Annotated in this window: 51 protein-coding genes (2 of these 51 only partly in view); 32 read left to right on the top strand and 19 right to left on the bottom strand. The window is 67.0% G+C overall.

Annotated elements, in window-relative coordinates; all coding sequences use genetic code 11:
- The 4 genes from AC0IXR_RS08035 to ppx form a co-directional block, all read left to right on the top strand.
- Positions 1-945, top strand: partial view of an AI-2E family transporter gene (locus AC0IXR_RS08035; protein WP_207412065.1) — the 3' portion only. Its footprint begins 147 nt before the window's first position; 945 of the gene's 1,092 nt are visible here — the last part of the coding sequence; its start codon lies off the left edge, out of view; it ends in the stop codon at positions 943-945.
- A gap of 8 nt (positions 946-953) precedes the next feature.
- Positions 954-1,691, top strand: coding sequence for a P-loop NTPase family protein (locus tag AC0IXR_RS08030; protein ID WP_471760785.1), 738 nt, complete (start codon positions 954-956; stop codon positions 1,689-1,691).
- 98 nt (positions 1,692-1,789) lie between these two features.
- Positions 1,790-4,306 (top strand): RNA degradosome polyphosphate kinase, encoded by a 2,517-nt coding sequence (locus AC0IXR_RS08025; RefSeq protein WP_471760360.1) that lies wholly within the window; start codon positions 1,790-1,792, stop codon positions 4,304-4,306.
- A gap of 26 nt (positions 4,307-4,332) precedes the next feature.
- A complete protein-coding gene (ppx, locus tag AC0IXR_RS08020) occupies positions 4,333-5,883 on the top strand; it encodes an exopolyphosphatase (RefSeq protein WP_210348393.1) in 1,551 nt (516 codons plus the stop codon).
- Between the two features lie 94 nt (positions 5,884-5,977).
- Here ppx and AC0IXR_RS08015 read toward each other — a convergent pair whose 3' ends face one another.
- The 4 genes from AC0IXR_RS08015 to AC0IXR_RS08000 all read right to left on the bottom strand — a co-directional run bounded on the left by AC0IXR_RS08015 (position 5,978) and on the right by AC0IXR_RS08000 (position 12,034).
- A complete protein-coding gene (locus tag AC0IXR_RS08015; RefSeq protein WP_471760784.1) occupies positions 5,978-7,240 on the bottom strand; it encodes a pilus assembly protein TadG-related protein in 1,263 nt (420 codons plus the stop codon).
- Positions 7,240-7,623 (bottom strand): TadE/TadG family type IV pilus assembly protein, encoded by a 384-nt coding sequence (locus AC0IXR_RS08010; RefSeq protein ID WP_207412012.1) that lies wholly within the window; start codon positions 7,621-7,623, stop codon positions 7,240-7,242. Before AC0IXR_RS08010 ends, AC0IXR_RS08015 begins: the two co-directional genes overlap by 1 nt.
- 396 nt (positions 7,624-8,019) lie before the next feature.
- Positions 8,020-9,462, bottom strand: coding sequence for an acetamidase/formamidase family protein (locus AC0IXR_RS08005; protein ID WP_471760358.1), 1,443 nt, complete (start codon positions 9,460-9,462; stop codon positions 8,020-8,022).
- A gap of 238 nt (positions 9,463-9,700) precedes the next feature.
- Positions 9,701-12,034, bottom strand: coding sequence for an NADP-dependent malic enzyme (locus AC0IXR_RS08000; RefSeq protein ID WP_471760357.1), 2,334 nt, complete (start codon positions 12,032-12,034; stop codon positions 9,701-9,703).
- Between the two features lie 84 nt (positions 12,035-12,118).
- On the opposite strand from AC0IXR_RS08000, the gene AC0IXR_RS07995 reads away from it, so the two are divergent.
- The gene (locus tag AC0IXR_RS07995) at positions 12,119-12,742 is read left to right on the top strand and encodes a CatB-related O-acetyltransferase (RefSeq protein WP_056424519.1); all 624 of its coding nucleotides are present in this window, start codon (positions 12,119-12,121) and stop codon (positions 12,740-12,742) included.
- Between the two features lie 61 nt (positions 12,743-12,803).
- Positions 12,804-13,055: a DUF3297 family protein gene (locus AC0IXR_RS07990; RefSeq protein ID WP_056424187.1), complete on the top strand. Its 252-nt coding sequence runs from the start codon at positions 12,804-12,806 to the stop codon at positions 13,053-13,055.
- 81 nt (positions 13,056-13,136) lie between these two features.
- Here AC0IXR_RS07990 and AC0IXR_RS07985 read toward each other — a convergent pair whose 3' ends face one another.
- The 3 genes from AC0IXR_RS07985 to aspS are packed head-to-tail and all read right to left on the bottom strand — an operon-like array spanning position 13,137 to position 16,138.
- On the bottom strand, positions 13,137-13,433 hold the full coding sequence (locus tag AC0IXR_RS07985) for a hypothetical protein (protein WP_471760356.1): 297 nt from the start codon (positions 13,431-13,433) through the stop codon (positions 13,137-13,139).
- Entirely contained in the window at positions 13,430-14,299 is an 870-nt protein-coding gene (locus AC0IXR_RS07980; RefSeq protein ID WP_461227558.1) for a glycosyltransferase family 2 protein, read from the bottom strand. The genes AC0IXR_RS07985 and AC0IXR_RS07980 overlap by 4 nt, the downstream gene beginning before the upstream one ends.
- A gap of 24 nt (positions 14,300-14,323) precedes the next feature.
- Positions 14,324-16,138, bottom strand: a complete 1,815-nt coding sequence (gene aspS, locus AC0IXR_RS07975) for an aspartate--tRNA ligase (RefSeq protein ID WP_471760355.1) — start codon at positions 16,136-16,138, stop codon at positions 14,324-14,326.
- A 188-nt stretch (positions 16,139-16,326) separates the two neighbouring features.
- Here aspS and AC0IXR_RS07970 point away from each other — a divergent pair, with 188 nt between their 5' ends.
- Entirely contained in the window at positions 16,327-16,746 is a 420-nt protein-coding gene (locus AC0IXR_RS07970; protein WP_471760354.1) for a hypothetical protein, read from the top strand.
- Positions 16,747-16,840: 94 nt separating this feature from the next.
- Positions 16,841-17,992 carry a ribonuclease D gene (gene rnd, locus AC0IXR_RS07965; RefSeq protein WP_056424197.1) on the top strand — a complete coding sequence of 384 codons (1,152 nt, stop codon included), beginning with the start codon at positions 16,841-16,843 and terminating at the stop codon, positions 17,990-17,992.
- Positions 17,993-18,052: 60 nt separating this feature from the next.
- On the opposite strand, the gene AC0IXR_RS07960 is transcribed toward rnd, so the two are convergent.
- Complete coding sequence (locus AC0IXR_RS07960) at positions 18,053-19,900, bottom strand: hypothetical protein (protein ID WP_471760353.1); 1,848 nt, start codon at positions 19,898-19,900, stop codon at positions 18,053-18,055.
- Positions 19,901-20,030: 130 nt separating this feature from the next.
- Positions 20,031-20,357, bottom strand: a complete 327-nt coding sequence (locus AC0IXR_RS07955) for a HesB/IscA family protein (RefSeq protein WP_056424199.1) — start codon at positions 20,355-20,357, stop codon at positions 20,031-20,033.
- A gap of 99 nt (positions 20,358-20,456) precedes the next feature.
- Between AC0IXR_RS07955 and AC0IXR_RS07950 the strand changes: the two genes are divergently transcribed.
- From AC0IXR_RS07950 to AC0IXR_RS07895, 12 genes are all read left to right on the top strand, one after another.
- The gene (locus AC0IXR_RS07950) at positions 20,457-21,725 is read left to right on the top strand and encodes a deoxyguanosinetriphosphate triphosphohydrolase (protein ID WP_471760351.1); all 1,269 of its coding nucleotides are present in this window, start codon (positions 20,457-20,459) and stop codon (positions 21,723-21,725) included.
- A gap of 22 nt (positions 21,726-21,747) precedes the next feature.
- Positions 21,748-22,335, top strand: a complete 588-nt coding sequence (locus AC0IXR_RS07945; RefSeq protein WP_471760350.1) for a GDSL-type esterase/lipase family protein — start codon at positions 21,748-21,750, stop codon at positions 22,333-22,335.
- Between the two features lie 249 nt (positions 22,336-22,584).
- Entirely contained in the window at positions 22,585-24,330 is a 1,746-nt protein-coding gene (gene argS / locus AC0IXR_RS07940) for an arginine--tRNA ligase (protein WP_419952481.1), read from the top strand.
- Between the two features lie 30 nt (positions 24,331-24,360).
- On the top strand, positions 24,361-25,770 hold the full coding sequence (locus tag AC0IXR_RS07935) for an SPOR domain-containing protein (protein WP_419952480.1): 1,410 nt from the start codon (positions 24,361-24,363) through the stop codon (positions 25,768-25,770).
- Between the two features lie 191 nt (positions 25,771-25,961).
- Complete coding sequence (gene nagZ / locus AC0IXR_RS07930) at positions 25,962-26,966, top strand: beta-N-acetylhexosaminidase (protein ID WP_056424209.1); 1,005 nt, start codon at positions 25,962-25,964, stop codon at positions 26,964-26,966.
- A 190-nt stretch (positions 26,967-27,156) separates the two neighbouring features.
- Entirely contained in the window at positions 27,157-27,420 is a 264-nt protein-coding gene (locus AC0IXR_RS07925) for a twin-arginine translocase TatA/TatE family subunit (protein ID WP_056424210.1), read from the top strand.
- A gap of 96 nt (positions 27,421-27,516) precedes the next feature.
- Positions 27,517-28,011 (top strand): Sec-independent protein translocase protein TatB, encoded by a 495-nt coding sequence (gene tatB / locus AC0IXR_RS07920; RefSeq protein ID WP_471760348.1) that lies wholly within the window; start codon positions 27,517-27,519, stop codon positions 28,009-28,011.
- The gene (gene tatC, locus AC0IXR_RS07915) at positions 28,008-28,808 is read left to right on the top strand and encodes a twin-arginine translocase subunit TatC (protein WP_056424215.1); all 801 of its coding nucleotides are present in this window, start codon (positions 28,008-28,010) and stop codon (positions 28,806-28,808) included. Before tatB ends, tatC begins: the two co-directional genes overlap by 4 nt.
- Before the next feature lie 213 nt (positions 28,809-29,021).
- Positions 29,022-30,308 carry a serine--tRNA ligase gene (serS, locus tag AC0IXR_RS07910; protein WP_471760783.1) on the top strand — a complete coding sequence of 429 codons (1,287 nt, stop codon included), beginning with the start codon at positions 29,022-29,024 and terminating at the stop codon, positions 30,306-30,308.
- Entirely contained in the window at positions 30,308-31,072 is a 765-nt protein-coding gene (gene surE / locus AC0IXR_RS07905) for a 5'/3'-nucleotidase SurE (protein WP_056424219.1), read from the top strand. The genes serS and surE overlap by 1 nt, the downstream gene beginning before the upstream one ends.
- Before the next feature lie 117 nt (positions 31,073-31,189).
- Positions 31,190-31,837: a protein-L-isoaspartate O-methyltransferase family protein gene (locus tag AC0IXR_RS07900; protein ID WP_471760782.1), complete on the top strand. Its 648-nt coding sequence runs from the start codon at positions 31,190-31,192 to the stop codon at positions 31,835-31,837.
- A 234-nt stretch (positions 31,838-32,071) separates the two neighbouring features.
- Positions 32,072-33,493: a murein hydrolase activator EnvC family protein gene (locus tag AC0IXR_RS07895; protein ID WP_471760347.1), complete on the top strand. Its 1,422-nt coding sequence runs from the start codon at positions 32,072-32,074 to the stop codon at positions 33,491-33,493.
- 251 nt (positions 33,494-33,744) lie between these two features.
- Here AC0IXR_RS07895 and AC0IXR_RS07890 read toward each other — a convergent pair whose 3' ends face one another.
- Positions 33,745-34,635, bottom strand: a complete 891-nt coding sequence (locus AC0IXR_RS07890) for an ATP-binding protein (protein WP_311275196.1) — start codon at positions 34,633-34,635, stop codon at positions 33,745-33,747.
- 234 nt (positions 34,636-34,869) lie between these two features.
- Here AC0IXR_RS07890 and yajC point away from each other — a divergent pair, with 234 nt between their 5' ends.
- The 5 genes from yajC (at position 34,870) to AC0IXR_RS07865 (ending at position 39,410) form a co-directional block, all read left to right on the top strand.
- Positions 34,870-35,205: a preprotein translocase subunit YajC gene (gene yajC, locus AC0IXR_RS07885; protein WP_056424225.1), complete on the top strand. Its 336-nt coding sequence runs from the start codon at positions 34,870-34,872 to the stop codon at positions 35,203-35,205.
- Positions 35,206-35,324: 119 nt separating this feature from the next.
- A complete protein-coding gene (secD, locus tag AC0IXR_RS07880; RefSeq protein ID WP_471760346.1) occupies positions 35,325-36,932 on the top strand; it encodes a protein translocase subunit SecD in 1,608 nt (535 codons plus the stop codon).
- A gap of 266 nt (positions 36,933-37,198) precedes the next feature.
- Entirely contained in the window at positions 37,199-38,146 is a 948-nt protein-coding gene (gene secF / locus AC0IXR_RS07875) for a protein translocase subunit SecF (RefSeq protein WP_056424229.1), read from the top strand.
- 2 nt (positions 38,147-38,148) lie between these two features.
- Positions 38,149-38,535 (top strand): Mth938-like domain-containing protein, encoded by a 387-nt coding sequence (locus AC0IXR_RS07870; RefSeq protein ID WP_056424231.1) that lies wholly within the window; start codon positions 38,149-38,151, stop codon positions 38,533-38,535.
- Complete coding sequence (locus AC0IXR_RS07865; protein WP_207411995.1) at positions 38,532-39,410, top strand: squalene/phytoene synthase family protein; 879 nt, start codon at positions 38,532-38,534, stop codon at positions 39,408-39,410. The genes AC0IXR_RS07870 and AC0IXR_RS07865 overlap by 4 nt, the downstream gene beginning before the upstream one ends.
- Before the next feature lie 233 nt (positions 39,411-39,643).
- Here AC0IXR_RS07865 and AC0IXR_RS07860 read toward each other — a convergent pair whose 3' ends face one another.
- Positions 39,644-40,567, bottom strand: a complete 924-nt coding sequence (locus AC0IXR_RS07860) for a manganese catalase family protein (protein WP_056424235.1) — start codon at positions 40,565-40,567, stop codon at positions 39,644-39,646.
- A gap of 325 nt (positions 40,568-40,892) precedes the next feature.
- On the opposite strand from AC0IXR_RS07860, the gene AC0IXR_RS07855 reads away from it, so the two are divergent.
- Positions 40,893-42,587, top strand: coding sequence for an L-lactate permease (locus AC0IXR_RS07855; RefSeq protein ID WP_056424236.1), 1,695 nt, complete (start codon positions 40,893-40,895; stop codon positions 42,585-42,587).
- A gap of 143 nt (positions 42,588-42,730) precedes the next feature.
- Positions 42,731-43,255 carry a GNAT family N-acetyltransferase gene (locus AC0IXR_RS07850; protein ID WP_471760345.1) on the top strand — a complete coding sequence of 175 codons (525 nt, stop codon included), beginning with the start codon at positions 42,731-42,733 and terminating at the stop codon, positions 43,253-43,255.
- A 23-nt stretch (positions 43,256-43,278) separates the two neighbouring features.
- Here AC0IXR_RS07850 and AC0IXR_RS07845 read toward each other — a convergent pair whose 3' ends face one another.
- The 3 genes from AC0IXR_RS07845 to AC0IXR_RS07835 form a co-directional block, all read right to left on the bottom strand.
- Entirely contained in the window at positions 43,279-43,749 is a 471-nt protein-coding gene (locus AC0IXR_RS07845; protein ID WP_471760344.1) for a hypothetical protein, read from the bottom strand.
- A 260-nt stretch (positions 43,750-44,009) separates the two neighbouring features.
- Complete coding sequence (gene trmFO, locus AC0IXR_RS07840; protein WP_471760343.1) at positions 44,010-45,440, bottom strand: methylenetetrahydrofolate--tRNA-(uracil(54)-C(5))-methyltransferase (FADH(2)-oxidizing) TrmFO; 1,431 nt, start codon at positions 45,438-45,440, stop codon at positions 44,010-44,012.
- Between the two features lie 31 nt (positions 45,441-45,471).
- A complete protein-coding gene (locus AC0IXR_RS07835) occupies positions 45,472-46,446 on the bottom strand; it encodes a S1C family serine protease (protein WP_207411991.1) in 975 nt (324 codons plus the stop codon).
- A gap of 281 nt (positions 46,447-46,727) precedes the next feature.
- Between AC0IXR_RS07835 and AC0IXR_RS07830 the strand changes: the two genes are divergently transcribed.
- From AC0IXR_RS07830 to AC0IXR_RS07815, 4 genes are all read left to right on the top strand, one after another.
- Complete coding sequence (locus AC0IXR_RS07830; RefSeq protein WP_207411990.1) at positions 46,728-47,279, top strand: sigma-70 family RNA polymerase sigma factor; 552 nt, start codon at positions 46,728-46,730, stop codon at positions 47,277-47,279.
- Positions 47,276-47,989, top strand: a complete 714-nt coding sequence (locus AC0IXR_RS07825; protein ID WP_207411989.1) for an anti-sigma factor — start codon at positions 47,276-47,278, stop codon at positions 47,987-47,989. The genes AC0IXR_RS07830 and AC0IXR_RS07825 overlap by 4 nt, the downstream gene beginning before the upstream one ends.
- A gap of 40 nt (positions 47,990-48,029) precedes the next feature.
- Positions 48,030-48,827, top strand: a complete 798-nt coding sequence (otnI, locus tag AC0IXR_RS07820) for a 2-oxo-tetronate isomerase (RefSeq protein ID WP_471760341.1) — start codon at positions 48,030-48,032, stop codon at positions 48,825-48,827.
- Positions 48,828-49,005: 178 nt separating this feature from the next.
- Positions 49,006-50,550 (top strand): M10 family metallopeptidase C-terminal domain-containing protein, encoded by a 1,545-nt coding sequence (locus AC0IXR_RS07815; RefSeq protein ID WP_471760340.1) that lies wholly within the window; start codon positions 49,006-49,008, stop codon positions 50,548-50,550.
- A gap of 92 nt (positions 50,551-50,642) precedes the next feature.
- On the opposite strand, the gene copM is transcribed toward AC0IXR_RS07815, so the two are convergent.
- The 4 genes from copM to AC0IXR_RS07795 form a co-directional block, all read right to left on the bottom strand.
- Positions 50,643-51,068, bottom strand: coding sequence for a CopM family metallochaperone (gene copM / locus AC0IXR_RS07810; RefSeq protein ID WP_471760338.1), 426 nt, complete (start codon positions 51,066-51,068; stop codon positions 50,643-50,645).
- Between the two features lie 15 nt (positions 51,069-51,083).
- A complete protein-coding gene (locus tag AC0IXR_RS07805) occupies positions 51,084-54,224 on the bottom strand; it encodes an efflux RND transporter permease subunit (protein WP_471760336.1) in 3,141 nt (1,046 codons plus the stop codon).
- 12 nt (positions 54,225-54,236) lie between these two features.
- The gene (locus AC0IXR_RS07800) at positions 54,237-55,925 is read right to left on the bottom strand and encodes an efflux RND transporter periplasmic adaptor subunit (RefSeq protein WP_471760335.1); all 1,689 of its coding nucleotides are present in this window, start codon (positions 55,923-55,925) and stop codon (positions 54,237-54,239) included.
- Between the two features lie 87 nt (positions 55,926-56,012).
- Positions 56,013-56,471, bottom strand: a complete 459-nt coding sequence (locus tag AC0IXR_RS07795) for a hypothetical protein (protein ID WP_311275184.1) — start codon at positions 56,469-56,471, stop codon at positions 56,013-56,015.
- Positions 56,472-56,513: 42 nt separating this feature from the next.
- Between AC0IXR_RS07795 and cobF the strand changes: the two genes are divergently transcribed.
- Complete coding sequence (gene cobF, locus AC0IXR_RS07790) at positions 56,514-57,272, top strand: precorrin-6A synthase (deacetylating) (RefSeq protein ID WP_471760334.1); 759 nt, start codon at positions 56,514-56,516, stop codon at positions 57,270-57,272.
- A gap of 34 nt (positions 57,273-57,306) precedes the next feature.
- Here cobF and AC0IXR_RS07785 read toward each other — a convergent pair whose 3' ends face one another.
- Positions 57,307-57,671, bottom strand: the 3' portion of a protein-coding gene (locus AC0IXR_RS07785; protein WP_471760333.1) for a PAS domain-containing protein. Its footprint extends 214 nt past the window's final position; only the last 365 of its 579 coding nucleotides appear in the window; the start codon falls outside the window, past its right edge; the stop codon is at positions 57,307-57,309.

Raw genomic sequence — 57,671 nt, 5'->3', positions numbered from 1 at the left:
GGTCTCGGACGGCTCTCCGCCTCGCTCCTGATCCTCGCCATGTTCGTCGTCGGGCTCGTGGTGATCCTGCTGATCGTGGTGCCCCTGGCCGCCAATCAGATCTCGGCGCTTGTGACGACGTTCCCCGGCATGGTGTCACGGCTGCAGGGTATCATTGTCGAGCGGGTCGGGCCGATCCTGACGCGGGTCGGCGGGGCGGACGTTCTCAACGACCTGCAATCGTCCGTCGGAACCCTGGTGGGGCAGGGCGGCACGTGGTTCCTGGCTTTCCTGAAGTCGCTGTGGTCGGGCAGCCAGGCGCTGGTCTCCATCGCCTCGCTCCTCGTCGTCACCCCCGTCGTGGCCTTCTACCTCCTCGTCGACTGGGATCGGATGGTCGCCACCGTCGACGGCTGGACCCCTCCGCGCCACCGCACCACCGTGCGGCGTCTGGCCGGCGAGATCGACCGGGCGATCATCGGCTTCGTCCGCGGGCAGACCCTGGTCTGCCTGATCCTGGGGACGTTCTATGCCGTCGGCCTATTCTTCGTCGGGGTGAATTTCGGCGTGCTGATCGGGATGATCGCGGGTTTCCTCACCTTCATCCCCTATGTCGGCACCCTCGTCGGCTTCCTTCTCTCGGTGGGCGTCGCCCTGGTCCAGTTCTGGCCGACATCGGACTGGCTCCATATCGGGCTGACCGTTGCCGTGTTCGTGGTCGGTCAGTTCTTCGAGGGCAACGTCATCTCGCCCAAGCTCGTCGGTGACTCGGTCGGCCTGCACCCGGTCTGGCTGATGTTCGCGCTCCTGGCCTTCGGCTCCCTGTTCGGGTTCCTCGGCCTCCTTCTCGCCGTGCCGGTGGCCGCCTCCATCGGCGTCATCGTGCGGTTCGCGATCTCGCGTTATCTTCAAAGTCCACTCTATTATGCGGAGGAACCGATCCTGATTCAGAAGCGCGAGGGATGAAGACACCGATGCGCGTGGCCGCGCCTCCGAAGCAACTCGCCTTCGACCTCCCCCTCGACCCGCGCTACGGTCGCGAGGATTTCCTGGTGGGGCCGGCGAACGAGGCCGCCTATGGGCTGATCGAGGCCTGGCCGCGCTGGCCCGATACGGTCTGTCTCATCACCGGCCCGTCGGGCAGCGGCAAGAGCCATCTGGCCTCGATCTGGGCGACGCGTTCCCACGCCTGGACCGTCCCCGCCTCGGGCGTCACCGCCGACTCAGTCACCCATCTCGTCTCGAACGGTGCCCTGGTCATCGAAGATCTCGACCGGCCCGAGGGGCGCGACGAGGCGGCCCTGTTCCACCTCCTCAACCTCGCCCGGGAGAACGGCAGCCCCGTCCTCATCACGGCGGCGGCGCCTGTTGAGGCGTTAGGGCTTGTCACAGCCGATTTGCGCTCGCGCCTCAGGCTGGCGCCGGGCGCCACGATTCTGCCCCCCGACGATGCGCTGATGCGAGCGGTGCTGGTGAAGCTTTTCGTGGACCGCCAGCTCGTCGTCGATCTCAGCGTCGTCGAGGCCATCGCCTTGCGGATCGACCGTTCCCTTGCCAAGGCAAGGGCAGTAGTGGCCGAACTCGACCGCGACGCCCTGCGCCGGGGTCGACGCATCACGAGGCCGCTGGCCATGTCGGTCCTGGCCGATCTGGGAGTACCGGACGACGAGGCCGGCGACGACGAGACCGAAGAGGACGGTCCGCCGACCTGATGAAAGGTCCGGCCCGATTGTCATCGAAATGTCAGACGCGGCGACCCTATCGTATGTTACGAAGCAGATCGTTTTATCAGAGTTGAGGAGAAGACCCGTTGCCGGAAGTCGAGTCGGACGCGATCGCCAAGGGTACGGATGCCGAGGAGCGGGAAGCGGCTCTGGCCGCCGAGGACTCGCACGGCGAGAACGGCCCCGGCGAGGACGACCTGGATTCCCGGACGCCGAACGCGGCGCCAGCGAAGGGGCCTGCGCCCCGACGCCGGCCCGCGGGCGCCGGCACCGTCCGGGTTCCCGCCGCGCATGCACGGGTGACGAAGCCCGCCTCGAAGTCCCGGCCCGGAGCGACGGCGCAGGATTCCGCATCCGCGGACGACGCGGAGACCGATTCCATCCTGGTCGAGACGGTCATCGCCGACACGGTGCCAGAACGGGCCGCTGCCGAGCCCCCGGCACGGGAGAGCGTTCTGGCGGCCGGTAGGGCCCTTCGCGAATCGCCGGAGCGTTTCGTGAACCGGGAATTGTCGTGGCTGCAATTCAACCGCCGGGTGCTGGAGGAAGCCTCCAACACCAGCCATCCGCTGCTCGAACAGCTGCGCTTCCTCTCGATCTCGGCCAACAACCTCGACGAGTTTTTCATGGTTCGCGTGGCGGGCCTGCACGATCAGGTCCGCGCCGGGCTGATCCAGCCGTCGCAGGATGGGCTGAGCCCGGCCGAACAGCTTGCCCGCATCGGCTCGGAAGTCTCGCGGCTGGCCCTCGACCAGCAGCGGCGCTGGCGTGAATTGCGTGACGATCTGCATGGAGTCGGTATCGACTTGGTAGAGCCCGGTGACCTGACCCCGGAGCACAAGGCCTGGCTGGAGGAGTACTTCCTCAGTCACGTCTTCCCGGTCCTGACGCCGCTCGCCATCGATCCGGCCCATCCCTTCCCGTTCCTGTCCAACCTCGGCTCCAGCATCGCACTGATGATGGTCCGTCCGCGCGACGGGCGGACGCTGCGCGCCCTCATCCGCCTGCCCTCGGTCCTCGGCCGCTTCGTGCGCCTGCCCGACATGGCCGGGGACACCACCGCGCGCTTCATCGCCATCGAGCAGCTGATCGTGCTGTTCACGGGCCGCCTGTTCCCCGGATATTTCGTGAAGGGGCAGGGGGCGTTCCGCGTCATCCGCGATTCCGACCTCGAGATCGAGGAAGAGGCGGAGGACCTCGTCCTGCATTTCGAGACCGCATTGAAACAGCGCCGGCGCGGCGTCGTCATCCGGCTCGAGGTCGAGGCCGGGATGCCTGAGGACCTTCGGGCCTTCGTCGCCGACGAACTCGAGATCGGCTACGACGCCATCTTCGTGGTGGAGGGCATGCTTGCCCTCAATGAGCTGGCGCAGATCGTCGGAATCGACCGGCCGGACCTGAAGTTCAAGTCCTACAACCCACGCTTCCCCGAGCGCATCCGCGAGAGCGGCGGCGATGTCTTCGCCGCCATCCGGCAGAAGGACTTCATCGTCCACCACCCCTACGAATCGTTCGATTCGGTGGTTCAGTTCCTGGCCCAGGCGGCCCGTGACCCGAACGTGGTGGCGATCAAGCAGACCCTCTACCGCACCTCGTCGAACTCACCGATCGTGGCTGCACTGGCCGAGGCCGCGGAACTCGGTAAATCCGTCACCGCCCTGGTGGAGTTGAAAGCGCGGTTCGACGAGGAAGCCAATATTCGCTGGGCCCGTGACCTGGAGAAGGCCGGCGCGCAGGTGGTGTTCGGCTTCATCGAACTGAAGACCCATGCCAAGCTGTCGATGGTGGTGCGCCGCGAGGGCGACAAGCTCGTCACCTACTGCCATGTCGGCACCGGCAACTACCATCCGATCACCGCGCGGGTTTACACGGACCAGTCGTTCTTCACCGCCGATCCGGCGGTGGCGCGGGACGTCTCGCGCATCTTCAACTACATCACCGGCTATGCCGAGCCCGCCGAACTCGAGCGGATGTCGGTCTCGCCGCTGACGTTGAAGCCACGCCTGATCGAGAGCATCGCCGCCGAGGTGGCGCATGCCAAGGCCGGGCGTCCAGCCGCGATCTGGATCAAGTGCAATTCCCTCGTCGACGCGCAGATCATCGACGCGCTCTACGACGCCTCACAGGCGGGTGTGCAGATCGACTGCGTGGTGCGCGGAATCTGCTGCCTGAGGCCCGGCATTCCCGGCCTCTCGGAGACGATCCGGGTCAAGTCCATCGTCGGGCGCTTCCTCGAACACGGTCGGATCTACGCCTTCGGCAACGGATTCGGCCTGCCCCATCCCAAGGCCACGGTCTCGATCTCGTCCGCCGACCTGATGAGCCGTAACCTCGACCGCCGGGTCGAGGCGCTCCTGCCCATCACCAACCAGACTGTGCACCAGCAGGTGCTGGACCAGATCATGCTCGCCAACCTTCTCGACAACCAGCAGAGCTGGCGTGTACTGGCGTCTGGTGCGAGTGAACGGGTCCAGCCTGCGGAGGGTGAGGAGCCGTTCAACGCGCACAAATACTTCATGACGAACCCGAGCCTGTCCGGTCGGGGCAAGTCCTCGAAGAAGTCGAGTCCGCGGGCGCTGAGCCGCAGGGCCCAACGTTCGTGAGCGGACGATTCCAGCAGGAGCTGGTCATGGGACTTCCTCGTGACGGCAGGTCGGGTCTAGGCTTCACGACTCAAGGAGATCCCGGCGTGCAGGACCGCGTGGAACCGGTGGCGATCATCGACATCGGCTCGAATTCCGTGCGGCTCGTGGCCTATGACGGTCTGAACCGCGCGCCGACGCCGCTCTACAACGAGAAAGTCCTGTGTGGGCTGGGCCGCAACGTGTTCAGCACGGGCCGGCTCAACGAGGAGGCGGTCCGGCGCGCGCTCAGCGCGCTCGCGCGCTTCCGCATCCTCTGCGAGACGATGAAGGTCGGCCGTGTCTTCGTGCTGGCCACGGCCGCCGCGCGCGACGCGCAGAACGGCCCGGAATTCCTCGCCGCGGCGGAGGCCGCCTGCGGCCACAGGATCGAACTCCTGTCCGGTCGGCGGGAGGCCGAGCTCTCGGCCCTCGGCGTGATTTCCGGGTTCCACACGCCGGACGGGGTCGTCGGCGATCTCGGCGGCGGCTCCCTCGAACTCGTGGACGTACGCGGCGCCACAGTAGGGCAGGGCGTGACCATGCCGCTGGGCGGCCTCGCCCTTCAGGACCTGTCCGGCGGGTCGGTGAAGAAGGCCCTCAAGATCGCCCGCGAGAACCTCGCCAAGGCGGCCCCCCAGTTGGAAACCCTGCGCGGTCGCAGCTTCTACGCGGTCGGCGGCACGTGGCGGGCGCTGGCCCGCCTGCACCAGGCAGCGCGGGGCTACCCGCTCCACGTCATGCACGGCTACAGCATCGAGCCGTCGGACGAGCTGAGCTTCCTCGAAGTGGTCGAACGCACCGACGCCGCCCTGCTGCAGGACGTGGAAGCGGTCTCCGAGGCGCGCAGGCCCCTTCTCGCCTACGGTGCCGTGGTGCTGGAGGAGATCATCCGCGTCGGCCGTCCGCGTGAACTCGCCATCTCGGCGAGCGGCGTCCGCGAGGGCCTGCTCTACGAGCAGCTCGACCGCGACACGCGCCTGACCGACCCGCTTCTCGCGGCGGCGGCGGAACTCAACCGGCTCCGCGCCCGCTCGCCAGGCCATGGCGCCGATCTCATCACCTGGACCGACCGCTTCGTCGCCACCCTCGACGGGCCGGAAACCGCCGACGAGCGCCGCCTGCGCCACGCCGCCTGTCTCCTGTCGGATATCGGCTGGCGCGCGCATCCCGATTACCGGGGCGAGCAGAGCATCAACATCATCACCCATGCCGCCTTCGTGGGCATCGACCATCCGGGCCGGGCCTATCTCGCGCTGGCAGTGTATTTCCGTCACGAGGGCGTCGCTGCCGAGAAGGCGAGCCCGATGCTGCGCAGCCTCGCCGGACCACGCCTGTTCGAGCGCGCCCGGCTCCTCGGCGCGCTCCTGCGCATCGCCTTCCCGGTCTCGGCGGGGATGGAGGGAGCCCTGGCGCGCCTGCCCCTCCTCTTGGACGATCGACGGGTGACCCTGACCCTGCCGGCGGACCTGGCCGCGCTTCCCGGAGACCGCCTCCTCAACCGCGTCCGCGGTCTCGGTCGGATTCTGGGGATGGAGGGGCGGATCGCCTGTCCTTGACGTTTTGAAAACAAGCGCCGCCGGGCAGGCCTCTCGACACGAGGGGTTCTCAGGACAACGGCCGTGAACGGCGCGGGCTCACGTGCGAGACCTGTCACCGCACAAGGCGAGTAGTCCCCTTATAGACGTTGTTGCTGCAATTCGCGTTCGGATTCGAGGCGCGATACTTCGAGTCGTTGTCGAGTTCGAGGCGGGACACGATGATACGAATGCAATTGGCCTCCCATACGACGTCGTTCTCGAACTCGACCTGACTGCTGGGGGCATAGATCGTCCCTTCGGCCGAGGCACCGAACTTCGAGTAGATGTCGTGATCGTGGGTGTTTCTTATGTCCGACCAGAGAACGATCCCCGCGTAAGGTCCCGTCGTCGGGGCCTTCAGCTCGAAGCTCGTCTTGCTGTGGAAGAAGATATCGCTCCCCAGCCCATCCATATAGATGATTACGTCATTGCCTTTGATCGAAGCCCCGTTCTTCAGCGTGAGCGGTCCCTTGATGACATAGACTCCTGGTGATAAAGTCACGGACGCATCGTCGATCGTTAAGCCTTTGCAGAAAGCAAAGCTTGGTTCGATCGTTTTCGCTACCGTATCTTTATTGATCAACTTGGCACCCCCGCAAGTCTCGTTGACCGGAGGAGCCAGCGACGCATAAGGATCTGCGACCGGTACGGCTCCCGACATGGGAGCGGGTCGTACAGTTGCCGTGCTGTGCATGCCGACCCCGCCGACGACGCGGATGCTGCTGACGTTGACGTAAGACGAGCTTCCGATCTCCAACGCGGAATGATGCTTCGAGTTGACCTGCACGCCACAATCCGGCGCATCGATCTGTGCTCCGGGATCGATGTCGAAAGCATTGGAATGATCCGGATGGAGGATCAGGATGCACATCGGATTGGCGAGTGCGATCGCGCTCGCGGAGATTTCCCAGAAATCAGAGCCGAAGAGCTTCGCGAACGAGGTCTTGAAGCTGTTTCCCTTGGCCGTCGTTCGCGATGCCGTGACGCGTACGGCGTTGGCGTTCTCGTCGACGGTGAAGGCGCCGTTTTCCCACTTTCCGAACTCCAGATCGGCATTCGTGACGAGTTGATCGACGGTCGGCCGGTTCTGCCGCGCATAGAGCTGCGCCGTCGCCAGGGCCGCGCTCCGGTCCGCCGCCCCGATGTAGCTGGCCGTGGCGAGAGCCGCGGCCTCGGCGCTGGTCATGAGAGTATTCTTCTCGAGGACCGCCGCTCCGAAATCGATGACGAGCCCCCCGACCCCCACCATCACCGGTAGGACGAAGGCAAAGATCAGGGCGACGTTTCCGCCGCGGCCTGCCGAAAAGGCGCGGATATGGGAGGGGCGGAGTTTCATCATTCCGCCAGACTGCGCATGACGGCCCGCGACGTGACGCCGGCCGAAAAACCGCCGAACGGTGTGATCTTGGCCATTTCGGCCTTGGTGATCTCAATGGTGACGACGACATCCCGGTCGGCTTCGTCCCCTTTGGTGGCGGGATCGATATTGGCCGTTGCGACGACGCCGGGATCGTCCAGAGAATGAGATTCAGCGAACTGCTTTGCCTCCGCAGCGGTCATGTATCCCACCGCCACGCCACGTGCGGCCTCCCGCGCATAGGTCGAGATTGTGGTGTGGGTCCGTATAAAGATTGCGACGGTAAAGAACGCCCCCAGCATCAGAAGCAGAACGGGTGCGATCAAGGCGAATTCGACCGCCGATACACCTTGGCGATCCATGATGAGGGATCGAGTTTGCCGAAAAAATCCGCCAACTCCGCCGGTCCACACCATGCTAAGATACGCTCTGCTATCGAGTATCAAACTCATCCAGCATAAACACAGAATTGTTAATTCATTTATCTTGATTAAGAGATACTTTGTAGGCAAAAGCAGAATCTATGATGTAGTCAGCCGCCGTGGTGGGAGCCGAAATTCCGCTATGCCGATGCGGTCAGGCGATCGCGGCGCGAGGGAGCCGGCGCCGAACGGGCCTGTCAGGGGAGCCCTGTCGGGACACAGGCTGGCCGAACGGCCTAGTCACCCCCCCGGAGAGGTCCAATACGGGCAGCCTCCGTCATTGCCGTCGTCTTCACGAGGCGAGGACCGGAAATTCCGGCCGCTGCCTCGGTGTCTTCACGCCGGCCTGTCCGCGAAGATCGCCTTCTTGACGATGGCGTGGACGCCCCAATTGCCGTCCACCACCTGGGTGATGCCAAAATCGACGGCGATGGACATGAGCGAGATCGCCTCGTCCTCAGTGAGCCCCTTCGCCTGCATCAGGAAGGATCGCATCTTACGGAAGGCGTCGCGCATGGCGAGGTCGATGGAGGATTTGGCGAAGATCTCGCTCTGCGCTTCCGGGCCGAGATCGGCGAGGTAGTTCGGGTAACTGAAGCCGGACAGCACCCAATCCTCTGATGTCTCGATCATCGGGAAATCGAGGGATTCGAGCGCGGTCCCGGCCAAGTCGGCCTTCTTGTGCAGGATGAACTGGAACGTGCCGGTGAGCGAGCATTCGATGGCTGTGCCGCAGAGTTCCGAATCGCCCTGGCTCGCATGCGGGTCGCCCACCGAGAACAGGGCGCCCGGCACTGCCACCGGGTAATACATCGTCGCGCCCTTGCCGATGCGCCAATTGTCGATATTGCCGCCGGTGTAGCTCGGTGGAATCGAGTTCACCATGTCGGCTTCCTTGGGCGCGAGGCCCATCGTGCCGAAATGCGGGCGGATCGGCACGCGCACGCCCTTGAGCACGTCGAAGTTGCGCTGTGTCTTGGTGTGGTCGACGGGGATGCCGGGATAATCGATGGTCGGATGCGCCACGCCGAACGGATCGGTGACGCCGGGCCAGCGAAAATTGTAGACCGCCTTCGCCCAATCGCGCGCGCCGTTAGCGTCGACCTCGTAGATGGTGACGACCTCGCGCGACCGGTCCCCGGTGATCATGTCCTTGTAATGGTAGCCCCACCAGGCGGCGGCGTTGCTGCCGAAGCTGCGCCCTTTGAAGGCGGGGTTGGCGCAGGGGCGCGGCGCCACGTCGAGGATGCGGACCTCCAGCACATCGCCGGGCTCGGCGCCTCGGATCGCCACCGGGCCAGTGCAGATATGCACGCCGAGCCCTCCGCCCGGTCCGAGCGGGCCGGTCTCCGGTCCGGCGCCCCGGCGGGCCACGCCCTTCTTCTCCTTGGTCCAGAGGAATACGCTCTCGGCACCGGGATCTCCCGTCACCATGCGCTCGGCATCGTCGTTGGCGTGGTGGGTCAGGGTCTCGATCGTGACGTAGTCGCCGGAGGCGATCTCGACCTGGGGCTTCAGCAGCTTCGAGAAATAGCCCCAATGCACCGTCTCGGCCGTCGCCGGCAGATGGTAATGCGCCGTCTGTTTGATGCCCTTGGCACTGACTTGCGCCAGGGCGGGGCCGACGAGAGACAAACCTCCTGCGGCCAGTGCCGCGGCACCTCCAGTCGCGACGAATCCGCTCTTGAGAAAGGCACGCCGCTCGGGCGCGAGATCGCCGAGGAACCGCTGCCGATGTTCGGCAAAATGCGTGCAGTTGGGATCGTCACCGAGGCACATGGACTTCTCCGATGGGAAGGCTCGTCCTGAGTCCTGTATGCAATCCGTCGGCCAAGGAGTTTCCTCCGGATTGGGCGGCTGCTTCGGCGCCATGGGCCCGGCCATCGCCTACGGCGAGCGACACGCCTGATCCTCTCCCCAAGCGACAGGGACACGACAAAAAGGCCCCCGGACCATTCGATCCGGGAGCCTTTGCGATGACGATGCCGGGAGGTTCGAGACGACCGGCCAGGGCGTCCTATTCAGAGAGCGGGGTCACTCCCGGCTCGGCCGCGGCGGCCCTCGATTCCACGGAGGTCGCTTGCGCTTCCACCACCGCTGCAGCCGTGACGTTGACGATGCCCCTCGCCGTCACGGAGGGCGACAGGATGTGAGCGGGCTTCGCCGGTCCGATCAGGAGCGGCCCCACCGGGAGAGCGTCGGCGAGGACCTTCGAGAACTGAAAAGCGATGTTGGCTGCATCGAGATTGGGGAAGATCAGCACGTTGGCCGCCCCCTTGAGGGGTGAACCCGGCAGCACCCGATCACGGATCAGGTCGGACAGGGCACTATCGGCCTGCATCTCGCCATCCACCTGAAGTTCGGGCTTGCGAGCCTGTATCAGGCCCAGCGCGGTGCGCATCTTGATGGCCGAGCGGGAATCGGACTGGCCGAAATCCGAATGGCTCAGAAGAGCGATCTTCGGCGTCATGCCGAACCGCGAGACATGCCCGGCGCAGGCCACCGCGACATCGGCGATCTCCTCGGCGGTCGGATCCGGACGGACATGGGTATCGGCCAGGAAGAACGCGCCCTTCTTCGTGATGACGAGGCTCATGGCGGCAAAGTCGAGCACGCCCGGCGCGAGACCGATCACGTCGCGGATCACCCGCAGACGTGTCTCGAACCGGCCCTCCAGGCCGCAGATCAGCGCATCCGCCTCGCCCCGGCGCACGGCGACCGCGCCGATCACCGTGGAATTCGTCCGCACCAGGGTGCGGGCGGCGTCCGGAGTGATGCCGCGCCGGCCCGCCGCCTCGAGATAGGTGGCGACATAGTCCCGGTAGCGCGGATCGTCTTCGGGATCGATCAGGTCGAAATCGGTGCCCTGCTTGATCGAGAGCCCGAAGCGCTTGATCCGGGTCTCGATGACTCGCGGGCGGCCGACCAGAATGGGCCGGGCCACCTGATCCTCGACGATGGCCTGGGCGGCGCGGAGCACACGCTCGTCCTCGCCTTCGGCGTAGATGACGCGCTTGGGCGCTTCCTTGGCCTTGGAGAAGATCGGCTTCATGATGAAGCCCGAGCGGTGGACGAACCGGTCGAGGCTGTCGGCATAGGCCTGGATGTTCTCGAGCGGACGGCCTGCGACGCCGGAATCCATCGCGGCCTTGGCCACGGCCGGCGCGATCCGCAGGATCAGGCGCGGATCGAACGGGCTCGGGATCAGCGAATGCCGGCCGAAGGGCCGAGCCTCGCCGCCATAGGCGCGGGCGACCACGTCGGACGGGGTCTCACGGGCGAGCGCCGCGATGGCCTTCACGGCGGCCTGCTTCATTTCCTCGTTGATCGAGGTGGCGCCGACATCGAGGGCGCCCCGGAAGATGTAGGGGAAGCAGAGGACGTTGTTGACCTGATTGGGGAAGTCCGAACGCCCGGTGCAGATCATCGCGTCGGGGCGCTTCTCCTGCGCCAGGTCCGGCATGATCTCGGGGTAGGGGTTGGCCAGCGCCATGATCAGCGGCTTCTCGGCCATCTTCTCCAGGTATTCGGGCTTCAGCACGCCACCGGCCGAGAGGCCGATGAACACGTCGGCACCCGGAATGACCTCGGCCAGGGTCCGGGCCTCGGTCTCCTGCGCGTAGACGTCCTTCCAGCGATCCATCAACTCGGTGCGGCCCTTGTAGACCACGCCCTTGATGTCGGTGACCGTGATGTTCTCGACACGGGCCCCGAGCGACACGAGCAAGTTCAGGCAGGCCAAAGCCGCCGCGCCCGCGCCCGAGGTCACGATCCGGACATCCGGAAGCTGCTTGCCGGCGAGTTCGAGGGCGTTGAGCACACCCGCCGCGACGATGATCGCCGTGCCGTGCTGGTCGTCGTGGAAGACGGGGATGTTCATCCGCGCCCGACACTGCTCCTCGACCTCGAAACACTCGGGAGCCTTGATGTCCTCGAGGTTGATGCCGCCGAAGGTCGGCTCGAGGGAGCAGACCACGTCCACGAGCTTCGACACATCGGGCTGGTCGACCTCGATATCGAACACGTCGATATCGGCGAACTTCTTGAACAGGACGGCCTTGCCCTCCATCACCGGCTTCGAGGCCAGCGGGCCGATATTGCCGAGGCCGAGCACGGCGGTCCCGTTGGTCAGCACGGCGACCAGGTTCTGGCGGATGGTGAGGTTGGCCGCCTCCTGCGGATCCTCGTAAATCGCCATGCAGGCGGCGGCGACGCCGGGCGAGTAGGCCAGCGCCAGATCTCGCTGGTTGCCCAGCGGCTTCGTCGCCTGGATCTCGAGCTTTCCGGGCCGGGGTAGACGATGGTAGACGAGGGCTCCGGACTTGAGATCGTCAGACATATTGTCGCCCATGAGCCTCACTCCCTCACTGACGGGCCTTTTCGGCTCCGCCGGACTCTCCCGCCGGACGTCGGGATGCGTTGGTTGACGTCCCTGTTGCACCGCCTGCGGAGTGGGCGCAACCCGCACAACCAAACCCGGATCCACCTCGAGAAATTGGTGAAAACTTACGGTTTCTCCATCGGGGAATACTCCTATGGCCGTCCCAAAGTGCGGTTCCCGGAAGCTGGGCGGCACCTTACGATCGGGCGGTATTGTTCCATCGCCGACAAGGTCGAGATCCTTCTCGGGGGCGGGCATCGCCTCGACTGGGCGACCACCTATCCTTTCGCAGCCATGGCGGGGCTGTGGCCGGGGGTGGACGCGTCGGTCGATGACCAGGCATCACGCGGCGACGTGACGATCGGCAGCGACGTCTGGCTCGGCTCCGGTTGCCTGATCCTGTCGGGCGTCACCATCGGACATGGAGCGGTGATCGGGGCCCATGCCGTCGTCTCCCGCGACGTGCCGCCCTATGCGGTGGTGGTCGGCAATCCTGGCCGGGTGGTGCGCTCCCGCTTCGATCCGGGTCTGGTGGCGGGCCTGTTGGAGACGGCTTGGTGGGAGCTCGATCCCGCAACGATCCGCCCGCTCGTGCCGCTGCTCCAGAGCGATCGTGTCGCCGAGTTGATTGCGGCCGCGCGCGCAGCACGGGCGGCCGGCGTTGCGGGCGCCGCCTGAATCCCTTACCCGGACTGTTTCATACCCACACTGACGATCGATCGACTTCAAGGCACAGACGATGTCCGACACGCCTCCCGACCGCCTCGCGGTGAACCCCAACAGCCCGTTCTACAACGAGGCCATCCTCGAACGCGGCATCGGCATCCGCTTCAAAGGCGTCGAAAAGACCAATGTCGAGGAATACTGCGTCAGCGAGGGCTGGGTCCGCCTGTCGGCCGGCAAGACCCTGGATCGGGCCGGCAACCCGATGACGGTGAAGCTGAAGGGCCCGGTGGAGCCCTATTTCCGGGACGACGCAGCGGAAGGCTGAAGGCGGTCAACCCGACGCCGTGTCCAATGGGAACGGCACCGGCTCCCTGATCGCGGGACCTTCACCGCGATCCGGCGGGCCTTAGCCCTCCCGCTTCCGGCATTCTCCCGCGTAATTCCGCAGGGCCTCCGCCACCAGAGCGTCGATCTGACTTTCTGTCTTCGGCTGGCGGATGACGAGGCTCGTCACCGAATCCGGGTGGTTCGCCCGCTGCTTCGGGGTTCGCGCATGGTTCGAGACGCGCAGGGCGAAGGCGCTGCCCTCCGGCTTGAGATAGACGCTGTCGCCGCGCGTGTTGCGGGCGACAATCAGGAAGCCATGTGACGCGACGCCGGCCACGGCGCGTGCCATGGCGTCCGTTGGATTGAGCAGGGTCATGCCAGCCCTTCCTGCGCGAGAGCCGTGCGGCCACGAATAGCGGCGAGGGCGCCCGCGGCCGAACCGGCATAGCGTTCGAGCAATTGCCGGCGGAAGCTCAAGGAGGCCAGAGCTGCCTTCGGGGCGTTCACGGCAAGCATCCGGGAGCTCGGATCGGGCAGACCATATTTGCGTGAAACGTAGGCCCGTGACCAGGCCTGGTGCCAGCGGGTGCGGAAGACCCGGCCCGGCTCAGGCGCGGACGAACGCCCACGCCCATGCAGGGCGACCGCCCCGTGAACATGGACCAGGGAGCGACCGGCATCGGCGACCCGGCGACACAAGTCGTCATCTTCATAGAACAGGAAGATGTTCGGATCGAACCCGCCCAGGTCGAGGAACAGGTCGCGCCGGATCATCAGGCAGGCGCCCGACAGGAAGGGCGCACAGGCATCGCCCTCGGGCAAGGCACGGTTGCCCGGCGGATTGGTCAGATAGGGCGCGAGCAGCGAGCGCGGCTGGTAGAAGAAGCGCCCGTCCGGCTCCATCAGGCGCGGCGCCAGCAGCCCGGCATCGGGATAGGCGGCGGCGGCCCGCAGCAGGGCATCGACCGCTCCTGCCTGAACCACGATGTCCGGGTTGAGAATGAGCACGCGCTCGGCGCGCTCGGCGGCCCGGATCCCGATGGTATTGGCCCGACCGTAGCCCTCGTTGCGGAGGTTGCGGACCACTTTTGCGCCGGCCGCCTCGGCGACGCTCGCCGAGGCATCACGGCTCGCATTGTCGACCACGACGGCAGGCACATGCTCCGCCGCCAGGGCCGCGAGGCACGACGGAAGCGCATGGGCGCTGTCATGGGCAACGACGATGGCGACGAGGGAAGGCATCGTGGCCGGCCGGGCGAAGGTTTCTCAGCCCTGCTTCTCCGGCAGGTTGAGACGGATGTGGAGCTCGCGCAGCTGCTTCGGAGTCACCTCGGCAGGGGCCCCCATCATCAGATCCTCAGCGCGCTGGTTCATCGGGAACAGCACCACTTCGCGGAGGTTCTGCTCGCCGCAGAGCAGCATGACGATGCGGTCGATTCCCGGTGCGATGCCGCCGTGCGGCGGGGCGCCGAGTTTCAGGGCATTGAGCATGCCGCCGAACTTCTCCTCCAGCACCTCCTGGCCGTAACCGGCCAGACCGAAGGCCTTCTCCATCACCTCGGGGCGGTGGTTACGGATCGCGCCGGAGGACAGCTCCGTGCCGTTGCAGACGATGTCGTACTGGAACGCCTTGATGCCGAGGATCTTCTCGGCCTCGCTCGGATCGAGGGCGAGGAATTCCTCGCGGTCGAAATTCGGCATCGAGAACGGGTTGTGGGAGAAGTCTATCCGCTTCTCGTCCTCGTTCCACTCGTACATCGGGAAGTCGGTGATCCAGCAGAACGCGTACTGATCCTTGTCGGAGAGGTTCAGCTCGTCCGCGATGCGGATGCGGGCCTTGCCGGCCAGAGCCGCGGCCTTGGCCTCGGTACCGGCGGAGAAGAACACGGCGTCGCCGGCCTTCGTGCCGGTCTTTTCGCGGATGAGGGCCTGGACCTCCGAAGGGATGAACTTGGCGATCGGGCCCTTGCCGGTGACCGTGCCGTTGTCGTCCTCGAAGATGATGTAGCCGAGGCCCGGCGCGCCCTCGGCGCGGGCGAAGTCGTTGAGCTTGTCGAAGAACGAGCGCGACTGCGTCGCCGCCCCCGTCGCCGGGATGGCGCGAACGACCCCGCCGGACTTGATCACACCCTTGAAGGCCTTGAACTCGACCTCGTCGCGAGCGAATTCGTCCGTCACGTCGGCGATGATCAGCGGATTGCGAAGATCGGGCTTGTCGACGCCGTATTTCAGCATCGCCTCGGCATAGGGAATGCGCGGGAAGGTCTCGGTGACCCGCTTGCCTTCGGCGAATTCCTTGAAGACGTCGCGCAGGACCGGCTCCACCGACTGGAACACGTCCTCCTGGGTGACGAAGCTCATCTCGATGTCGAGCTGGTAGAACTCACCCGGCGAGCGGTCGGCGCGGGCATCCTCATCGCGAAAACACGGCGCGATCTGGAAGTAGCGGTCGAAGCCGGCGATCATCGTCAGCTGCTTGAACTGCTGGGGGGCCTGCGGCAGCGCGTAGAACTTGCCAGGGTGCACGCGGGACGGCACCAGATAGTCACGCGCGCCTTCCGGGCTGGAGGCGGTGAGGATCGGCGTCTGGAACTCGAAGAAGCCGCCCTCGCGCATACGGCGGCGGAGCGAATCGATGATCGCGCCGCGCTTCATGATGTTGGCGTGCAGCTTGTCACGGCGCAGATCGAGGAAGCGGTACTTGAGCCGCGTCTCCTCCGGGTATTCCTGGTCGCCGAAGACCGGCACCGGCAATTCGCCGGCGGGGCCGAGAACCTCGATGTCGTCGATATAGACCTCCACCGTTCCGGTGGGCAGGTCGGCATTCTCGGTTCCCGCAGGGCGCGTGCGCACGCGGCCGTCGATGCGGATCACCCATTCCGAGCGGGCGAGGTTGGCGGTCTTGAACGCCTTCGAATCGGAATCGACCACGCATTGGGTGCGACCGTAATGGTCGCGCAGATCGATGAAGAGCACGCCGCCATGATCGCGGATGCGATGGCACCAACCGGAAAGGCGTACGGTCTCGCCGACGTCGGACGGGCGGAGCGCCCCGCAGGTATGGGTACGATAACGGTGCATGACGGGCTCTTCAGATTGAGCGGCGCACCATTCACGCGAGGGCGGGCAAGTCAAGGCGAAGGCGATCCTACGCCACGCGGCGGAGCCCGTAGGCGGGAGCGGGGACGAGCCCGGAACGGGCATCGTCGAGGCCCTGGAGACGGGGGCGGGACCTTTCGGAAACGAGGGTGAATCCCCATATCAGGTCCATGAATGCAAACGCATTTTTCGATATTCTGAACGAGGCTGCCGCCGCTCCTGCCGAACGCCGGAAGACTGCCGACCAAGGCGAACACAAGCTCGGCACGTGGCAGGTTCTGCCGCTCGAAGGTCGCTACGAGATCGTCTACGAGGATTCCCGTGGCCTCTGGAGCACGCGGAGCCTGAGCGCGCGAGAGTTGAGGCTCGGACCCGGCCGGACGCTGCTGGGCGGTATCGACCGCGCACGCGGCGGCTATCGCGGCTTTCGGGTGGACCGCATCCGGCGCCTGTCCGAGGAAGGCGGCCCCCGGATGAATGCCGGCATCCTCGACTGGCTTCTCGCCCGTGCCGAGGCCCAGAGGCGCGAGCGTGCCGAACTGGTGCGCAGCCTCGCTCGCCGGAACCGGTCCCGCAAGCGCGCCGCCTGACGAGGGAAGTGCAGCACGGGATGTCGGGGATAGGCGCGCGCGGCGCGAGATACGATCTCGCCTCACGCGTCAACCTCCGATATAGCCGGCTCTCATGGACCTCATAGCTACCACGCCGGCCCTCGCCGAGGCTTGCAGCCGTTTCGCCGGACAGCCGTTCGTTACCGTCGACACGGAGTTCATGCGGGAGACGACCTACTACCCCAAGCTCTGCCTGATCCAGATGGCCGGGCCGGACGGGTCGGGCGTGCTCGTCGACCCGTTGTCTCCCGATATCGACCTCGCGCCATTCTTCGCGCTGATGGCCGACGAGAGCGTGGTCAAGGTGTTCCACTCGGCACGCCAGGATCTCGAGATCATCTGGCTGCTCGGCGGGCTGCTGCCGCAGCCGTTCTTCGATACGCAGGTCGCCGCCATGGTCTGCGGCTACGGCGACTCGGTCTCCTACGAGCAGTTGGTCAACGACGTCGCCAAGGCCAAGATCGACAAATCGTCCCGCTTCACCGACTGGTCGCGCCGTCCGCTCTCGGACGCCCAGTCGAGCTATGCCCTCTCCGACGTGACCCATCTGGTGACGATCTACGAGGTGCTGGCCGGCAAGCTTCTCTCCACCGATCGCGGCGAGTGGCTCGACGAGGAAATGAGCGTCCTGACCTCGCCGGAAACCTACAAGGCCGACCCGGCCCAGGCCTGGCGCCGGCTCTCCGGCCGCATGCGCAAGCCGCGCGAGATCGCAGTTCTGGCCGAGGTGGCGGCCTGGCGCGAACGCGAGGCCCAGACCCGCAACGTGCCGCGCGGGCGAATCCTCAAGGACGAGGCGGTGATCGACATCGCCACCTCCGCGCCTCGCAGCGTCGAGGCCCTGGGACGCCTCCGCTCGATCCCGGCGGGTTTCGAACGCTCGCGCACCGGAGCCGACATCCTGGCCGCCGTGGAGCGCGGCTTTCAGCGTGATCTCTCCGAGATCGCCTTGCCCGAGCGCAGCCGGGGCCGGGGCGGCAACGGCGCGGTGGTCGAATTGCTGAAGGTGCTGCTCAAGGCGGTCTGCGAGGCCGAGGACGTGGCGCCCAAGATCGTCGCCACGATGGATGACCTCGAAGCGATCGCGGAAGACGACGAGGCCGACATCGCGGTCCTGCAGGGATGGCGCCGGACGCTGTTCGGCGAGAAGGCGCTTGCCCTCAAGGCAGGCCGCCTGGCCCTCTCGGCCCAGGGTGGGCGGATCGTGGTGCGCGCGCTGGATTGATCCAGACCTCGCGTTTCCCCCGCCTGGGGAAGAGGAGCCGCATGCGCGGCTCGCCCATCCTCAATTCGCCTTCGCGCTGACGTCCAACCTGTCGAGCACGGCGCCCGGCGTCGGGGCCGCGCTGAATTCGAGCATGCCGATGCCGCCGGCATTCTTCGCCTTGGCGCTGAGGAGAAACGTACCCGGCCGGGTCACGAATTGGCCCAGAGCCGCGCCGATGGCCTTGGCGCCAGCCGAATTACCGAGGATTGCCGGAACGCCGAACGTGGTCGCGGTCACGTATTCCTGGGTCAGTTCCTCCGGCTTGAGGCTCAGACTCTTCGACTGCGAAGCGATGAAGCGCTCGAACAGGCCGCTATTCTCGATCCGCAGGTCGAGGGTCTTGGCAGTCGCCCCCAGCATGGCGAAGGTCGAGACGCTCGGATCCGGGTCGAACACCGCCGGGCCGATACCGCCCAGGATGCCGTTGACCTTCACGCTGCCCATGTCCTTGCCCGACACCGACACCTCGCTGAAGGAGAGTTCCTTGGCGGCCTCGTTCCAGGCCGTGTCGGCGACGACGTTCAGGTCGAGGTCGCGATAGCCGTAAGCGCCGAGGGAGCCGAGCCCCGGAATTCCGGCCACCGCCGTAGCGGGCAGGGTGAGTCCCGAGAGGGTGGCACGGCCGGTGGTCGGCAGGCCGTCGCGCAGCGGCCCGAAGGCGAAGGCACCGTCACGCAAGCCGATCTGCGTGGGAGCCGTCGCGACGGGGGGGAGCGCGGGAGCAGCAGCGGGCTTGCCAGCAGAATTGCCGGGGGGCTTCGGCGCGGCGGGTGCCCCGTCCGGCGGCAGGTCGAGGCGCAGGTCCTTCACTGCCAGGGTACCGAGCACCGGCGTCATCTGCCGCAGATCCGCCTCGGTCGGCTCTCCGGCCTGAGCCGAGAGCTTCCGCATGGCCGCCACGGTCGGAGCGAAGGAGAAGCCCGCGAAGGACAGGCGCGAGAGCTTGCCGCTGGCTTCGCCCGCCGTGAAGCCGAGATCCTCGAAGGTCAGGTTTCCGGAGGTGAAGGCCATGCGCCCCATGGTCATCGCCATGGGTTCACCGTCATGGGTCTGATTGACCGTGAGCCCGCTGGCCTGGAACGAGCCGACGGAGAACCCGTCCATCAGGTCCGCCACGGTTCCGAGGATCCGCGCCTTGTCGGCGGAGGCGGGCTGTGTCGGGTCCACACGGGACATCGCCTCCAGCGCGCCCGTCCATGTCGCGGGAATCTGTCGGCCACTGACGTCGCTACCCTCGAGACGGGCGATCTTCAACAGAGTGCCCTCGGCCTCCATCACAATGTCGGCGGCCGAGAAATTGCCGTAGATCCGGAGCATCGGGCTCTTGGCGTCGCCTGCCTCGCCGTAAAGCCGCGCCATCGCGGCGAGATCGACGTCCTTCATGTCGATGCGGCCGTAACTGGCGCTGTGTCTCGCCTCACCCCCATCCTCCGCCGCCGTCACCCCAGCGGCACTCGCCTGGGCGATACGGCCGCCGCGCACGTCCTTGGCCGTCACGTCGCGATAGGTCGCTGTCTGGGCCCTGGTACCGATCCGGGTCTCGGAACGAAGCTCCGGAATCACGATGCTGGCAGCATCGAACTTGGCCAGACGCGCGGCCAGAGGCTCGGGGCCGGATTTCAGAAGAGCGAGCAGATCGTCCTTCGTCAGACGCGTACCGCTGACGATGACCTGCGGTGCGGTGAGGGTCGTACCACCGAACGTCATCGTCACGTTCTGGAGCGTGACGTCCTGCACGGCGGACGCCGCCTCCTGGGCCGTGGCCGGCAATGGGCCCATCGGGCCACCTCCGCCAAGTGCAAGGAGGGCACAGACCGAAAGGCCGGCCGCCCGCATGAGGAAGGGACGGCCTTGTGGGACGTTCATGAGCAGATCCGGGGCGCTGCGGAAAAGGCGCTTCGTGCAACGGTGCCGCGCCGAACCGCATCCGTGCCGCAGTTTCCGCGGCGAGGCAATCGCGCTGCCGCACGCCGCGATGTGACGGAAAGACGATGGCTCAGAGCGAGAACGACGTACCGCAGCCGCAGGAGGCCGTGACCTGAGGGTTCTCGATCTTGAAGGACTGGCCGATGAGGTCGTTGGCGAAATCGATGGTCGAACCGCTCATGTATTCGAGGGACACGGGGTCGACGAGGACGGTCGCGCCATCCCGTTCGATCACCATGTCGTCATCGGCGCGGGAGCGCTCGATGTCGAAGGCATAGGAGAAGCCCGAGCAGCCGCCACCATTGACGCTGATCCGCAGGGACGCACCGGGAGGCTCGGTCCCCATGATCTCGTTGATGCGCTTGGCCGCGCGGGGGGTCAGGGTGATGTCGGCCATCGTGATGCTCTTGGGTTCTCGTCGATTGCCAGAAGCGCTAGCCCACACAAGATATGCGCCGTAGAGACGCGCTGCAACGCGGTAGGAGCCTGGCGCGAAATGACGGGTTCGGGAGGTGACGTGCGGCACAGGGGCGAACGCTGGCGGGCGCGCTACGCCACCGATCCGGCAGCCACGCGCGGGCGGCTGATCCCGGAGGCGGTCTCGCCCACCCGCAGCGACTTCCAGCGCGACCGCGACCGGATCATCCATTCGGCCGCTTTCCGGCGCCTGAAGCACAAGACCCAGGTCTTCGTCCATCACGAAGGCGACCATTACCGGACCCGCCTGACCCATACGCTCGAAGTCAGCCAGATCGCCCGGGCCCTCGCCCGTGCCCTCGGCTTCGACGAGGATCTCGCGGAGGCGCTGGCGCTGTCCCACGACCTCGGCCACACCTGTTTCGGGCATACCGGCGAGGACGCCCTCGATGCGCTGACGAAAGGCCATGGCGGGTTCGACCACAACGCCCAGGCGCTGCGCATCGTGACCCGGCTCGAGCGGCGCTATGCCGGATTCGACGGGCTCAATCTCGCCTGGGAGACCCTGGAGGGCCTCGTCAAGCACAACGGGCCTCTGCTGACGCCCGAGGGAGCCCCGACTGCGCGCTGGGCCGAGCGGGGGATTCCCGCCGCGATCCTCGAATACGACGCCGTTCACGATCTCGAACTCGGCCGCTTCGCCGGACCGGAAGCGCAGGCGGCGGCGCTGGCCGACGACATCGCTTATGACAGCCACGACCTCGATGACGGCCTGCGCGCCGGTCTGTTCGAACTCTCCGACCTGGAAGAGGTGCCGTTCCTCGCCAGGCTGATGGAGGAGATCGACGCCCTGCATCCGGGGCTGGAACCCTCGCGAAAGATCCACGAACTGGCGCGTCGCGTCATTACCCGCTTCGTCGAGGACGTGATCGCGGAGAGTACGCGCCGGATCGAAGTCCTGGCGCCGATGTCGGTAGAGGACATCCGTGGAGCATCGGCACCGGTCGTCGCCTTCTCACCCGCGCTGGCGGAGGCGGACACGACGATCAAGCGCTTCCTCTACGCGCGGATGTACCGCCACCCGAGCGTGCTGGCGGTGCGGGCGCAAGCCGACATCATCGTCGCGGATCTGTTCGGCGCCTTCACGGCGAACCCGGCGGCCATGCCCGAGGAATGGCGGGTCGGGCTCGATGGCGCAGGGGAGGGACGCATCGCCCGCCGGGTCGCCGACTACATCGCCGGCATGACCGACACTTACGCCGTGCTCGCCCACAAGCGCCTGTTCGCGACGACGCCGGACCTGCACTGGAGCCCGGAGAGCCGGGGTCTGCCGCTGGCGGAAGGATAGCGGCCGAGGTTCGGGACGATTCATGCGCATCTGCTTCATCGGCGACAGTTTCGTGAACGGGGTCGGTGACGACACCTGTCTCGGATGGACGGGCCGTCTCTGTGCCGAGGCCCGCCGCGCCGGCTGGGACGTCACGCATTACAATCTGGGAATTCGCCGCGACACCAGCCTCGACATCCACGGCCGCTGGCGACGCGAGGCCGAAGCCCGGCTGCCCGAGGGGCTGGACGGCCGGCTTGTCTTTTCGTTCGGCGCAAACGACTGCACGCTCGTCGATGGCCGAATCCGCGTCCCTCATGACCGCTCACTCGACACGGCGGAGGAGATTCTCGGAGACGCCGCCGGTTGGCGAAGAACCCTGATGATCGGTCCGCTTCCCGTCTGCGACGATTCCTCGACGGATGCGCGAATTCAGGCTCTGTCGCGCGACATCACTCCTCTTTGCGCCCGACTCGATGTCCCGTTCCTGCCGGTCTTCGGCATGGCGACAGAATCCGACGCATGGACCAGCGAGGCTGCAGCGGGGGACGGAACGCACCCCAATGCCAAAGGCTACGCGGCTCTGGCCAGCGTCGTCGCCGGCTGGGAAGCTTGGCGCGCCTGGTTCTGAGTGTCCTTCACGAAACGTCCGATGTGCCGTGTTGAGCTGAGCGAGATCCGGCCGTGACCGGAGTTTGGCGACGCCTCGTGAAGTGCCGGGCCGATGAGGAGCCAGGAAGTGCGATGGGCGGCCTCCCGTGACATCTGCCTCCCGTGACACCTGCCTCCCGTGACACCTGCCCCCCGCGTTGGTATGCCGCCGCATTGAGGCGCAAGCCGTCGTGACGATGCGGCTTGGCGCGAGCGGAATAGATATCCCATGAACATCTTCGCCACCTTCGAGGCGCGCGTGCGCGAAGCGCTCGAGAGCCTGACCCGGTCCGGGACGCTGCCCGAGGGGCTCGATCTCTCCCGCGTGGTGGTCGAGCCGCCGCGCGACGCCACGCACGGCGACCTCGCCACCAATGCGGCCCTGGTCCTCGCCAAGGAGGCCAGGACCAATCCGAAGGCGCTCGGCGAAGCGCTGGCCGCGGAGCTCCGGCAGGATCCCCGCGTGGTCGAGGCGAGCGTGGCCGGACCGGGCTTCATCAACCTGCGCCTGACGCCCGAGACCTATCACGAGGTCGTGCGTGCCGCGCTCGGCGAGGGCACCGAGTATGGCCGCGCTCGGATGGGCGGCGGCAAGGTCAACATCGAATACGTCTCGGCCAACCCCACCGGACCGATGCATGTGGGCCATGGTCGCGGGGCGGTGTTCGGCGACGCGCTGGCGAACCTGCTCGTGGCGGCCGGCCGCGACGTGACGCGCGAGTATTACATCAACGATGCCGGCGCGCAGGTCGACGTGCTCGCCCGGTCCGCGTTCCTGCGCTACCGCGAGGCCCTGGGCGAAGAGGTCGGCCCCGTGCCCGAAGGCCTCTATCCCGGCGACTATCTCGTGCCGGTGGGCAAGGCGCTCGCCGAGAAGCACGGACGCGCGCTCCTCGACGCGCCGGAATCCGACTGGCTGCCGCAGGTGCGGGCGGATGCCATCGCCGCGATGATGGACCTGATCCGGGGCGATCTCGCCCGGCTCGGCATCCACCATGACGTGTTCTTCTCCGAGGCCACGCTGAAGGAGGCGGTGCCCGTCCTCCTGGCGGAACTCCGCGCAAAAGGTCTCGTCTACGAGGGCCGGCTTCCGCCGCCGAAGGGCCAGCTTCCCGAGGATTGGGAGGACCGTGAGCAGACCCTGTTCCGCACGGTGGAGTTCGGCGACGACGTCGACCGGCCGCTGCTGAAATCGGACGGCTCGTTCACCTATTTCGCCTCCGACATCGCCTATCACCGCGACAAGATCCGGCGCGGCGCCACGGACCTGATCGACGTCCTCGGGGCCGATCACGGCGGCTACGTCAAACGCATGCAGGCGGCGGTGAAGGCGGTGAGCGACGGCGACGCCACTCTCGACGTCAAGCTGTGCCAGCTCGTGCGTCTCCTGCGGGCCGGCGAGCCGGTCAAGATGTCGAAGCGCGCGGGCGAGTTCATCACCCTTGCCGAGGTGGTCGACGAAGTCGGCCGCGACGCGATCCGTTTCATGATGCTCTACCGCAAGAACGACGCGACCCTGGATTTCGACCTCGCCAAGGTGGTGGAGCAATCCAAGGACAACCCGGTCTTCTACGTCCAGTACGCCCATGCCCGCTGCGCCTCGGTGTTCCGGCAGGCAGGCGAGGCCATGCCGGACGAGGATTTTTCCGTCGCCGGCCTAGCCGACGCGGACCTGACGCTCCTTGCCGATTCCGCGGAAATCGAGATCATGCGGTTGATCGCCCAGTACCCCCGGGTGATCGAAGCGGCGGCTGCGGCGCACGAGCCACATCGTGTGGCATTCTACCTCTACGAGCTCGCAAGTTCCCTGCATGGTTTCTGGAACAAAGGCAAAGACCTGCCGCAATTACGGTTTATTAATCCAAACGACCGAAACTCGACACGGGCAAGACTAGCCCTCGTGGAGGCTTTGAGGGGCGTCGTCGCCTCCGGCCTCACGGTCTTGGGTGTCACCGCGCCGGATGAAATGCGGTGAGGTGATCTCGGCGTGAAGAGGAATGCTGCCATGACGACGAACGCTTCGCGAGCGCCTGTCGATTTCGACGCCTTCGCGCGTGACTTGCAGCCCACGACGCCGCCCCAGTCGCAGGCCCAGCCTGCGGCCAAGCCCGATCCGTTGGCCGAACTCGCCCGCATCGTCGGCCAGGACGATCCTTTCCGCGCGTTGCTGGAAGCGCGTGATTCCCGTGCCACCGCCGAGCCGCGAGCCCAGGGAGGACGCAGGGAACCGAGCTTCCACGACGAGGCGCCGGCGGCTCCCGCAGGCTACGCCGCCGCGCCTTCGGGCTACGCACAGCATGCCCAGCATCAGGTCGAGCCCGAGCCGCAGGCCGCACACTCGGCACATCCGGCCGACGCGTTCGATCAGTATCTCGCCTCCGTCGACCACAGTGCCTATGCCGCCGGTCCTCAGGATCCGCACGGGTCCGAGGCTTACGCGCCGGAGCAGGACGACCGCCTCAATCGCGCGGCCGAGCGGCCCCGCCAGCGCAGCCGCCTCGTTTCCGTGGGCGCCGGCCTCGGCGTGCTGGTGGTCTGCGTCACCGGTGCGCTCACCTGGCGCAGCATGAATTCGAGCCACAGCGACGGCACCGTGCCGACGATCCTCGCCGACAAGGCTCCGCTGAAGATCGCACCGCAGAAAGCGGACGGCGTCGAGATCCCCGACCAGAACAAGCGGATCTACGACCGCAACGCCAAGGACGACCAGATCCACATCGTCAACCGCGAGGAGCAGCCGGTCGACGTGGCGCAGGCCGCCCGCTCGGCCCAGCGCGCCGGGGAGGGCGGAGCCACGCCGTCCACCGGACAGCAGGGCGGCAATACCGGTCCCCTCACCGAAACCCTCGGCGAGCCTCGCCGGGTGCGGACCGTGTCGGTGAAGCCGGATACGCCTCCGCCGCCGCCTCAGCGCGAAGCGCCCGTCGCCCAATCGGTGATCCCCACCATGACCCTTCCGGGTGACGGCGGCGGTTCGACCAATGCCTCGATGCATTCACGCGTCGGGAAGCTGCCGGCGACGACGCCCGCTCCCACCGAGGAAGCTTCGGCTCCCGAGCCGACCGCTCCCGCCTCTCGCGCGAAGGCCCCGCAGCGGGTAGCCGCCGTCGCCCCCGACGCGACCTCCGCCCTGCCGACGCCTGCACCCGCCGCCTCGGCCTCCACCGCACCCGTGAGCGGTTACTCGGTCCAGCTCGGCGTACGCACCAGCGAAGCCGAAGCGCAGGCCGCGTTCAAGCAGATGCAGAGCAAGTTCAGCCAGCTCTCCGGCAAGCCCGCCCTGATCCGTCAGGCCGAGGTCAGCGGCAAGACGATCTACCGCGTCCGCGTCGGGCCCCTGGCCAAGGCCGAGGCGACCACCCTCTGCACCGAGTTGCAGGGCGCCGGCGGCCAGTGTTTCGTCGCCAAGAACTGAGCCTCGGGAACTGAGGGTCACGGCGGCGCTCAAGCGAGTGCCGCGAAGACGGCGAGAGACAGTGCCGGCTTGTCGCGGGTCCGTGACGCCTCGTTCGAGTACCGCCAGCGCGGGCGGAGCCGCCATCGTGAAGTGCAGGGACGGATGCCCCTCGGACAGTCCGTCCATCATCAAGCCGAGCAGCACATCCCATGACAACTCGCGCCCTGATCCTCGGCTGTGCCGGCCGGACTCTCTCGGACGAGGAGGCCGCGTTCTTTCGCGACGCGCAGCCCTGGGGCTTCATCCTGTTCAAGCGCAATATCGGCTCGCCGGACGAGGTGAGGGCGCTGACCGATGCGCTGCGCGCTACGACGGGCCGGGCCGACACGCCGATTCTGATCGACCAGGAAGGCGGACGGGTGCAGCGCATGGGACCGCCGCACTGGCCGTCTTATCCGGCCGGCGCCCGTTTCGGCCGCCTCAACGGATCGGGCACCGCCATGGCGCGCCTCGGCGCTCGGCTCATGGCGCATGATCTCGCCGCGGTGGGAATCAACGTCGATTGCGCGCCCGTCCTCGACGTGCCGGTGGCGGGAGCCCACGACATCATCGGCGATCGCGCCTACGGCACCGATCCGCACATTGTCATCGCGCTCGGACGGGCGGTGGCCGAAGGGTTGATGGAAGGCGGGGTCCTTCCGGTGATCAAGCACATTCCCGGTCACGGTCGCGCCGCCTGCGATAGCCACAAGGACCTGCCCGTGGTCGAGGCCGAGGGCGTCAGCCTGGCCTCGCACGATTTCGTGCCCTTCCGCGCCCTGGCCGACCTGCCGATGGCGATGAGCGCCCATGTAGTCTACGCAGCCCTCGATCCGCATCACCCCGCGACCCAGTCCAGCGTCGTCATCGGCCAGGTGATCCGTGGCCTCATCGGCTTCGACGGCCTGCTCATGACGGACGACCTTTCGATGAAGGCCCTCGACGGCAGCTTTCGCGAGAAGGCCGAGAAGGCCTTCGCCGCCGGTATCGATGTCGCCCTCCATTGCAACGGCGAGCGGCACGAGATGCAGGCCGTCCTGGAAGGTACGCCGATCCTGTCCGGCGAGGCTTTGCGCCGGGCCGAGGCCGCCCTGGCCCGGCTCGCGCCGCGCGTGGAGTTCGATGTCGCCGAGGCCCGTTCGCGTTTCGAGGCTGGTCTTTCCGCCCACGCGTGAGGCCCGGACTGCCCCAGCGTTTCGGGCGAGTGCCGCTATGACGCGCTGCACAATTGTCTCAGATGCCTCAAATGCCTCAGCGCGAGACCGTGCGGTTCTTGTGTTCGCTCCCCGCCATCCTTAGGTTCCCGACAATCCGTCGTGAGAGGGCGTCGCTGGGCTGGCGACAGCATGGGCGCAGGAGTTTGCCATGGGCAGCATGAGTATCTGGCACTGGATCATCGTCGCGGGCATCGTGATGCTGCTGTTCGGGCGCGGCAAGATCTCGGACCTGATGGGCGACGTCGCCAAGGGCATCAAGGCCTTCAAGAAGGGCATGGCCGAGGACGAGACCCCGACCGGACAGGCCCCGGCCGTTCCGCCGCCGAGCGCGGGCGAGCCCGTGCGTACGCTGCCTCCCCAGGGCGAGCCGGCCACGGCGAGCCATGTCACGGCCGACCGCAAGGTCGTCTGAAGCAAACCCTACGGACAGGCATCGGCCTTGCGCAAACTATGCTAGGCCGCCGGCCGTGACGAGGCAAAGGCCATCGGCCGCGGGACGAGCGACGCCATGTTCGACATGAGTTGGGGTGAGGTGATGCTGATCGGCGGTGTCGCCCTCATCGTCATCGGACCCAAGGATCTGCCCAAGGCCCTGCGCACGGTTGGTCAGGTCACGGGCAAGATGCGCCGCATGGCCGGCGAATTCCATGCCCAGTTCAACGAGGCGATCCGCGAGGCGGAATTCGACGAGGTCCGCCGCGAGGTCGACGACATCAAGCGCTCCGCGAGCACGATGGGGCCGAGCTTCAACCCCGTCCAGACGATACGTGACGAGATTCGCGGTGCGGTCGACGGTCGGTCCCAGTCGAGCACCCAGCCCCTCGCCAACGTGGCTGCCAAGCTCGCCGAGAACGATCCGCAGCCCGAACCCGAAGCGCCGTCACCCGAGATAGCCTCGCCGGAGCCGCCACCGCCCGTGCACGCCTTGCCGGACCTTCCGCCGCGTACGACCGCGCCCGAGGCATCCTCCACCAAACCTACCGAGACCGGCGCAAGCACATGATCGATTCGGTCGACGAATCCGAGGTCGAGGCTTCGCGCGCGCCACTCCTCGATCATCTGATCGAATTGCGCTCGCGGCTGATCAAGTCGCTGGCCGCGTTCATTGTGATGTTCTTCGCGTGTTTCTTCGTCTCGCGGCACATCTACAACATCCTGCTCTACCCCTACGTCTCCGTAGTGGGGGCGGAGAAGGCGCAGCTCATCGCGACGCACTTCCTCGAGCAGGTCTTCACCAACATCAAGCTCAGCGTGTTCGGCGCGGCCTTCCTCGCCTTTCCGGTCATCGCGACGCAGATCTACGCCTTCGTCGCGCCGGGCCTCTATCGCAACGAGCGCCAGGCCTTCCTGCCCTATCTCGTGGCGACGCCGATCTTCTTCGTTCTCGGCGCTTTGGTGGTGTTCTTCCTGGCGATGCCGCTGCTCATCCAGTTTTCGGTGAGCCTGCAGCAGGTCGGCCAGCCGGGTGAAGCGACGATTTCGCTTCTGCCGAAGGTGGACGAGTATCTCTCGCTCATCATGACGCTGATCTTCGCCTTCGGATTGGCGTTCCAGCTACCCGTGATCCTCACCCTGCTCGGCCAGATCGGCGTCATCGACACCGTCTTCCTGCGCGAGAAGCGCCGCTACGCCATCGTCCTCGTCTTCGTGGCGGCCGCGATCCTGACGCCGCCCGACGTGATCTCGCAGCTGTCGCTGGCCCTGCCGATGCTCCTCCTCTACGAGGCCTCGATCTTCTCGGTGGCCCGCGTCGAGCGCCGCCGCAAAGCCAAACGGGTCGCGGAAGGGCTGGAGCCGTAGCGCCGAGGCCCATCGCCCCGTCCGCTGATTGTGGACATGCGGGCGCGATGCTGACAGAACGCAGGCCGATCCGTCACCCCGTCATTCCGGGGCTCGCCTTCAGGCGAGAGCCCGGAATCCAGAGCCGCTGACGGCGTCACGCGACGAGCCGATGCGGGTCTGGATTCCGGGCTCCGCTCCGCGGCCCCGGAATGACAGCCGTTGGGCCGTTCCATGCACGACATCCGCGCCATCCGCGAGAATCCGCAAGCGTTCGACGAAGCCCTGCGCCGTCGCGGCCTCGATGCGCTCTCGGCCGAGCTGATCGCCCTCGACGACGCGCGCAAATCCGCGACCTCGGCGGCGCAGGCCAATCAGGAGCGGCGCAACGCGCTGGCCAAGGAGATCGGCGGCGCGAAGAAGGCGAAGGACGAGGCGCGTGCCGCCGAGCTCATGGCCGAGGTGGCGCGGCTGAAGGAGGAGGGGCCCGCCCTGGAGGCGGCCCAGACCGAGGCCGGCAAAGTCTTGGACGACCGCCTCGTGGCGATCCCCAACCGCCCGAACCCGGACGTGCCCAAGGGTGCCGACGAGCACGGCAATGTCGAGCACCGCGCCTTTTCCGGCAGCCGGACCAAGCTCGCCACCGGCCGCCAGCATTTCGAGCTCGGCGAGGCCTTCGGCCTGATGGATTTCGAGGCGGCCTCGCGCATGTCCGGCGCGCGGTTCGTGGTGCTCAAGGGCCAGCTCGCGCGGCTGGAGCGGGCGCTCGGCCAGTTCATGCTCGATCTTCACACCGGCGAGCACGGCTACACCGAAGTGGCCCCGCCGATCCTGGTGCGCGACGAGGCGATGTTCGGCACGGCGCAGTTGCCGAAGTTCCGCGACGACCAGTTCCGGGCCGGTGAGGAACACTGGCTCATCCCCACGGCCGAAGTGCCCCTCACCAACCTCGTGCGCGAGAGCATCCTCTCCGAGGACGAGCTGCCGCTTCGCTTCACCGCGCTCACCCCCTGCTTCCGCGCCGAGGCAGGTTCGGCCGGGCGCGACACGCGCGGCATGCTGCGCCAGCACCAGTTCAACAAGGTCGAGCTCGTCTCGATCACCACGCCCGATCAATCGGCGGCGGAGCACGAGCGCATGCTCGGCTCGGCGGAGGCCGTGCTGAAGAAGCTCGACCTGACCTACCGGGTCATGACGCTCTGCACGGGCGATATGGGCTTCGCCTCCCAGAAGACCTACGACATCGAGGTCTGGATGCCGGGGCAGGAGACCTATCGCGAGATCTCGTCCTGCTCGGTCTGCGGCGACTTCCAGGCGCGGCGGATGAACGCGCGCTATCGGCCGAAGGAAGGCAAGGGCGCACAATTCGTGCATACCCTCAACGGGTCCGGCGTCGCCGTGGGCCGCGCCCTCATCGCCGTGATGGAAAATTATCAGAACCCGGACGGCAGCGTCACCATCCCGTCGGTTCTCAAGCCCTACATGGGCGGCATCGAGAAGATCGAAGGGCTGAAGAGCTGATGCGCATCCTGGTCACCAACGACGACGGCATCCACGCGCCGGGCCTCGAAACCCTAGAGGGCATCGCCCGGACCCTGTCCGACGACGTCTGGGTCGTGGCGCCCGAGAGCGACCAGTCCGGCGTCTCGCACTCGCTGTCGCTCAACGATCCCCTGCGCCTGCGCCAGGTCTCCGAGAAGCGCTTCGCCGTGAAGGGCACGCCCTCGGATTGCGTCATCATGGGCGTGCGCCACATCCTCAAGGACCACGGGCCGGATCTCGTCCTGTCCGGGGTCAATCGCGGCCAGAACGTCGCCGAGGACGTGACCTATTCGGGCACCATCGCGGCGGCCATGGAAGGCACGATCCTCAACGTGCGCTCCATCGCCCTGAGCCAGGCCTACGGCGCCGGTGGGCGTGGGGCGATCAAATGGGGTTGCGCTGCCCATCACGGGCCGGGCGTGGTCAAGAAGATCCTCGAAATCGGGATCGAGCCCGGCATCGTCGTCAACGTCAACTTCCCCGATTGCGAACCCGAGGAGGTGGTCGGCACCTCCGTCGCAGCGCAGGGTATGCGCAATCAGGCGCTGCTCGCCATCGATGCCCGGCAGGACGGTCGCGGCAACCCGTATTTCTGGCTCGCATTCGCCAAGGCGCAGTTCGAGCCGGGCCATGGCACCGACCTCAAGGCCATTGCGGAGAACCGCATCTCCGTGACCCCGCTGCGCCTGGATCTCACCGACGAACCGAGCCTGACCCGCTTCGCACAAGCCTTTGCCGAGTGAGGAATCCCGGTCTTCGCACGGCGCAAGCGCTATCGCGCTCCAGCGCCCCTGTGCGGGACCGCGGACGATCCAAGCCACGGAACGATCGAACACGGCCATGAGGCACAGCTCGTGACGATGGAAGGCTCGGTCGAGGATGCCGCCTTCGTCATGGCCCTACGCGGTCTTGGCGTGCGCGACACCGACACGTTGCGCGCCATGGAGCGCGTGCCCCGCGCCCGATTCGCCCCTGAAGGGCATCGGGATCTGGCCCGGCGCGACATCGCCCTGCCGCTGCCCTGCGGCCAGACCATGTCGGCGCCCACCGTCGTCGCCGCCATGCTGACCGCGTTGAAGGTGAAGCCCGGCACCCGCATTCTCGAAATCGGCACCGGCTCCGGCTACGTCACCGCTCTGCTGATCCGTCTCGGCGCCGCCGCGATCCTGAGCGTCGAGCGCTATGCGACGCTGGCCGAGGACGCCGTCTCCGCCCTCGACCCGGAGGACAGAGTGATCGCCCGTGTCGAGACGGGTGACGGCCTCGATCCCGCATCGGCCGGGGAGGGCGGCTTCGACCGTATCCTCGTCAACGGGACCCTGCCAGCCTTCCCCGAGCATCTCGCGGCCGCCCTGCTGCCCGGCGGCCGTCTCGTCGGCGCCCTCGGCTACGGGACCGGTAGCCGGCTGGCCTTCATCGACCGGGATCGGGACGGTCGCATCAGCGAAGGGTTCGGCAGCGGATTAAGGCTGGCTCCCCTGACAGACGGCAGGGCGTTCATTCTTTGACGAAAGACCTCGCTTTGCCAAAGCGAGGAGCAGGGTCTTCGAGGGGAGATGCCAAACCTTTGATCGGACACGATCTTATCGCTCCCCAAGGCCATTCGAACCTGAACCGGCCATGGAACTCCGGCCCTCGGAAAGTTCCTTCGGTGTCGAAAACGTGGTGAACGGGAACGGTTGTTTAACCTGAATCCCGTTTGAATGACGTCATCAAGTTGCGTCAGGCAAACAGGTGCGTCGATGCGGGTTCGCGGGACTGGTCTAGGGTTGAGGACGCTGTCGCGTTTCGCGCTCATCGGTGTGATCGGCGGCAGTGCTGCCGGATGCTCCACCGATGCGTCGCGGTTGGGCGACCCCTTCGGGAACCCCTTCGCCTCCAACATTTCAAGTGAGCCCAGCGCCACGGGCAGCTTGCCCGAGGAGGGCGAGATGCCCGCCGCCCCGGCGGTGCGCACCTCCAGGATCCAGTCGCAGTCACTCGGCGCGCCGATGTCGCCGCGTCCGCTGGCGGCGACGCCTCCCATGGCCACGGGCCGTGTCGCTTCCACCGCGCCGAATTCCGGGATGGTGTCCGGCATGAACCCCTCGGGAATGAATCCCGCGGGCATGAATCCGGATGCCGGCCGCGGCATGGTCGCGACCCCGCGCACCGTGCCTGCCGCACCCCCGGCCCGTCTTCCGCTCAATGCCGGCGCCAAGGCAGCGGAAGCGAAGGCTGCCGAGGCAAAAGCCGCCGAAGCCAAGGCTCGTGCAGAGGCTGCCCGTGCGGAGGCCGCTCGCCAGGACAGCGTCCGTCAGGAAGCGGCCCGCAAGGAAGCCGCCGCCAAGGCGGTCGCCGAAGCCAGGACGGCTACGGAAGCCAGGAAGATCGCCGAGGCGAACAAGGTGTCCGAGGCCAAGCGGGCCGTGGAGACCAAGAAACTCGCCGACGCCAAGCTCGCGGCCGATGCCAAGCATGCGGCCGAAGCCAAGAAGCTCGCCGATGCGAAGAAGCTCGCGGAGACCAAGAAACTCGCCGAGGTGAAGAAGCCCGTCGAGGTGGCCAAGGCCGAGACACCGAAGGTCGATCCCACCAAGGCGAAGGCCGAGGCCGCCCGCAAGGCTGCGGAAGCCGAAGCCAAGCTCGCCAAGGCGGAAGCCGCCAAGGATGCGGCCAAGAAGGTCGCCGAAGCCAAGGCCGCCGAGAAGGCCAAGGCCGCGCCCGTCAAGGTCGCTTCCCTGACGCCCGTGCCCGAGAAGGCCGAGCCCGCCAGCACCGGCTCCGTCGCACCTGCGGCTCCCGCCGCCGAGCCCGACCAGTCGTTCCGCTGGCCTGCCAAGGGCCGGGTGATCTCGGGCTACGGCACCAGCGGCAACGAGGGCATCAACATCTCGGTGCCCGAGGGTACGGCCGTGAAGGCCGCCGAGGACGGCACGGTCGCCTATGCCGGCTCGGACGTGAAGGGCTACGGCAAGCTGGTGCTGGTTCGCCACACCAACGGCTACGTCTCGGCCTACGCCCATAACGGTGAACTCGACGTTCGCCCCGGCGAGAAGGTCAAGCGCGGCCAGACCATCGCCAAGTCCGGCGCCTCGGGCAACGTGACCTCGCCCCAGCTGCACTTCGAGATCCGCAAGGGCGCGACCCCGGTCGACCCGATGCCGCACCTCGCCAGCAACTGAGCGCATTCAAGATCCAAAGAGAAACGGCGGCTCGCAGGAGCCGCCGTTTTCGTTTGTGGATCCGCCTGATTCCTACCCATTCCACCTCATCCTGAGGTGCCCGCATCAGCGGGCCTCGAAGGAGCGCTCCAGCCCCCACTGCGCGAAATGGAAGGCTCCTTCGAGGCCTCCGCTACGCTGCGGCGCTTCAGATGAGGTCGTGGATGGGAAAAAGGGGCGACCCGCCGTTTCGGCTGGGAGTGCGCGAGACCTCATTCCAGCCGCTGGCCCAACCGCCCCGCCAGATCCTGGATGAACTGGAACGCCGTGCGGCCCGAGCGGGAGCCGCGGGTGGTGGCCCATTCCAGCGCCTCGGCCCGAACCGTGTCCGGGTCGGCCTTCAGGCCGTACCGCTCGACATAGGCACGGATCATGGCGAGGTACTCGTCCTGGCTGCACTTATGGAAGCCGAGCCAGAGGCCGAACCGGTCGGAGAGGGAGACCTTTTCCTCCACCGCCTCGCCGGGATTGATGGCCGTGGAGCGCTCGTTCTCCACCATGTCGCGGGCGAGCAGGTGGCGCCGGTTCGAGGTCGCGTAGAACAGCACGTTCTCCGGCCGGCCCTCGATTCCGCCGTCGAGAGCGGTCTTCAGGGACTTGTACGAGGTGTCGTCGCCGTCGAAGGACAGGTCGTCACAAAATACGATCCAGCGGTGCCGGTCCGCCCGCAAAGTCGCCATCAGGTCGGGGAGGGTCTCGATATCCTCGCGGTGGATCTCCACCAGTTTCATCGGCAGTTCGCCCTCCGCCCGCTCGGCGTTGATGCGGGCATGGGCCGCCTTCACCAGCGATGACTTGCCCATGCCGCGCGCGCCCCAGAGCAAGGCGTTGTTGGCAGGCAGCCCCTTGGCGAAGCGCGCGGTGTTGTCGACGAGGATGTCACGAGCCCGGTCGATGCCGGTGAGGAGATCGATCTCCACCCTGTTCACCCGCGGCACCGGGATGAGGCGGCACTCGGCGCCCCAGAGGAAAGCGTCGGCGGAATTCATGTCGATGACGGGTTTCGCGGCCGGGGCGGAACGCTCCAGCGCGGCGGCGATCCGCTCGAGGACGGGCAGGATCGCCTCGATCATCTCCCGGTCTGCAGGTTGGGTCGCGGTCATGGCGTCTCGAAGCTCCTGGAATACGCGCTTGAGCGCGTCATTACGGACATCGGGCACGAAAATCACGGGTGCGGCATCGGGCGCCTGCGATCCGCACCTTGCCGGCTGCAGACGCGCCGTTGCTTTCACCTAGTGCATGGCTATAGTCCGCGCGCTTTTAGACCGGTCCAGACGCGCCGAGATCGGCCCGTGCGCGACGATGTGAGGACCGGTTCAGCCTAAGGAGTCACCCGCTTGATTACCCCCGCCTTCGCGCAAGGGGCCACCTCGGCCGCTGGCGGAGCGGACATCGCCTTGCAGGTGGTGCCGTTCGTCCTCATCTTCGTCATCATGTACTTCCTGATCCTCCGCCCGCAGCAGCGCCGCGTGAAGGAGCATCAGGCCCTCGTGAAGAACGTGCGCCGCGACGACACCATCGTCACCACCGGCGGCCTCGTCGGGCGCGTCACCAAGGTGGCCGACGAAGCGTCCGAGATCGAGGTCGAGATCGCCCCGAACGTGCGGGTGAAGATCGTCCGGACGATGATTTCGGAAGTGCGTGTCAAGGGCGGGCCGGTCAAAGCGGCGTGAGCCGAATGCCGTGAGACGTGGTGCGGAACCGATGGCCCGCGCCCCGGCACACGGCTTGTGACTCCGCTTGAAGGGGCCGATGCAAGCATCGGCACCATAAGAAGAAACGGGACTGGCGGATGCTGCGCTTTTCGAGAACCAAGATCGTCGCGACGCTGGCCGTCATCCTGATCGGCCTGAGTCTCGCCGTGCCGAGCTTCTTCTCGGCCGAGCAGCGCAAGGGCTTCATGGCCTCGCTGCCGGGCTGGTTCCCGAGCTGGATCGTACCTCAGCGGGCCATCGTGCTGGGTCTCGACCTCCAGGGCGGTTCGCAGATCCTCCTCGAGATCGACCAGACCGATCTGATCCGCTCGCAGACGACGGGCCTGCGTGACGACGTTCGTCGCACCCTGCGTGAAGCCAACGTCACCCCCGAAGGCGGCATCCAGGTGATCCCGCGCGGCGTCCAGGTCCGCATCTCCGATCCGGCCAACCGCGCCAAGGCTTTGCCCAAGCTGCGCGAACTGTCCCAGCCGATCTCCAACGCCATGGTGGCGCAGGCCGGCGGCCAGACCCTCGACGTGGCGGAGCGGCCGGACGGCACGATCCAGCTCACGCTCACCGATGTCGGCCTCACCGACCGTACCCGCCGGGCCGTGACCCAGGCCATCGAGGTCATTCGCCGCCGCATCGATTTCGGCGGCACCAAGGAACCCTCGATCCAGCAGCAGGGCGCCGACCGCGTCCTCGTTCAGGTTCCCGGCTTGCAGGACCCGCAGCAGCTCGAGGATCAGCTCGGCAAGACCGCCAAGCTCGAATTCCGCATGCTCGCCGATTCGCCCTCCGGCGACGTGGACATGCTGACCAACAAGGACGAAGGCGGCGGCAAGGTACCGGTCGAGCGTCGGGTCATGGCCGATGGCGGCGATCTCACCGACGCGCAGCCGGCCTTCGACCAGCAGAGCCACGAGCCCATGGTGAGCTTCAAGTTCAACCTGAAGGGCGCCCAGCGCTTCGGCCAGGCCACCTCGGAGAATGTCGGCCGCCGCATGGCCATCGTCCTCGACAACGAGGTGGTGTCGGCGCCGCGCATCAACACGCCGATCACCGGCGGTTCGGGCCAGATCACCGGCAACTTCACCGTCAAGCAGGCCAACGACCTCTCGATCCTGCTGCGCGCCGGTGCGCTTCCCGCCAAGCTCACCGTCGTCGAGCGCCGCGTGGTCGGCCCCGGCCTCGGCAACGATTCCATCGAGGCCGGCAAGAAGGCGACCCTGGTCGCGGGCGCCCTCGTCATCATTTTCATGTTCGCCACCTACGGGGTGTTCGGCTTCTTCGCCAACATCGCGCTCCTCGTCCATGTGGGTCTCATCCTCGGCCTGATGTCGGTGCTGGAGGCGACCATGACCCTGCCGGGCATCGCCGGCATCGTGCTCACCATCGGCACGGCGGTGGATTCCAACGTGCTGATCTACGAGCGCGTGCGCGAAGAGGTGAGGGCGGGGCGCTCCATCGTCTCGGCCCTGCAGGCCGGCTTCGACAAGGCCTTCGCCACCATCATCGATTCGAACTCGACCATGGCCATCGCCGCCGTGATCCTGTTCTTCCTCGGCTCCGGCCCGGTGAAGGGCTTCGCCGTGGTGTTCATCCTCGGCATCCTCACCACCGTCATCACGGCGGTGACGCTGACCCGCATGATGATCGCCCTGTGGTACAACTACGCCCGACCCAAGGCTTTGCCGTTCTGAAGTCCGTCCGAGCATTCACAGTTTGCGAGAGGAGCCCGATCCGGTTTTCGAGTGATCCGTCCATCCGAAACACAATCCCGTCATCCTGGGGCCGCGAAGCGGAGCCCGGGATCCAGACACGCGGGATTGCCAGGCTAGTCTCCACCTGAGTGTCTGGATTCCGGGCCCGCCCTGCGGGCGCCCCGGAATGTCGGACGTGCGGTGGAACCGGACGGGTTCTCTTCGACGACCAGATCGACCTCATTGCCGAAAGACCGAGACCGATCATGCGCCTGCTCCGCCTCTGGCCCGATGAGTCGCACGTCGACTTCATGCGCTTCCGGCGCTTCACCTTCCCGCTCTCGGCCTTGCTGTCGGTCGGGACGGTGATCCTGTTCCTGACGGTCGGCCTGAATTTCGGCATCGACTTCAAGGGCGGCACCCTGGTGGAGCTCCAGGCCAAGTCCGGCACCGCCGATGTCGGAACCGTGCGCCATACCGCCAACGGTTTCGGCTTCGGTGAGACCGAGGTGCAGGAGCTCGGCGGCCAGGGCCAGATCCTGGTTCGCTTCCCGCTCCAGCCCGGCGAGCAGGGCCAGACGGCCGTGATGCAGAAGGCGCATGGCGCTTTCGACGCGGAGTACGAGTTCCGCCGCACCGAGACGGTGGGTCCGCGCGTGTCGGGCGAACTCGTCCAGTCGGGCACGCTCGGCGTCGTGCTCTCGGTGCTCGCCGTGCTGTTCTACCTCTGGTTCCGCTTCGAGCGGGAACTGGCGCTCGGAGCCATCGTCGGCACCCTGCACGACATCGTGCTCACCATCGGCATCTTCGTCATCAGCCGGATCGAGTTCAACATGACCTCGATCGCCGCCATCCTCACCATCGTGGGCTACTCGCTCAACGAGACGGTGGTGGTGTTCGACCGGACCCGCGAGTTGATGCGACGCTACAAGACCATCCCCACGGTGGAACTCCTCAACCTGTCGATCAATTCCACCATGTCACGCACGGTGATGACGGCCACCTCCGCCTTCCTCTCCCTGCTGGCCCTCGTCCTGTTCGGCGGCGAGGCGATCCAGGGCTTCGCAGTGGTGATGCTGGCGGGCGTGGTCATCTGCACCTACTCGGCGATCTTCGTCTCGACGCCGGTCCTGATCTATCTCGGCCTGATGCTGTCGGGCGTGAAATCCCAGAACCGCCCCACCGGCGGTCGCGTGCCCCAGGCGGCGGAGTAACGATGGCGGACGGCAGCCTGCACGACGGTTTCGTTCCAGGGCGCCATCTCATCGACGCCTACGGCAATGGCGGCTTCCGCTTTGCCGACATGTCGCATCGTGGCTCCATCCTGGTGACGCCGAGCGGCATCAGGGCCTGGGACGTCACGCAGGCGAAAGAGATCGACCGGGACGCCCTGCGTCCCGTCGTTGCCGAGGCGGGGGCGGTGGAGCTCCTCCTCATCGGCACCGGCCTCGACATCGCCCCCTTTCCCGATACGCTGCGGCGATGGCTCAAGGATAACGGCATTGGCCTCGATGTGATGCAGACGGGAGCGGCCGCGCGGACCTACAACATCCTGATGGCGGAGAACCGCAAGGTCGCCACTGCCCTGATCGCGGTCGCGTGACGAAGACCGAGACCAGCCCCGGAACGGCCGACCCTCTCGCCTTCGCTTTCGAGCATTGCGAGGCACTGGTCCGGGAGGGCGATCCCGACCGCTATTTCGCGACGTTGTTCGCCCCCGTGGCGTACCGGCCGCATCTCTTCGCGCTCGCCGCCTTCAGCCTCACCATTGCGCGCGTGCGCGACGCCGTCACCAATCCGGTGGCGGGCGAGATCCGCCTGCAATGGTGGCGCGATGCACTCCAGGGAGAGGCGAGGGGGGATGTGAAGGCCAACCCCGTCGCCGCCGCCCTCGACGATGCCATCGTCAAGCGCCGGCTCGGGCGCCAGCCCTTCGTCGACCTGATCGATGCCCGCGTCTTCGACCTCTATGACGATCCGATGCCCCGGATAAACGACCTCGAAGGCTATTGCGGCGAGACCGCCTCTTCGCTCATCCGCCTTGGCGGGCTCGTCCTGTGCGATGGCGCCGAGCCGGGCGGAGCTGCCGCGGCAGGGCATGCGGGCGTTGCCTATGGCGTCGCCGGCCTCTTGCGGGCCCTGCCCTGGCACGCACGCAACGGACAGGTCTATCTACCGGCCGACATCTTGAAGGACCATGGCGTCACCCGCGAGGACATCGTCACGGGACGGGGAGGCCCCGGCCTTCTCGGCGCGACGGCCGACCTTCGGGCTCTGGCGCGCCGACATCTCGAGGCTTTCGAGACAGCGCGCACGACCATCGCGCCCGCCGCCTTGCCGGCCTTCCTGCCCACTGCATTGGTCGAACCCAGCCTCGCGATGATGGAGCGGCCGGGCTACGACCCACTCAACACCGTCATCGCGCTGCCGCGCTGGCGTCGCTTGTGGCGGCTGTGGCGGGGATCGCGGCGGGGTTGAACCCAGGGCTCCCGAAGAACGCTGGCTATTCTTCCTCGTAGAGCCGGGACGCGGCGAATATCGTCCCGATCATTCCGGGGGTACTGCAGGCTCATCCAAAAGCAGAGATCCGCACCAGAACCGTGCCATCCAGAGCTCTGCCAGAGTCCGATGTCTAACGACCTGGGGTTCTGCATCCCGGGCTCCGCTGAGCGGCCCCGGGATGCAGAAGAGGCGGTCGATCGAGTTTGACCTCAGCGGGCTTTCTTGGTCAGCTTCTCGGCGATTTCGAACATCTCCTCCGGAGCATAATCCGGTGTGAAGGCCGAGGGGACGCCGGTGAGCTGGTGGATCTTGCCGCCCTCGGGCATGCCCTCGACGACGCTGAGTTCGCCCGGCGGGTCGCCCGGCAGAGCCATCTCGCCATTGCCCCAGATGCCGGCCATCTCGGTGTAGTCACCCGGGCTGAACGTGTAGAGCCGGCGGTGCGAACCCTCCTGCAGGTACTTCTGACACTCGGGGATCTTGTCGAGGTTGATGTTCGGTGTCGGCAGGAACTTCTCGATCTCCACGCCGGTGATCTTCTTCAGTGCCAAGGCGTAGGCATGGGCGTGAACGGAACCGCGCACCAGCAGGTAGCCGCAGACCTCACGGCCCGTCGGGTCGGTCAGGGTCTCGTAAACGCGCAGCTTGTGCAGGCGAGCGCCGCATTCCAGATGGAAATTGTGGAGCAGGTCGACGACGACGTTGCCGGTCGTCGTAATGAAGTCGTTGTTCCAGGATGCGCCGTTGCTGTTGACCGGCGTTACGCCGCCGCCATTCGACAGGAACGCGGCCGCGAGCCGGATATCCTTCATGTCCTCGAACGGCGCCTTGGAGATGTCGCCACCATCCTTCTCGTCGCCGTCATTATCGGGGCCGTTATTGAGCATCGCAACGCCGTTGCTCACGAGCTCCACATGGCCCAATTCCTCGGCGGTGATGGCCGCCACCAAGCTATAGAATGGCTTCAGCTTAGATTTGCTGCGGAAATTGAAACTCTGGAACATGTAGTTCCCAAGAGTCGACATCTCACCATATTTGCCGCCTAGCAGTTCCTGCAGGGCAGCGGCGGCGTTCGGATCTTTCCTTTTGGGTGCGGGAAGCTCGGCTTGTAGCTTGTCGACGCGCATAAACATAGGTTGATCTCCGTATCGCCGGTATGGAGGATACCAACGGGAACGGTCTCCCCACTCTCATGTTCCGAGGCTGCGACAGGTCGCACGGCCGCTTCGCTTACGTTTTGGAACGGCTCCGCTTGCGTTTTGGAACGGCCCCGCTTGCGTTTCGAAGGAGATGCCTTGCCATTCTTGAGCGTCTTCGGTCTCGGCGGACAGAAAGCGAAGCACGCGCGCAACATGATCTGAATACAAGATTCTTCGCGTTGAGCCCGCTCCACTGCTCTGCTAGCTACGATGTCAAGGGCCCGACGAGAGATCGGGCTCACCGAGGAGCGCGACGCCCGTGAATACGTGGAACCAGGTCTACGATCCCTTTGGGAGCCCATGGCTCTCGACGCTTGCCGCATCCCTACCGGTCATCGCCCTGCTCGGCATGATCGCCAGCGGCAAAGTGAAGGCCCATATCGCGGCCGTTCTGTCCCTGGTCCTGGCCTTCTGCGTCGCCGTCTTCCTCTTCGGCATGCCGGCGGATCTGGCCACCCGCGCTTCCGCCTATGGCGTGGCGCTCGGGCTGTTCCCGATCGGCTGGATCATCCTCAACGTCATCTTCCTCTACCGTCTCACGGTGGAGAAGGGCTGGTTCGCCACGCTTCAGCAATCGGTGGCCGGCATCACCACCGACCGGCGGCTTCAGCTCCTCCTCGTCGCCTTCGCCTTCGGCGCGTTCTTCGAGGGAGCCGGCGGCTTCGGCACCCCGGTGGCCGTCACCGGCGCGATCCTGATCGGCCTCGGCTTCTCGCCGCTCGCCGCCTCGGGCCTGTCGCTCATCGCCAACACCGCGCCCGTGGCTTATGGCGCCCTCGGCGCCCCGATCCAGGGCCTCGCCTCGGTGACCGGCTATGATCCCTACATCCTCGGCGCCATGATCGGCCGCCAGCTGCCGTTCTTCTCGGTGCTGGTGCCGTTCTGGCTGATCTGGGTGTTCGCGGGCTTCCGCGGCATGGTCCAGATCTGGCCCGCCATCCTGGTCTGCGGCGGCTCGTTCGCGCTGGCCCAGTTCGGCATTTCGAACTACGTCAACCCGTGGATCGTCGATATCGGTGCCGCCCTCGTCTCCATGGGCGCCCTGGTCCTGTTCCTGAAGTTCTGGCGCCCGGCCACGATCTGGACCTCGCCGGCACTGCGCGGCAACGATCCCTCGATCGGCTTCGTCACCGCCGAGGGTGGCGCCAAAGTGGCCCCCACGGGCGCCGGTGCCCGCACCGCCTCCTCCTCCGAGATCCTGATGGCCTGGGTGCCGTGGATCATCCTCTCGGTGATCGTCGCGATCTGGGGCACGGGCTGGTTCAAGGCCATCGTCAACCCGATCTTCACCTGGCGCTACGAAGTGCCGGGCCTGCACAACGTCATCATGAAGGTGCCGCCGGTCGTGGCGACCGCCCATCCGGAAGCCGCCGTCTTCGCCTTCACCTACATGTCCTATACCGGCACTGGCGTGCTGTTCGCCGCCATCCTGTCGGGCCTGCTCATGCGGTTCTCGCCGTGGCGTCTGGTGACGGCCTACATCGAGACCATCTGGGTGCTGCGCTACTCGCTCATCACCATCTCAGCGATGCTGGCTCTGGGCGTCCTCACCCGCTACGCCGGCGTGGACGCGACCCTGGGCCTGGCTTTCGCCGGAACCGGCATCCTCTACCCGTTCTTCGGCACCCTGCTGGGCTGGCTCGGCGTGGCGCTGACGGGATCGGACACGGCCTCGAACGTGCTGTTCGGCGGCCTGCAGAAGATCACCTCGGAGCAGCTCGGCCTGTCGGGCATCCTCATGGCTTCGGCGAACTCGTCGGGCGGCGTCATGGGCAAGATGATCGACGCCCAGTCCATCGTCGTCGCCTCCACCGCCACCGGCTATTTCGGCCAGGAGGGCAAGATCCTGCGCTTCGTGTTCTGGCACTCGATCGTGCTGGCCTGCCTCGTCGGCGGCCTCGTGATGCTACAGGCCTACGTCTATCCGTTCACCGCGATGGTCATCCATCCGTAGGACCGGCGAGAGACCGATCTCGACGGAACCCGTCCCGGCCATGCCGGGGCGGGTTTCTTTTTTTGGTAGCGATCCCCTGCCGAAGGCGTTCTCCGGCCTCGTTGTATCTTGCTCTTGGCGCGTCGTGACCCCACGTCGAATCCATGTTCTTTCGCACGCTCGCCTCGCGCTACTCCCTGTCGAACCTGCCCGCGCAGGCGACGGAGCGCCTGCGGATCGCACCGCTGGTCCAGGCGGATGCGGAGGCGGTCCGCGCGCTGACCGACGACCCGGCGATCACCGGAGTGGTGGATTTCCTGCCAACCCCCTTCACTCTCGACCACGCCCGCCGCCTCATCGGCAGCGGCAAGCCGGTGAAGGATTGCTTTCTCGGGGCCAAGGCCGATGGCGCTCTCGTGGCGGTGATCGGCGTCCATCTGCGCGGAGAACACGCGGTCGAAATCGGATATTGGGTCGGGGGCGCCGCCCGCGGTCGGGGTTACGGCAGTGAAGCGGTCGTCGGCGTCGTCGCGATCTTGCGCAAGCGCTTTCCCCACCGCTTCATCGTCGCCGAATGCCGGCCGGAGAACGCAGCCTCGCGCGGGCTGCTGCTCAAGGCCGGCTTTCGCGATACCGGCGACGAGGGGCATCGGCCGGGCCGGCGGATCTTCTCGCTGGATCCGGTCTGAACGGATCGGACGGCCTACGAGCCTCAGCGGCTCCGACAATCCTTACCGTACCAGTACCCCGTCCGGGCATCGAAGCCGCCGCCGGAAGCGGCATTGCAGACCGACAAGGTTTTGTCGCCGACGCGCTGCTGGCTGAGAGCCTTGTAGAGATCCGCGCGGGCTTCGCGCTCGCGGTTCTGCGCGGCGTGATCGGCCTGAATCTGGAGATTCCGCTCGGCCCGCATGTGCTGGCGGTCCCGGTCGATGTTCATCATGCAGGTCGCGAATCCTTCGGAATCAGGGGCGAACCCGTAACCGGAGCACTGACCGAGATCGAGCTTCCGCTGCTCCTCCGCAGACACGCATCCGGCAAGGCCGATCGCACAGGCGGCGATCAGGAGCGCACTCCGACCGAACGATCCCGAACGAGACACGGTGCCGGGAATCCGGCCGAACTCCGCCTGGGCGACCAGTGCTGGATGCGTGGCAAGGTGAGGCGAGGATTCGAAAGACATGACACCGGAACGAAAGGAGGAATCGATTAGGTATCGATAGCTCCCCTCAGACTAATTTTCGGTTCTTCGTCATCATGGATGGATCGTTAAATCGATCCCGTTCCCCTAAGGGTATTCTCGCAATATGCCTGGATTTGGCAGCTTGAATAAGAATGAATTTGTCGGTCGTCGAAACGAATCGCTGACCGCAAAGGCCCTGCAAGTTTGCCTAAGAAACATCCCGAGCCGCGGATCATGGGACCCGCGTGCCGGATCATGGCCTATTCTGCTGCGATCCGCCCGGTGTCATGTCCCATCCAGGCGGCCAGATCGGCCCGTGCCCGGTCGGTATAGGCGCGTTTCTTCGCCACCGCCTTTTCAGGCCCCTTGAGACGCTTGCCGCCCTCTCCCTTCGGAGAATGGGCGAGCGGCGGAAACAGGCCGAAATTGACGTTCATCGGCTGGAACGAGCGCGGCGCGCCGGCATCCTCGGCCGCGATGTGGCCGCCGGTGATATGGCCGATGAGGGCACCCAGCGCCGTCGTGGCAGGCAGCGGCTCCAGCGTGTCACCGCGGGCCTCGGCCACGGCGAAGCGCCCGGCCATGAGGCCGATGGCGGCGCTCTCGACATACCCCTCGCAACCGGTGATCTGGCCAGCGAAGCGCAAGCTCGGGCGTGCCTTCAGGCGGAGCGTCGCGTCGAGGAGACGAGGCGAGTCGAGATAGGTGTTGCGGTGCAGCCCACCGAGACGCGCAAATTCCGCGTTCTCAAGGCCGGGAATCGTGCGGAACACCCGGACCTGTTCGGAATAGGTCAGCTTCGTCTGGAAGCCGACCATGTTGTAGAGCGTGCCCAACGCGTTGTCCTGACGCAGCTGGACGATGGCGCAGGCCTTCACGGTGGGGTCGTGCGGGTTGGTGAGGCCGACGGGCTTCATCGGGCCGTGACGCAGCGTCTCGGGGCCGCGCTCGGCCATGACCTCGATCGGCAGGCAGCCATCGAAATAGGGGGTGGTTGCCTCCCATTCCTTGAAACCGATCTTGTCGCCCTCGATCAACGCCTGGATGAAGGCGTCGTACTGTTCGCGGTTCATCGGGCAGTTGATGTAGTCCGCCCCCGTGCCCCCGGGGCCGACCTTGTCGTAACGCGACTGGAACCACGCCTTGTCCATGTCGATGGAGTCGCGGTGGACGATGGGCGCGATGGCATCGAAAAAGGCGAGGGCCTCGGCGCCGGTGAACGCGCGGATCGCCTGCGCCAGGGCTGGCGAAGTGAGGGGGCCGGTGGCGATGATGGTCCGGCCCCATTCCTCCGGCGGCAGGCCCTCGATCTCCTCGCGTTCGATCGTGACGAGGGGATGCGCCTCCAGGGCAGCGGTGACGGCAGCAGCGAACCCGTCGCGGTCCACGGCCAGCGCACCCCCGGCCGGGACCTGGTTGGCATCGGCCGCGCGCAGGATCAGCGACCCGAGCGTCCGCATTTCCTGGTGCAACAGGCCGACGGCGTTGCCGTTGGCATCGTCCGAGCGGAACGAATTCGAGCAGACGAGCTCGGCGAGATCCCGGCTCTTATGCGCCTCCGTGCCGCGCACAGGCCGCATCTCGTGGAGAATGACAGGATGGCCGCTCTCGGCGATCTGCCAGGCGGCCTCCGACCCGGCGAGGCCGCCGCCGACGATATGGATGGGGGAAGTGTCTGCTCGGTCCGTCATGGTCACGGGATAGACCCGTGACCCGCCCCGATCAATGCAGCTGCGGCGAGACGAGAAAGCGTTCGCGGTCGCTCGACGTCACGGTCAGCTTGATCGGGCGTCCCTCCCGCTCGATCGTGAGAGGAACCCGCACCCCGGCCTCGCCCAGCGCCCAGATCTGGCGGAAGAACCCGGCGAGATCCTCCACCGGCTCGCCCGCGACAGCGGCGAGCACGTCGCCCACGCGCAGGTCCGCGCTCTCGGCCGGCCCGTCATCGGCCAGGCCCATCACCACCACCGCGCCGTCATTGTCGCTGGCATAGAGGCCGAGCCAGGGCCGGGTCGGCCGGTCCGCCCGCCCGCGTGTGGTCAGGTCCTCAAGGATCGGAGGCAGGAGGTCGATGGGAACGACGAGGTTGATCGCCTTCGGACCCTCGGTCCCGCCCTGCTGCAGCTGCAGGGAGCCGATGCCGAGGAGGTCGCCCGCCGGGCCGATCAAAGCCGTACCGCCCCAATGCGGGTGAGACGGCGCGGTGAACAGGGCCTCGTCGAGGACGTATTCCCAGTAGCCGGCGAATTCCTGCCGGGCGATCAGCTTGGCGGCGACGCTGCGCGTGCGCCCCCCGGCCCCGGCCACCACGGCCTTGTCTCCGATCTTCAGGCTCTCCGAGCGCCCGATGGGAAGCGGCGGCAGCCGCAGATCGCCCAATGCCTGGACGAGGCCGAACCCGGTCACGGCATCGAAGCCGACCACGTGGCCCGGGACCGAGCGCCCGTCATGGGTGGTCATCCAGACGCTCTCCGCCTCGGTGACGAGGTAGCCGATGGTGAGGACGAGGCCGTCCTCGCGGATCACCACGCCGTTCCCGGCGCGCTCCGTCCCCAGGGTTTCCGCCGTGAACGCCTCGGGCGGGATGCGCGTGGAGAGCGACACCATGGCCGAGAGGGCCCTGTCGAGATCGTACGCGTAATCGCCGGCCTTGGGCTGCACGGCGGAGGGAATCTTCCAGTCTCCGTGCGACGTCATCAATCCCGTATCCCTGTCCTGCGCCTCGGACCCATGAGCTCTGGCGGATCCGCAGAGCGTGGGGGTCATCGGTTCCATCCGGGAGATAGGTCGCCGGCTCGCCGTCGAACACCCTGCGCAGGTCGGGCGCGTGACAGAGGTGCGCCGATCCACATCGATCGCCCGCAACACAGTAGCCTAGGCCCGTGCGCTCGATTAAGACTTGGGTTAACGTTCACGCCAGATGGAACGGCTGCGCCATGTCCTGTCGAGTCTTGTCTTGTCGAGAGGACGCCTGACCCTTGCGTGACGATGCGGCACTGGCGCGCCTGATCTCGGCGGTCGCATCCGGCAACGAGCAGGCTTTGCGCGCGCTCTACGATCTGACCGCCCCGAAACTTTTCGGCATCGTGCTCCGTATCCAGCGAGATCGCGGCATGGCGGAAGACGTGCTCCAGGATGTCTTCCTGCGGATATGGCAAAGTGCCGGCTCGTTCTCTCCGGAGGCGGGTCGCCCCTTGCCCTGGCTCTGCGCCATCGCCCGTAACCGGGCGATCGACGGGGTCCGCCGCAAGGGAGAGGTCCAGGGGCCGGTGACCGAGGACGGGGAGGATTGGGTGGAACGGCTCGCCGATCCCCACGACAGCGAGGAGGCGATTCTCGGGCGCGATGCCCTGCGCGCCTGCCTGTCCCGCCTGGAGGCGACGCAGCGCGACTGCATCGTACTCGCCTATTGTGAGGGGCATTCCCGGGAAGAACTGGCAGAACGGTTCGCGCGTCCCGTCAACACCATCAAGACGTGGCTGCATCGCGGGCTAGCGGCCCTGCGGGGCTGCCTGGAGGGGCCGGCATGACCGAAGACCCCACCGAGCGCGATCTTCGCGCCGCCGAATACGTCATCGGTACGCTCGACGCCACCGAGCGCGCCGCCATGGACCTGGAGCTCGCCGTCGACCCCGCCGCTCGCGCCGCCGTGCGGGAGTGGGAGCGTCGCCTGGCCCCTCTCGCCGCCGTCATTCCCGAGATCGAACCGGGCGAGGGCGTATGGCCGGCAATCCTGCGCGCGCTGCCCAACCGGGCCTCCCCGTCTCCGGCGGCGAACGACAACCGCGTGGCCGCCCTATCGCGCAAGCTCGGCCTGTGGCGGGCCGCAGCGGCGGGCGCAGGGGTGCTGGCTGCCGGGCTCGCCCTGTTCATCGCCGTCGGCCCCCGCCCCGGCGGAGAGGGCGAGACACGCTACGTCGCCGTGGTCTCCAGCGGCGGCGAGGCTCCGGCCCTCATCGTCAGCATCGATACGGTGGCGGGAACCGCACGAGTGCGCCCGGTCGGCGCCGAGGCGCCGGCGGGAAGCAGCCTCGAATTGTGGTATGTGGGAGCCGACAAGACGCCGAAATCCCTCGGGCTGATCGGCAAGGACGCGGCACGCGTGGCCCTGCCCGCCGGGTCCGATGCCGCGCGGCGCGGCGAGGGTGTCTTCGCCGTCTCGGTGGAGCCGCCGAACGGTTCTGCCACCGGCCTGCCTACCGGCCCCGTCGTCTATACTGGCAAGCTCATCCGCGATTGAGGGCGGCCCGGATCGGAGCCCGCCACGATGGAGCCCTCCCATGCCGCGCTTTGCCGCGAACCTGACGCTGCTCTTCACCGAGCATGCCTTCCTCGACCGGTTCGAGGCCGCGTCCCGTGCCGGGTTCACGGCGGTGGAATTCCTATTCCCCTACGAGCATTCGCCGGACGACATCGCCGGGCGCCTCGCCGCGAATGGCCTGGACCTCGTCCTGTTCAACATGCCGCCGGGAGATTGGGCAACCGGCGACCGAGGGCTCGCCGCCTTGGCGGAACGGTTCGACGAGATGCAGGCCGGGGTCGAGACAGCGCTCGCCTACGCGCTCGCCGCGGGCTGCCCTCGCCTGCACCTGATGGCGGGCATGGCCAACCGGCAGGATGACCACGCCATGGAAGCGTATCGCCGGTCCGTGCGATATGCAGCCGAACGCCTTGCCCGGCATGGCATCGACCTCCTGATCGAGCCCATCAACGGCCGCTCCATGCCGGGCTATTTTCTCGACGATGTCGATGCCGCCGCAGAACTCGTCGCGGCGTTGCGCGCGGAGGGGTTCGACAACCTCAAGCTCCAGTTCGACATCTTCCATTGCCAGATCCTGCATGGCGACGTGACCACGCGTCTGGCCCGCCTCCTGCCGCTGATCGGCCATGTCCAGGTCGCGAGCGTACCGGCGCGCCACGAGCCCGGTACGGGGGAGGTGAACGACGCCTTCGTCTTCACCGAACTCGACAGGCTTGGATATTCGGGCTCGGTCGGGTGCGAGTACAATCCGAGTGGCCGAACCGAGGATGGGCTCGGCTGGCTGAGCACCTATGCGGGCGGACGAGCCCGGATTTAGCGCCGTGAGGTCGGTTCCCCCTCGGAGCCGATAAAGCATACTGCTTCCACCTGGCATGGTTCACCACGGAGGAGTGGGACCATCAATTGTTTATGACGCGGCATCGTGGTTAGGGACTGCCCCGGCCGGCTCGAACGGCCAAGCTTCGAGAAGCTTTTCCCCAGGGGCAGATCAATCGATGGCCGACCTCTTCAAACCCGTTGCCCTGACGGGGAATGCTGTCGTGGACAGCCTCATCCTCGGCGGCGCCTGGAACGCCGCGACCCTGACCTACGGGTTCAAGGCGCAGGACATCGATGCGAACGGGATCGACGATTTCTCCGAGGGCGACTGGAAGGCGTTCTACAGGGAGATCTACGACACCGTCAGCAGCGTCGCGAATGTCGATTTCGTCGAAGGCAGCGTGGCGCGGGCCCAATTGATCCAGCGGCTCGATGTCGGCGGAGGCGGCGAATCCGGCACGCCCGCCCCGAGCGTCACCTCGCTGGAAACCGCGGTGGGCATCGACCCGACGAGCGTGAAAGGGGCCGCCGACGTGGTCCGCCTCGGCACCTATTCCGAAACCTGGATCCACGAGATCGGCCACAGCCTTGGCCTCGGCCACCCCCATGACGGGGAGAACGGCAAGCTGCCGGGTGTCGTCGAGCCGGGCGATTTCGGCACCGGCAACCTCAACTCCCAGATCTATACGGTGATGGGCTACACCTTCCCGTTCTGGGGCGAGGACAACCCGTTCACGCCCGAGCGCGACGAGAACACCGCGCTCAATGCCCAGCCGGGCTCCTTCGGGGCCATCGACATCGCAGCCCTGCAGCATCTCTACGGAGCCCGCGCCCACAACGCCGGCAACGACGTCTATCGCTTCAGCGACGATGTCGACGCCAATCGCGGTTACACCACGATCTGGGATACGGGCGGCTCCGATACGATCGTCTATGAGGGGTCGAGCGCGGCCAAGATCGACCTGCGCGCGGCGACCCTGAAAGCCGAGATCGGCGGGGGCGGCTGGCTCTCGACGTCGGAAACCCTGACCGGCGGCGTGACCATCGCCAATGGCGTCTCCATCGAGAAGGCGAAGGGCGGGGCGGGCGACGACATCCTCATCGGCAATGACGGCGCCAACCGACTCGACGGCGGACGGGGGGCCGACCGCATGAGCGGTGGGCTCGGAAACGACACCTATGTCACGGACGGCCGCGACACGATCGAGGAGGCGGCCAGGAGCGGTACGGATCAGGTGCTGAGTTCGGCCAGCCACCGCCTCGGCACGAATCTCGAAACTCTGAGGCTCCTCGGCTCGAAGGCGATCGATGGCATCGGCAACGCCGTCGCCAATACGATCACCGGCAACGGCGCCGGCAACATGCTGACGGGCGGAGCCGGAAACGACGTTTTCACCGGCGGGGAGGGGGCGGATACCTTCCTGTTCCGCACGCGGCCCGGAACCGGCAACATCGATCACATCCGCGACTTCTCCATCGCCGAGGATGTCGTCGCGCTCTCGAGCAAGGTCTTCGCGGCCCTTCGCGCCGGCCCCCTCGCGGAGAAAGCTTTCAAGGACCTCTCGTCGGGACCGGCCGATGCGGATGACCGCGTTCTCTACGACGCCACGACCGGCACCCTCTCCTACGATGCCGACGGGAGCGGAGCCGGCACCGCCCACACCTTCGCCGTCATCGATACGAAAGTGCATTTGACCTTCGCGGATATGCTCGTCGTCTAGAGTTCCCGCCGTCGACAAGGCGACTGGTCCGGCGTCGAGAGGGCAAGCGGTGCCGCCCCTGAGCGACACTGTTCAGGGGCGAGGCGGGAGCCTTACTTCTTGGCGGGTTCGGTCCGCTTCAGGATCGTCTCCATCTGGGCGATCTCGGTCTCCTGTGCCTTGACGATGGCCTCGGCCAGAGTGCGGACCTCCGGATCCTTCGAATACTGAAGCGCCACCTTGGCCATGGCCAGCGCGCCCTTGTGGTGCGGGATCATGCCGGCGGCGAAATCGCGGTCGACGTCACCGGAATAGCGGATCTCCATGTCGCCGTGCATGCGCATGGCCGCCTCCTTGAAGGCGCGGGTCGCCGGGGTGTCGGCGGCCTTGCCCTTCGCGGCGGGCTTCGACCCGTGGTCATGGCTGTGCGAATGGGTGGTGCCGTCCTCATGGCGGTGCTCTTCGGCCGCGAGGACCAGTGAGGCGAGGGGCAGAGCCAGGATCGCGGCCAGGATCGCTGGGAGGGCTGTCTTCGTCATGGGATTTCCCTGTCGTCAGAAGGTTGCGGGCGGGGAGGGCATGGTCCCCGCCACCGGGGAGGGGGCTTCATCGCCGGGCGCTTCGCGAAGTCGGGCGAAGGCGGGGCCGCCGAAGCGCAGCATCAGAACCGGCGTCAGCACGGCGTCGAGGAGCGTCGCGCTGATGAGGCCACCGAAGATCGTCACGGCCACGGGGTGCAGGATCTCCTTGCCGGGCGCGGTCCCGTCCAGGAGCAGCGGGACCAGGGCGATGCCGGCGGCGAGCGCCGTCATCAGCACCGGCACGAGGCGCTCGTTGCTCGCCCGCAGCACCAGAGCCGGGCCGAAGGGCAGCCCCTCGTTCAACCCGAGATTCAGCACGTGGCTGATTTTCAGGATGCCGTTGCGGGCGACGATGCCGGTGAGCGTCACGAAGCCGATCATCGAGGCCACCGAAAGCGGCAGCCCGGCGATGGTGAGGGCGACGACGCTGCCGATGAGGGCGAGCGGCACGTTGCCCATGACGATGAGAGCCAGCACGCCGGAGCGGTAACGGCTCGCCAGCAGGGCGAAGACCAGGGCGAAGGAGACGAGGCCGAGGAGGCCGATGCGGCGGGTCGCCTCCACTTGCGCCTCGAACGCGCCTTCGAGGCGCGCGCTGATCCCCTCCGGCAGCGTCGTCCGGGCCAGGGCCTGCGCGATGTCGGCGGCGACCTTCGAGCCGTCCGAGCCCGGCACGGTGTTGGCCTGGACCACGATGCGGCGGCGGCCGTTCTCGCGCTGGATCTGGTTGGGACCGTCGCGCTCGGCGATGTCGGCCAGGGCGTGGGCGGGCACCCAGCCCGACGGCGTCTCGATGAGGAGGTCGCGCAGGGCGGCCATGGAGCGGCCGCTCTCGGGCAGGCGCAGGACCACGTCGAAGCGGCGCAGTCCCTCGACCAGGGTGGAGACCACGCGTCCGTTGGCGAGCTGCCCCACCGTATCCACCACCGTCGCGGGGGAGACGCCGTAGAGGGCGGCCTTCGCCGGATCGACCCGCACCTCGATCTGGGGAACGCGCACCTGCCGCTCGACCTGGAGGTCTGCGACGCCCGGAATGCCGGACAGGGTTTCACGCAGGGATTCGGCAGTGCGGCGCAACGCGTCGAGATCCTCGCCGAACAGCTTGAGGGCGATCTCGGCCCGAACGCCGGAGAGCATGTGGTCGAGCCGGTGCGAGATCGGCTGGCCGACATTCACCGTGACAGGAAGAACGGAAAGCCGCCCCCGGATCTCGGCGGTGATGGCGTCGCGCTCGCGTCCGCCGGGCTTCAGGCGGATCTCCAGATCGGTGGAATGGACCCCTTCGGCATGCTCGTCGAGCTCGGCGCGGCCCGTCCGACGCCCGACCTTGTCGACCTCGGGGATCTCCATCAGCAGGCGCTCGGCGATGGCGCCGACGCGAGCGGATTCGGCGAGCGAGATGCCGGGGGTGAAGGTGGTGGTGACCGTGAACGAGCCTTCGTTGAAGGTCGGCAGGAAGGCGCGGGGCAACCGGCCCGCGCCGTAGCCGGCGGCGATCACCGCCAGGACCGCGCAGACCATGGCAAGGCGTTGATGGGCGAAGGCCGTTTCCACCAGTCGCCCATTGGCCCGCTTGAGGCCGCGGATCAGCCGGTTCTCGGGATGGTCGAGGCTCTTCAGGCCAGGGAGCAGCCAGGAGGAGAGGACGGGCGTCAGGGTCAGCGAGACCACGAGGCTCGACAGGATGGCGATGATGTAGGCTTGGCCGAGCGGCGCGAAGAGCCGGCCTTCGATCCCCGACAGGGCGAAGAGCGGCACGAAGACGAGGCAGATGATGATCGTGGCGTAGACGATACCGGAGCGCACCTCGTTCGAGGCATCCACGATCACCGAGAAGGTGCTGCGAGGCGAACCCTCAGCCCGGTTGTCGCGCAGGCGCCTCAGGATGTTCTCCACATCGACGACGGCATCGTCCACCAGCTCTCCGATGGCGATGGCGAGGCCGCCGAGCGTCATCGTGTTGATCGAGAGGCCGAGCAGAGAGAACACCGTGGCGGTGGCGAGGATCGAGACGGGAATGGCGGCGAGCGAGATCAGCGTGGTCCGCACGTTCATCAGGAAGGCGAACAGCACCACGGCCACAACGGCCACGGCTTCGATCAGTACCGTGATCACGTTGCGAAGCGATGTCTCGATGAAATCCGCCTGCCGGAACAAGACGTTGCCGGCCTCGATTCCGTGCGGCAGGGAGGGGCCGATCTCCTTGAGCGCCGCCTCGACCTCGCGAGTCAGGCGCACGGTGTCGATCCCCGGCTGCTTCTCGATGGAGACCACCACGGCGGGATTGCCCATGAAGCCGCCGTCGCCGCGCTTGGGCCGCGCTCCGAAGGCGATCTCGGCGACCTGCCGCAGGTAGACCGGACCGCCCGGCGTCGTGACGACGAGATTGCGAAGGTCGTCGAGATCGGTGGTGCGGCCGAGCGCGCGGATCAGGACCTCACGGTCGCCGGCCTCGGAATAGCCGCCGCCGGCATTGCCGCCGTAATTCTGGAGGGCGCGGGCGAGGGCCTCGTCGGTGACGCCCAGCGCCCGCATGGCGGCGGGATTGGGGGCGACCCGGAACTGGCGCACCTCGCCGCCGATGGGGATCACCTGCGCCACGCCCGGGATCGAGAGCAGGCGCGGGCGCAAGGTGAAGTCGGCGGTCTCGCGCACCTGCATCGGGGTCGCGGTCTTCGAGGTGAGGGCGACCAGCAGGATGCCGCCCATGATCGAGGAGACCGGCCCCATCTGCGGAATCACGTTCGGCGGCAGCTCCGAACGCGCGAGCGCCAGCCTTTCATTGACGAACTGCCTGTCGCGGAACAGGTCGGTGTCCCACTCGAACTCCACCGTGACGATGGACAGGCCGATGCCGGAGACCGAGCGCACCCGGCTGACACCGGGCAGGCCATTCATGCGGGTCTCGATCGGGTAGGTCACCCGTTGCTCGACTTCCGTGGGGGCGAGCCCCTCGGCCTCGGTCAGGATCGTGACCGTGGGCCGGTTGAGGTCGGGGAGTACGTCGACGGGCAGGCGCGCGAGGGAGAGCGCGCCGGTCAGGACCAGGGCGAAGGCGAGGGCCAGCACGAGCAGGCGGTTGCGCAGGGATTGCGCGACGATGAGGCCGAACATGGGTCTGCCTCCTCAGCGGATCTGGTCGAGGAGTTCGGCACCCTGGACGACGACGCGCCGTCCCGGCTCCAAACCGCCGGCGATGAGCGTACGGTCGGCATCGAGGGAATCGGTGCGGACGGTGCGTGCCACGAAACGCTCGGCGCCGACATGCTCGTAGACGACGCTCCCGCCCTCGGCGCGGAGGATGCCGGACCGTGGGACGGCGAGACCGGTCCGCTCCCCCGTCAGGGGGGCGTGGACGGTGACGAACTGGCCGAGACGAAGACCAGTCGTGTCGTCTTCCACCGCGAACTGCACGGGAACGGCCTGATTGCGATCGGCCAGGCCGGCGCCGCGATAGGCCAGCGCCATGCTGCGCCCGTCCCCGAGCCGGGCCGTCGCCGCACCCTCAGGGGACAGGGCCTCGAAGCTCAGCGCCTCGATCCAAAGCTTCTTCGGATCGACGATGCGGAAGACGACGGTGCCGGGGGCGGCCATGGCACCGGCAGTGGCGCTGGCCTCGGCGATGACTCCGTCCACGGGTGCGACCAGTGCCTCGGGCGAGCCACGGACCGCATCGAGGGCGGCGCGGCGGTCCTTCAGCCCGTCGCGCTCGGAGCGGGCATCGTCGAGCTGGGTCTGCGCCACGGCGCCGGTCCCCGCCAGACGCTCGAACCGGACCACGCGCCGGTCGAGGATCGCGATCTGCTGGTCGAGTTCGCCCTGGCGCTGGCGCATGTCGGAGACGTCCACCGCCTGGACGGGCGGAGTGACGGTGGCGAGCACCTCGCCGCGCGTCACACGGGTTCCGAGGCGAGGAAATCCGCTTGCCGGAGGGGCTAGGCGGCCGCCCACGGAGGATTGCACCACGCCGCTGGCATTGGGATCGGCGATGACCCGGCCGGGCAGGGCCACGGTGCGGGCCACGTTCTCCGTCGCCGTCAGGGCGGTGCGCAGGACGAGGAGCCGCTGCAGGGATTTGGGTACGAAGATCGACCCGTCGCCTAAGCGCTTGGCCCGGTCGGCGCCGCCGGAGGGCGGGCTCGCCATCATCCCCCCCTCGGCCGGCGCGGCATCGTGGCCTTCATGGGCGAGGGCGGCGCTGCCCAGCACGATCGTCGCCGTGGCCGCCAGGACGACGACGATGGGAATCGTGCGCCGACGCCGGAACAGGACGACGGCGCCGAGGCCGAGGAGGAAGCCCCCGGCGGCGGTGACGGAGGGCGGCTGGTGCGTCAGGCGCTCGACCAGGGAGGCGGCGGTCGCCGTCTCGGACGCCGCAGCCGCGACTTTGGGGGCGGGCAGGTCGAGATCGAGGGAGAGGATGTCGGTTCGGCCCTCCGCCGTCACCGCGACGAGGAGATCGTGATGCTCCGCCTCCTCGAGCCAGGGCGCCGAAAGCCGGTAGGTGCCGTCGGCCTGGACCTCGGCCTTCCGGCGGCCGTCCGGCGTCGAGAGGGCGAGGGTGGCGTCGGTGACCGGCGCGTTGGTCTCGAACGCGTCGAGATAGAAGACGAGATCGTGCCCCTGCACGGTGGCGACGAGTTCGTAGCGCTCCGACTTCGCCTCGGCTCGCGGTGCTGCCGCCGCGACGGGCAGGGCAGGGGCCTCGTCTCCGTGGGAATGGCCCTCATGGGACAGGACCGCGCCGGTCAGGGCCGCCCAGGCGATGGCGCACGCTGCGACACGGCGCAGGGCAGCCGGAAAAACGATGGACATGATGCGAGAAACCTTGGCGCCGTTGAAGCAGGAGACGGCGATCCACGCGAGGCCGGAAGGCAGCCGCGCGGGAACGCCGTCGTTACGTCAGGCGAAGGATCTCGGGGGTTCGGACGGGGAATCCGGGGCGGCATCCGTCCGTGCGGAGGCGGCACCCACGGGAACGGGTCCGGTCAGTCCGGCGGAGGATGCGACGTCGCCCTCGGTGGGAGCGAGGCCGAGGGCGCAACAGGGAGCGCCACAGCCGCCGGCGCAGCAGGGACCGGCGCAGCCAAGATGAGGCTCGGCCCGCAGGACCGAGACCACGGCACGCATGCGGCTATCGGACGTGATCCCCTGGACCGCTTTCGTCTCGCGGGCGTTCTGAACCTGAACTCGCTCGACCTGGACCACGGTTTCGTGCCCATGCCCGGTATGGGCGCTCGCGGGCGACGACATGGCAAAGCCGGCGATCGCGAGGATCACCGTCATCAGCCAGAGCGCGAGGCTCCGGTCCAGATTGCGCCGGATGGGTTTCATGTCGGCGCAGAGCGTAGCATAGGGCATGCGCCCGCGACAGGGCCGATCGCAACTCGGAAGGCTAGACGCGTGAGACAGATCCTCGTGATCGGCATCGGCACCGGCAATCCGGAGCATGTCACGATCCAGGCGATCCGGGCACTGAACACGGTGGATGTGGTCTTCGTCCTCGACAAGGGGGGCGAGAAGGCCGACCTCGTCGCCCTGCGGCGGGAGATCTGCGAGCGCTACATCGAGGAGCGGCCCTACCGCATCGTCGAGGCCCAGGATCCGGAGCGCGACCGCAACCCTGCCGATTACGGCGTGGCCGTGGAGGATTGGCACAGTGCCCGCGCGGCTCTCTACGAAGCGATGATCGAGCGGGAACTGCAGGAAGACGAGACCGGGGCCTTCCTGGTCTGGGGTGACCCTTCGCTCTACGACAGCACCCTGCGGATCATCGACCGGATCGTCGCGCGAGGCCGCCTCGCCTTCGAGTACCGAGTGATCCCCGGCATCACCAGCGTCCAGGCCCTGGCGGCCAGTCACCGCATCGCCCTCAACCGCATCGGCGCGCCGGTGCAGATCACCACCGGGCGCCAGATCGCCGGCGGATTGTCCGCCGAGGCCGACACCACCGTGGTGATGCTCGACGGCGACCCGACCTTCGCCCAACTCGACCCGGAGCTGACGATCTATTGGGGCGCCTATCTCGGGAGCGACGACGAGATCACCCTCTCGGGCCGCCTCGGCGACGTCGCCGCCGAGATCCGGCGCATCCGGGCGGAGGCGAGGGCACGCCACGGCTGGATCATGGACATCTACCTGCTACGGAAGCCGGCCGATTAGGCCAGGATCACGTCTCTCGACGCCTACCTCGCCCTCAATGATCGCGGCGTCGCTCGCCCCTCTCGATGTGACCGGCCAGCGTGAAGCCGATTTCTCGCATCAGGGCATCGAGGAGTGCCGTCAGCTTCGGCTGGTGGAGACCGGTCGCGAGGTCTTGCAGGGCGATGGCGTGTTCCGCCATGCGGTTGGCCGCCGCCTGGGCCTGCATGTCGGGCTGATGAGGGAGGGCGCCATCCTCGGTGTGATCGATGACGATGCCGAGCCCCCTTGCGCACTCGCCAGACCCGTCCCGCTCAACCCGTCCGCGCAGGCCGAGCCGGCGCTCGCCTCGAACCGTCCTGAAGACGATCTCGAACAGACCGCCCCCCTCGGTGGCGGCATGTAGGGCATTCTCCACGC

Source organism: Methylobacterium sp. AC832, from assembly GCF_979256025.1.
The sequence above is the reverse complement of the archived record's forward strand: the minus strand, read 5'-3'. Positions and strand labels throughout refer to the sequence as shown.

Coding starts and splice junctions, on each gene's coding strand:
- AC0IXR_RS08030 (WP_471760785.1), top strand. CDS start 954: ATGCGCGTGGCCGCGCCTCCGAAGCAACTCGCCTTCGACCTCCCCCTC.
- ppx (WP_210348393.1), top strand. CDS start 4,333: ATGGGACTTCCTCGTGACGGCAGGTCGGGTCTAGGCTTCACGACTCAA.
- AC0IXR_RS08015 (WP_471760784.1), bottom strand. CDS start 7,240: ATGAAACTCCGCCCCTCCCATATCCGCGCCTTTTCGGCAGGCCGCGGC.
- AC0IXR_RS08010 (WP_207412012.1), bottom strand. CDS start 7,623: ATGGATCGCCAAGGTGTATCGGCGGTCGAATTCGCCTTGATCGCACCC.
- AC0IXR_RS08005 (WP_471760358.1), bottom strand. CDS start 9,462: ATGTGCCTCGGTGACGATCCCAACTGCACGCATTTTGCCGAACATCGG.
- AC0IXR_RS08000 (WP_471760357.1), bottom strand. CDS start 12,034: ATGGGCGACAATATGTCTGACGATCTCAAGTCCGGAGCCCTCGTCTAC.
- AC0IXR_RS07990 (WP_056424187.1), top strand. CDS start 12,804: ATGTCCGACACGCCTCCCGACCGCCTCGCGGTGAACCCCAACAGCCCG.
- AC0IXR_RS07985 (WP_471760356.1), bottom strand. CDS start 13,433: ATGACCCTGCTCAATCCAACGGACGCCATGGCACGCGCCGTGGCCGGC.
- AC0IXR_RS07980 (WP_461227558.1), bottom strand. CDS start 14,299: ATGCCTTCCCTCGTCGCCATCGTCGTTGCCCATGACAGCGCCCATGCG.
- aspS (WP_471760355.1), bottom strand. CDS start 16,138: ATGCACCGTTATCGTACCCATACCTGCGGGGCGCTCCGCCCGTCCGAC.
- AC0IXR_RS07970 (WP_471760354.1), top strand. CDS start 16,327: ATGAATGCAAACGCATTTTTCGATATTCTGAACGAGGCTGCCGCCGCT.
- rnd (WP_056424197.1), top strand. CDS start 16,841: ATGGACCTCATAGCTACCACGCCGGCCCTCGCCGAGGCTTGCAGCCGT.
- AC0IXR_RS07960 (WP_471760353.1), bottom strand. CDS start 19,900: ATGAACGTCCCACAAGGCCGTCCCTTCCTCATGCGGGCGGCCGGCCTT.
- AC0IXR_RS07955 (WP_056424199.1), bottom strand. CDS start 20,357: ATGGCCGACATCACCCTGACCCCCCGCGCGGCCAAGCGCATCAACGAG.
- AC0IXR_RS07950 (WP_471760351.1), top strand. CDS start 20,457: ATGACGGGTTCGGGAGGTGACGTGCGGCACAGGGGCGAACGCTGGCGG.
- AC0IXR_RS07945 (WP_471760350.1), top strand. CDS start 21,748: ATGCGCATCTGCTTCATCGGCGACAGTTTCGTGAACGGGGTCGGTGAC.
- argS (WP_419952481.1), top strand. CDS start 22,585: ATGAACATCTTCGCCACCTTCGAGGCGCGCGTGCGCGAAGCGCTCGAG.
- AC0IXR_RS07935 (WP_419952480.1), top strand. CDS start 24,361: ATGACGACGAACGCTTCGCGAGCGCCTGTCGATTTCGACGCCTTCGCG.
- nagZ (WP_056424209.1), top strand. CDS start 25,962: ATGACAACTCGCGCCCTGATCCTCGGCTGTGCCGGCCGGACTCTCTCG.
- AC0IXR_RS07925 (WP_056424210.1), top strand. CDS start 27,157: ATGGGCAGCATGAGTATCTGGCACTGGATCATCGTCGCGGGCATCGTG.
- tatB (WP_471760348.1), top strand. CDS start 27,517: ATGTTCGACATGAGTTGGGGTGAGGTGATGCTGATCGGCGGTGTCGCC.
- tatC (WP_056424215.1), top strand. CDS start 28,008: ATGATCGATTCGGTCGACGAATCCGAGGTCGAGGCTTCGCGCGCGCCA.
- serS (WP_471760783.1), top strand. CDS start 29,022: ATGCACGACATCCGCGCCATCCGCGAGAATCCGCAAGCGTTCGACGAA.
- surE (WP_056424219.1), top strand. CDS start 30,308: ATGCGCATCCTGGTCACCAACGACGACGGCATCCACGCGCCGGGCCTC.
- AC0IXR_RS07900 (WP_471760782.1), top strand. CDS start 31,190: ATGGAAGGCTCGGTCGAGGATGCCGCCTTCGTCATGGCCCTACGCGGT.
- AC0IXR_RS07895 (WP_471760347.1), top strand. CDS start 32,072: ATGCGGGTTCGCGGGACTGGTCTAGGGTTGAGGACGCTGTCGCGTTTC.
- AC0IXR_RS07890 (WP_311275196.1), bottom strand. CDS start 34,635: ATGACCGCGACCCAACCTGCAGACCGGGAGATGATCGAGGCGATCCTG.
- secD (WP_471760346.1), top strand. CDS start 35,325: ATGCTGCGCTTTTCGAGAACCAAGATCGTCGCGACGCTGGCCGTCATC.
- secF (WP_056424229.1), top strand. CDS start 37,199: ATGCGCCTGCTCCGCCTCTGGCCCGATGAGTCGCACGTCGACTTCATG.
- AC0IXR_RS07870 (WP_056424231.1), top strand. CDS start 38,149: ATGGCGGACGGCAGCCTGCACGACGGTTTCGTTCCAGGGCGCCATCTC.
- AC0IXR_RS07860 (WP_056424235.1), bottom strand. CDS start 40,567: ATGTTTATGCGCGTCGACAAGCTACAAGCCGAGCTTCCCGCACCCAAA.
- AC0IXR_RS07850 (WP_471760345.1), top strand. CDS start 42,731: ATGTTCTTTCGCACGCTCGCCTCGCGCTACTCCCTGTCGAACCTGCCC.
- AC0IXR_RS07845 (WP_471760344.1), bottom strand. CDS start 43,749: ATGTCTTTCGAATCCTCGCCTCACCTTGCCACGCATCCAGCACTGGTC.
- trmFO (WP_471760343.1), bottom strand. CDS start 45,440: ATGACGGACCGAGCAGACACTTCCCCCATCCATATCGTCGGCGGCGGC.
- AC0IXR_RS07835 (WP_207411991.1), bottom strand. CDS start 46,446: ATGACGTCGCACGGAGACTGGAAGATTCCCTCCGCCGTGCAGCCCAAG.
- AC0IXR_RS07825 (WP_207411989.1), top strand. CDS start 47,276: ATGACCGAAGACCCCACCGAGCGCGATCTTCGCGCCGCCGAATACGTC.
- otnI (WP_471760341.1), top strand. CDS start 48,030: ATGCCGCGCTTTGCCGCGAACCTGACGCTGCTCTTCACCGAGCATGCC.
- AC0IXR_RS07815 (WP_471760340.1), top strand. CDS start 49,006: ATGGCCGACCTCTTCAAACCCGTTGCCCTGACGGGGAATGCTGTCGTG.
- copM (WP_471760338.1), bottom strand. CDS start 51,068: ATGACGAAGACAGCCCTCCCAGCGATCCTGGCCGCGATCCTGGCTCTG.
- AC0IXR_RS07805 (WP_471760336.1), bottom strand. CDS start 54,224: ATGTTCGGCCTCATCGTCGCGCAATCCCTGCGCAACCGCCTGCTCGTG.
- AC0IXR_RS07800 (WP_471760335.1), bottom strand. CDS start 55,925: ATGTCCATCGTTTTTCCGGCTGCCCTGCGCCGTGTCGCAGCGTGCGCC.
- AC0IXR_RS07795 (WP_311275184.1), bottom strand. CDS start 56,471: ATGCCCTATGCTACGCTCTGCGCCGACATGAAACCCATCCGGCGCAAT.